53 protein-coding genes and 1 pseudogene (2 of these 54 running past the window's edge) are annotated in these 56,018 nt (G+C 64.3%); 28 read left to right on the top strand and 26 right to left on the bottom strand.

What is annotated here, in order from left to right:
• Positions 1-253, top strand: the end of a protein-coding gene (locus BCCGELA001_RS03160; protein WP_060734605.1) for an enoyl-CoA hydratase/isomerase family protein. It extends 560 nt beyond the left edge of the window; 253 of the gene's 813 nt are visible here — the last part of the coding sequence; the start codon falls outside the window, past its left edge; the stop codon is at positions 251-253.
• Between the two features lie 168 nt (positions 254-421).
• Here the strand turns inward: BCCGELA001_RS03160 and BCCGELA001_RS03155 are convergent, their stop codons facing one another.
• The 3 genes from BCCGELA001_RS03155 to BCCGELA001_RS03145 form a co-directional block, all read right to left on the bottom strand.
• On the bottom strand, positions 422-1,168 hold the full coding sequence (locus BCCGELA001_RS03155) for a hypothetical protein (RefSeq protein WP_060734604.1): 747 nt from the start codon (positions 1,166-1,168) through the stop codon (positions 422-424).
• Positions 1,169-1,170: 2 nt separating this feature from the next.
• Complete coding sequence (locus tag BCCGELA001_RS03150; protein WP_008542284.1) at positions 1,171-1,959, bottom strand: enoyl-CoA hydratase; 789 nt, start codon at positions 1,957-1,959, stop codon at positions 1,171-1,173.
• Positions 1,960-2,101: 142 nt separating this feature from the next.
• Entirely contained in the window at positions 2,102-3,307 is a 1,206-nt protein-coding gene (locus tag BCCGELA001_RS03145) for an ABC transporter substrate-binding protein (RefSeq protein ID WP_060734603.1), read from the bottom strand.
• A gap of 378 nt (positions 3,308-3,685) precedes the next feature.
• On the opposite strand from BCCGELA001_RS03145, the gene BCCGELA001_RS03140 reads away from it, so the two are divergent.
• Together BCCGELA001_RS03140 and BCCGELA001_RS03135 are read left to right on the top strand one after the other, a co-directional pair.
• The gene (locus tag BCCGELA001_RS03140) at positions 3,686-4,456 is read left to right on the top strand and encodes a thermonuclease family protein (RefSeq protein WP_193409755.1); all 771 of its coding nucleotides are present in this window, start codon (positions 3,686-3,688) and stop codon (positions 4,454-4,456) included.
• Positions 4,457-4,590: 134 nt separating this feature from the next.
• Positions 4,591-5,982: a M48 family metalloprotease gene (locus BCCGELA001_RS03135; protein WP_236840920.1), complete on the top strand. Its 1,392-nt coding sequence runs from the start codon at positions 4,591-4,593 to the stop codon at positions 5,980-5,982.
• Positions 5,983-6,104: 122 nt separating this feature from the next.
• On the opposite strand, the gene BCCGELA001_RS03130 is transcribed toward BCCGELA001_RS03135, so the two are convergent.
• Positions 6,105-7,433 carry an MFS transporter gene (locus BCCGELA001_RS03130; RefSeq protein ID WP_060734601.1) on the bottom strand — a complete coding sequence of 443 codons (1,329 nt, stop codon included), beginning with the start codon at positions 7,431-7,433 and terminating at the stop codon, positions 6,105-6,107.
• Positions 7,434-7,614: 181 nt separating this feature from the next.
• Here BCCGELA001_RS03130 and cyoA point away from each other — a divergent pair, with 181 nt between their 5' ends.
• The 7 genes from cyoA to BCCGELA001_RS03095 are packed head-to-tail and all read left to right on the top strand — an operon-like array spanning position 7,615 to position 14,537.
• On the top strand, positions 7,615-8,775 hold the full coding sequence (cyoA, locus tag BCCGELA001_RS03125) for a ubiquinol oxidase subunit II (RefSeq protein WP_060734600.1): 1,161 nt from the start codon (positions 7,615-7,617) through the stop codon (positions 8,773-8,775).
• A gap of 11 nt (positions 8,776-8,786) precedes the next feature.
• Positions 8,787-10,784 carry a cytochrome o ubiquinol oxidase subunit I gene (cyoB, locus tag BCCGELA001_RS03120; RefSeq protein ID WP_060734599.1) on the top strand — a complete coding sequence of 666 codons (1,998 nt, stop codon included), beginning with the start codon at positions 8,787-8,789 and terminating at the stop codon, positions 10,782-10,784.
• Positions 10,785-11,414 carry a cytochrome o ubiquinol oxidase subunit III gene (gene cyoC / locus BCCGELA001_RS03115; RefSeq protein ID WP_008542265.1) on the top strand — a complete coding sequence of 210 codons (630 nt, stop codon included), beginning with the start codon at positions 10,785-10,787 and terminating at the stop codon, positions 11,412-11,414.
• Complete coding sequence (gene cyoD, locus BCCGELA001_RS03110; RefSeq protein WP_008542264.1) at positions 11,411-11,791, top strand: cytochrome o ubiquinol oxidase subunit IV; 381 nt, start codon at positions 11,411-11,413, stop codon at positions 11,789-11,791. Before cyoC ends, cyoD begins: the two co-directional genes overlap by 4 nt.
• A complete protein-coding gene (locus BCCGELA001_RS03105) occupies positions 11,788-12,639 on the top strand; it encodes an SURF1 family protein (protein ID WP_060734598.1) in 852 nt (283 codons plus the stop codon). Before cyoD ends, BCCGELA001_RS03105 begins: the two co-directional genes overlap by 4 nt.
• Positions 12,611-14,014, top strand: coding sequence for an ATP-binding protein (locus tag BCCGELA001_RS03100; RefSeq protein ID WP_008542254.1), 1,404 nt, complete (start codon positions 12,611-12,613; stop codon positions 14,012-14,014). The genes BCCGELA001_RS03105 and BCCGELA001_RS03100 overlap by 29 nt, the downstream gene beginning before the upstream one ends.
• Complete coding sequence (locus tag BCCGELA001_RS03095) at positions 14,004-14,537, top strand: response regulator transcription factor (protein WP_008542253.1); 534 nt, start codon at positions 14,004-14,006, stop codon at positions 14,535-14,537. Before BCCGELA001_RS03100 ends, BCCGELA001_RS03095 begins: the two co-directional genes overlap by 11 nt.
• 178 nt (positions 14,538-14,715) lie before the next feature.
• Here the strand turns inward: BCCGELA001_RS03095 and BCCGELA001_RS36720 are convergent, their stop codons facing one another.
• The 6 genes from BCCGELA001_RS36720 to BCCGELA001_RS03070 all read right to left on the bottom strand — a co-directional run bounded on the left by BCCGELA001_RS36720 (position 14,716) and on the right by BCCGELA001_RS03070 (position 22,284).
• Positions 14,716-14,958, bottom strand: a complete 243-nt coding sequence (locus tag BCCGELA001_RS36720) for a hypothetical protein (protein WP_144441114.1) — start codon at positions 14,956-14,958, stop codon at positions 14,716-14,718.
• 360 nt (positions 14,959-15,318) lie between these two features.
• The gene (locus BCCGELA001_RS03090) at positions 15,319-16,128 is read right to left on the bottom strand and encodes a CarD family transcriptional regulator (protein WP_083543288.1); all 810 of its coding nucleotides are present in this window, start codon (positions 16,126-16,128) and stop codon (positions 15,319-15,321) included.
• A 344-nt stretch (positions 16,129-16,472) separates the two neighbouring features.
• Complete coding sequence (gene fdxA, locus BCCGELA001_RS03085; protein WP_008542246.1) at positions 16,473-16,811, bottom strand: ferredoxin FdxA; 339 nt, start codon at positions 16,809-16,811, stop codon at positions 16,473-16,475.
• 132 nt (positions 16,812-16,943) lie between these two features.
• Positions 16,944-17,171 (bottom strand): S4 domain-containing protein, encoded by a 228-nt coding sequence (locus BCCGELA001_RS03080; protein WP_008542245.1) that lies wholly within the window; start codon positions 17,169-17,171, stop codon positions 16,944-16,946.
• Between the two features lie 114 nt (positions 17,172-17,285).
• Positions 17,286-20,744: a helicase-related protein gene (locus BCCGELA001_RS03075; protein ID WP_060734596.1), complete on the bottom strand. Its 3,459-nt coding sequence runs from the start codon at positions 20,742-20,744 to the stop codon at positions 17,286-17,288.
• 679 nt (positions 20,745-21,423) lie between these two features.
• On the bottom strand, positions 21,424-22,284 hold the full coding sequence (locus BCCGELA001_RS03070) for a DUF3108 domain-containing protein (protein WP_144441112.1): 861 nt from the start codon (positions 22,282-22,284) through the stop codon (positions 21,424-21,426).
• A gap of 530 nt (positions 22,285-22,814) precedes the next feature.
• On the opposite strand from BCCGELA001_RS03070, the gene rpmB reads away from it, so the two are divergent.
• From rpmB to BCCGELA001_RS35670, 3 genes are all read left to right on the top strand, one after another.
• Positions 22,815-23,126, top strand: a complete 312-nt coding sequence (gene rpmB / locus BCCGELA001_RS03065; protein ID WP_060734595.1) for a 50S ribosomal protein L28 — start codon at positions 22,815-22,817, stop codon at positions 23,124-23,126.
• A 209-nt stretch (positions 23,127-23,335) separates the two neighbouring features.
• Positions 23,336-24,061: a hypothetical protein gene (locus BCCGELA001_RS03060; protein ID WP_008542214.1), complete on the top strand. Its 726-nt coding sequence runs from the start codon at positions 23,336-23,338 to the stop codon at positions 24,059-24,061.
• Between the two features lie 157 nt (positions 24,062-24,218).
• Positions 24,219-25,922: an adenylosuccinate synthetase gene (locus tag BCCGELA001_RS35670; protein ID WP_083543287.1), complete on the top strand. Its 1,704-nt coding sequence runs from the start codon at positions 24,219-24,221 to the stop codon at positions 25,920-25,922.
• 50 nt (positions 25,923-25,972) lie between these two features.
• Here BCCGELA001_RS35670 and BCCGELA001_RS35665 read toward each other — a convergent pair whose 3' ends face one another.
• The gene (locus tag BCCGELA001_RS35665; protein WP_144441111.1) at positions 25,973-26,305 is read right to left on the bottom strand and encodes a hypothetical protein; all 333 of its coding nucleotides are present in this window, start codon (positions 26,303-26,305) and stop codon (positions 25,973-25,975) included.
• 319 nt (positions 26,306-26,624) lie between these two features.
• Positions 26,625-27,512, bottom strand: a complete 888-nt coding sequence (locus BCCGELA001_RS03040) for a DNA-processing protein DprA (protein WP_060737457.1) — start codon at positions 27,510-27,512, stop codon at positions 26,625-26,627.
• A gap of 412 nt (positions 27,513-27,924) precedes the next feature.
• On the opposite strand from BCCGELA001_RS03040, the gene BCCGELA001_RS03035 reads away from it, so the two are divergent.
• A complete protein-coding gene (locus BCCGELA001_RS03035) occupies positions 27,925-28,437 on the top strand; it encodes a hypothetical protein (protein ID WP_008542198.1) in 513 nt (170 codons plus the stop codon).
• 51 nt (positions 28,438-28,488) lie between these two features.
• Positions 28,489-29,739 (top strand): annotated as a pseudogene (gene ftsZ / locus BCCGELA001_RS03030) (cell division protein FtsZ); the annotation flags it as partial.
• A 179-nt stretch (positions 29,740-29,918) separates the two neighbouring features.
• Here the strand turns inward: ftsZ and BCCGELA001_RS03025 are convergent.
• Positions 29,919-30,464 carry a hypothetical protein gene (locus tag BCCGELA001_RS03025; RefSeq protein ID WP_008542184.1) on the bottom strand — a complete coding sequence of 182 codons (546 nt, stop codon included), beginning with the start codon at positions 30,462-30,464 and terminating at the stop codon, positions 29,919-29,921.
• Positions 30,465-30,729: 265 nt separating this feature from the next.
• Here BCCGELA001_RS03025 and BCCGELA001_RS03020 point away from each other — a divergent pair, with 265 nt between their 5' ends.
• From BCCGELA001_RS03020 to BCCGELA001_RS03010, 3 genes are all read left to right on the top strand, one after another.
• Positions 30,730-32,073, top strand: coding sequence for a DUF2235 domain-containing protein (locus BCCGELA001_RS03020; protein ID WP_008542183.1), 1,344 nt, complete (start codon positions 30,730-30,732; stop codon positions 32,071-32,073).
• Positions 32,074-32,380: 307 nt separating this feature from the next.
• Positions 32,381-32,833, top strand: coding sequence for a hypothetical protein (locus tag BCCGELA001_RS03015; protein WP_060734590.1), 453 nt, complete (start codon positions 32,381-32,383; stop codon positions 32,831-32,833).
• Positions 32,834-33,091: 258 nt separating this feature from the next.
• A complete protein-coding gene (locus BCCGELA001_RS03010; RefSeq protein WP_060734589.1) occupies positions 33,092-33,343 on the top strand; it encodes a PilZ domain-containing protein in 252 nt (83 codons plus the stop codon).
• Positions 33,344-33,528: 185 nt separating this feature from the next.
• On the opposite strand, the gene BCCGELA001_RS03005 is transcribed toward BCCGELA001_RS03010, so the two are convergent.
• The 5 genes from BCCGELA001_RS03005 to cobS form a co-directional block, all read right to left on the bottom strand.
• Positions 33,529-33,936: a hypothetical protein gene (locus BCCGELA001_RS03005; RefSeq protein ID WP_060734588.1), complete on the bottom strand. Its 408-nt coding sequence runs from the start codon at positions 33,934-33,936 to the stop codon at positions 33,529-33,531.
• A gap of 202 nt (positions 33,937-34,138) precedes the next feature.
• A complete protein-coding gene (locus tag BCCGELA001_RS03000; protein WP_008542174.1) occupies positions 34,139-35,251 on the bottom strand; it encodes an NADH:flavin oxidoreductase/NADH oxidase in 1,113 nt (370 codons plus the stop codon).
• 137 nt (positions 35,252-35,388) lie between these two features.
• Positions 35,389-36,492 carry an esterase-like activity of phytase family protein gene (locus tag BCCGELA001_RS02995; RefSeq protein ID WP_008542173.1) on the bottom strand — a complete coding sequence of 368 codons (1,104 nt, stop codon included), beginning with the start codon at positions 36,490-36,492 and terminating at the stop codon, positions 35,389-35,391.
• A complete protein-coding gene (cobT, locus tag BCCGELA001_RS02990) occupies positions 36,489-38,390 on the bottom strand; it encodes a cobaltochelatase subunit CobT (protein WP_008542172.1) in 1,902 nt (633 codons plus the stop codon). The genes BCCGELA001_RS02995 and cobT overlap by 4 nt, the downstream gene beginning before the upstream one ends.
• Before the next feature lie 142 nt (positions 38,391-38,532).
• On the bottom strand, positions 38,533-39,531 hold the full coding sequence (cobS, locus tag BCCGELA001_RS02985) for a cobaltochelatase subunit CobS (protein WP_060734587.1): 999 nt from the start codon (positions 39,529-39,531) through the stop codon (positions 38,533-38,535).
• 298 nt (positions 39,532-39,829) lie between these two features.
• On the opposite strand from cobS, the gene BCCGELA001_RS02980 reads away from it, so the two are divergent.
• Positions 39,830-40,489, top strand: a complete 660-nt coding sequence (locus BCCGELA001_RS02980) for a DedA family protein (protein WP_060734586.1) — start codon at positions 39,830-39,832, stop codon at positions 40,487-40,489.
• 20 nt (positions 40,490-40,509) lie between these two features.
• Here the strand turns inward: BCCGELA001_RS02980 and BCCGELA001_RS02975 are convergent, their stop codons facing one another.
• Both BCCGELA001_RS02975 and BCCGELA001_RS02970 read right to left on the bottom strand, forming a co-directional pair.
• Positions 40,510-40,881 (bottom strand): nuclear transport factor 2 family protein, encoded by a 372-nt coding sequence (locus BCCGELA001_RS02975; protein WP_008542146.1) that lies wholly within the window; start codon positions 40,879-40,881, stop codon positions 40,510-40,512.
• Between the two features lie 47 nt (positions 40,882-40,928).
• The gene (locus BCCGELA001_RS02970; protein ID WP_008542145.1) at positions 40,929-41,531 is read right to left on the bottom strand and encodes an NADPH-dependent F420 reductase; all 603 of its coding nucleotides are present in this window, start codon (positions 41,529-41,531) and stop codon (positions 40,929-40,931) included.
• A 125-nt stretch (positions 41,532-41,656) separates the two neighbouring features.
• On the opposite strand from BCCGELA001_RS02970, the gene BCCGELA001_RS02965 reads away from it, so the two are divergent.
• Complete coding sequence (locus BCCGELA001_RS02965; RefSeq protein WP_008542143.1) at positions 41,657-42,586, top strand: LysR family transcriptional regulator; 930 nt, start codon at positions 41,657-41,659, stop codon at positions 42,584-42,586.
• Between the two features lie 25 nt (positions 42,587-42,611).
• On the opposite strand, the gene BCCGELA001_RS02960 is transcribed toward BCCGELA001_RS02965, so the two are convergent.
• Entirely contained in the window at positions 42,612-43,829 is a 1,218-nt protein-coding gene (locus BCCGELA001_RS02960) for a citrate/2-methylcitrate synthase (protein ID WP_060734585.1), read from the bottom strand.
• Positions 43,830-43,910: 81 nt separating this feature from the next.
• Between BCCGELA001_RS02960 and BCCGELA001_RS02955 the strand changes: the two genes are divergently transcribed.
• Complete coding sequence (locus BCCGELA001_RS02955; protein WP_060734584.1) at positions 43,911-45,002, top strand: citrate synthase/methylcitrate synthase; 1,092 nt, start codon at positions 43,911-43,913, stop codon at positions 45,000-45,002.
• A 230-nt stretch (positions 45,003-45,232) separates the two neighbouring features.
• Here the strand turns inward: BCCGELA001_RS02955 and BCCGELA001_RS02950 are convergent, their stop codons facing one another.
• Complete coding sequence (locus BCCGELA001_RS02950; protein WP_008565752.1) at positions 45,233-45,865, bottom strand: J domain-containing protein; 633 nt, start codon at positions 45,863-45,865, stop codon at positions 45,233-45,235.
• Between the two features lie 118 nt (positions 45,866-45,983).
• On the opposite strand from BCCGELA001_RS02950, the gene BCCGELA001_RS02945 reads away from it, so the two are divergent.
• Entirely contained in the window at positions 45,984-46,262 is a 279-nt protein-coding gene (locus tag BCCGELA001_RS02945; protein ID WP_083543286.1) for a BolA family protein, read from the top strand.
• Positions 46,263-46,353: 91 nt separating this feature from the next.
• Here BCCGELA001_RS02945 and BCCGELA001_RS02940 read toward each other — a convergent pair whose 3' ends face one another.
• From BCCGELA001_RS02940 to BCCGELA001_RS02930, 3 genes are all read right to left on the bottom strand, one after another.
• On the bottom strand, positions 46,354-47,706 hold the full coding sequence (locus tag BCCGELA001_RS02940; protein WP_060734583.1) for a hemolysin family protein: 1,353 nt from the start codon (positions 47,704-47,706) through the stop codon (positions 46,354-46,356).
• Positions 47,707-47,770: 64 nt separating this feature from the next.
• Positions 47,771-48,913: a 3-dehydroquinate synthase gene (gene aroB / locus BCCGELA001_RS02935; RefSeq protein WP_060734582.1), complete on the bottom strand. Its 1,143-nt coding sequence runs from the start codon at positions 48,911-48,913 to the stop codon at positions 47,771-47,773.
• Complete coding sequence (locus BCCGELA001_RS02930; RefSeq protein ID WP_008542115.1) at positions 48,910-49,533, bottom strand: shikimate kinase; 624 nt, start codon at positions 49,531-49,533, stop codon at positions 48,910-48,912. Before BCCGELA001_RS02930 ends, aroB begins: the two co-directional genes overlap by 4 nt.
• 163 nt (positions 49,534-49,696) lie before the next feature.
• On the opposite strand from BCCGELA001_RS02930, the gene BCCGELA001_RS02925 reads away from it, so the two are divergent.
• Positions 49,697-49,843: a hypothetical protein gene (locus tag BCCGELA001_RS02925; protein WP_008542114.1), complete on the top strand. Its 147-nt coding sequence runs from the start codon at positions 49,697-49,699 to the stop codon at positions 49,841-49,843.
• Positions 49,844-49,859: 16 nt separating this feature from the next.
• Here the strand turns inward: BCCGELA001_RS02925 and BCCGELA001_RS02920 are convergent, their stop codons facing one another.
• Positions 49,860-50,456, bottom strand: coding sequence for a helix-turn-helix domain-containing protein (locus BCCGELA001_RS02920; protein ID WP_060734581.1), 597 nt, complete (start codon positions 50,454-50,456; stop codon positions 49,860-49,862).
• Positions 50,457-50,559: 103 nt separating this feature from the next.
• On the opposite strand from BCCGELA001_RS02920, the gene BCCGELA001_RS02915 reads away from it, so the two are divergent.
• The 5 genes from BCCGELA001_RS02915 to BCCGELA001_RS02895 form a co-directional block, all read left to right on the top strand.
• A complete protein-coding gene (locus tag BCCGELA001_RS02915; protein WP_060734580.1) occupies positions 50,560-51,597 on the top strand; it encodes an SDR family oxidoreductase in 1,038 nt (345 codons plus the stop codon).
• A gap of 45 nt (positions 51,598-51,642) precedes the next feature.
• Entirely contained in the window at positions 51,643-52,050 is a 408-nt protein-coding gene (locus tag BCCGELA001_RS02910) for a nuclear transport factor 2 family protein (protein ID WP_008542107.1), read from the top strand.
• Positions 52,051-52,115: 65 nt separating this feature from the next.
• Positions 52,116-53,072, top strand: a complete 957-nt coding sequence (gene xerD, locus BCCGELA001_RS02905) for a site-specific tyrosine recombinase XerD (protein ID WP_008542105.1) — start codon at positions 52,116-52,118, stop codon at positions 53,070-53,072.
• Positions 53,073-53,339: 267 nt separating this feature from the next.
• Positions 53,340-54,302, top strand: coding sequence for an acetyl-CoA carboxylase carboxyltransferase subunit alpha (locus BCCGELA001_RS02900; RefSeq protein WP_060734579.1), 963 nt, complete (start codon positions 53,340-53,342; stop codon positions 54,300-54,302).
• Between the two features lie 466 nt (positions 54,303-54,768).
• Positions 54,769-56,018, top strand: the 5' portion of a protein-coding gene (locus BCCGELA001_RS02895) for a L,D-transpeptidase family protein (protein WP_162492951.1). Its footprint extends 313 nt past the window's final position; only the first 1,250 of its 1,563 coding nucleotides appear in the window; its start codon is at positions 54,769-54,771; the stop codon falls past the right edge of the window.

The raw sequence follows: 56,018 nt of genomic DNA, 5'->3' as shown, positions 1-56,018 counted from the left end.
CCTCGCCAATGAGCTGGTGCCGCAGGACCAGGTCAAGCCGGCCGCCATGAAACTCGCCGGCGAGATCGCCGAATGCTCCCCGCTCGGCCTGCTCTCGACCCGCGCCACGATGCGCGCCAGCCTCGCCGACCGCGTCATGGCCGCGACCAATCACGAGCTCGCCGAGCAGACCCGCCTGCGCGCGACGGAGGATTTCAAGGAAGGCGTCAAGGCGACCGAAGAACGGCGCGTGGCGAATTTTAAGGGGCGTTGATCTTTTCCTTCCTTCTCCCCTTGTGGGAGAAGGTGGCGCGAAGCGCCGGATGAGGGGTTCTCTCCGCGCGCACAATGAAGAAGCGAATTCGCGGAGGCAGACCCCTCACCCGTCTCGCCGCTTTGCGGCGAGCCACCCTCTCCCACAAGGGGAGAGGGTGCAGCGCAATCAGCTCACCCGAAACGTCACCCCGCCCAGCAAGAACTCATTCCCCGCGACCGCATGCCCTTTCGCCCGCGCCGCATGCAGCACGCGTGCGGCATCGCTCACCCGAAACTCCAGCGCGCTCATGATCTCGCTCGCACCGCTCACGAAGCGGAAGGTTGCATTGGGCAGCTTCAGTTCGGCGTCGCGCGCTGCAACGCCGAGGATCCTGCCCCAATGCTCCGCAAGTCCTTGCGGATCCGGGCTCTGCATCTCCACCGCCGTCAGCGCCCGCGTCACGTCCTTGCGGATGAATTTTTGCCAATCCGGTCCCGCCGGCGGATAGGCGCCGAGAATGTCGTCGCTGCCTTCGGTGTGATTGAACTCGATGAAAGCGGCGCGGCAGTCGCGAGGGTGGAGCTGCACGCCGTGATAGGGCGCGTGGTCGATGACATTGGCGGTGCGCACGCCGAGCGCATTGGCGTTGCGGCCGCGCTCGTCCGGATCGTTGCAGCAGAAGATCGCCATATAGCCGCCGCGGCCGCCGGTCTTCTCTATGAAGCGGCCGGCGGCGGTGCCGTCTTTGAACGGCGCGACGACCTCCAGCAGGATCGTGTCGACCGGGAGCAGCGCGTTCTCCAGGCCGTATTTAGCGACATTGCCGTCGCGGTAGCAGACGGAAAGGCCCATGATCTCCGCGATGTCGGAGATGACGGGCTCGAGCTGCGGCGCGACCAGGCAGATCTGCCGCAGGCGCATGTAGGGCGCCATCGTCATGCGCCCTTGAAGGTCGGCTTGCGCTTCTCGACGAAAGCTTTCGCGGCTTCCTTGTGGTCCTCGGTGTCGCCGCAGCGGGTGTGATGGATCGCCTCGCCGTCGAAGCAATCCTCCAGCGCCAGATGCTCGGCATTGTTGATGTTGCGCTTGATGAAGCCGAGCGCGATCGACGGGCCCTGCGCCAGCGACAGCGCGAGCTCGTGGGCGGCGGTGTCGATCTCGGCGTCGGGCACGACCTTGGTCACCATGCCGATCGCATGCGCTTCTTTCGCGGTGAGCACCGGCGACATCAGGTAGAGCTCACGCGCCCGCGCGCTGCCGAGCAGCTGCGTCAGGAAGTAAGTGCCGCCGTAGTCGCCGGAGAAGCCGACTTTTGCGAAAGCGGTCGTGATCTTGCACGATTCGCTGGCGATGCGCAGATCGCAGGACAGCGCCATCGATAGACCGGCGCCGGCGGCTGCGCCATCGAGCTGCGCCACCACGGGCTTCGGCATCTGGTGCAGGATGCGCGAGACCTCCATGCCGCGGCGGAGATTTGCAAGCTTCTGCTCGAACGGCAGCGGTGCCCGTCCCTCCGCCATCGACTTGACGTCACCGCCGACGCAGAAGGAACCGCCGGCGCCCTTGAACAGCACCGCCCTCACCTCCGGATCGTCAGCCGCGCGCCGCGCCGCCTCGACCAGCCCGCGCACCATGTCCGGGTTGAGCGCATTCTTGCGCTCGGGCCGGTTCATCGTGATGGTGAGCAGCCCGCCTTCGAGCTTTTGCAGGACCATGTCATTCATGGGGCGTCTCCCTTGTTGTTGTTTTGCTCCGTCATTCCAGGGCGCGACGAAGTCGCGAACCCGGAATCCATGTCTCAACCGTCACTGCCGCCCGATGGATCCCGGGTTCGCGCTCACGCGCGCCCCGGGATGACGCTTCGCGTCACTTCTTCACCAGCGAGCAGCGCGACTGCTCCAGCGGCTGGAACGCTTCGCTGCCGGGCACGGTGGCGAGCAGCTTGTAAGCGTCCCAGCGGCCCTTGGATTCCGCCGGCTTCTTCACCTCGAACAGGTACATGTCGTGGATCATGCGGCCATCCTCGCGGATCTTGCCACCCTTGGCGAAGAAATCGTTGATCGGCGTCTCCTTCATCACCTTGATCACGGTCGCCGCATCCGTCGTGCCCGCCGCTTTCACGGCTTTCAGGTAATGGGTGATGGAGGAATAGACGCCCGCCTGCGCCGAGGTCGGCGGCCGCTTCATGCGTTCGGTGAAGCGCTTGGAGAAGGCGCGCGTGTCGTCATTGAGGTCCCAGTAGAACGCTTCGGCCAGCAGCAGACCCTGCGCGGTCTCCAGGCCGATCGAGTCGATGTCGGTGACGAAGGCGAGCAGCGGCGAGACCTTCTGGCCGCCCTTGGTGATGCCGAACTCGGCCGCCTGCTTGATGGCGTTGACGGTGTCGCCGCCGGCGTTGGCGAGCCCGATGACCTTGGCCTTGGACGCCTGCGCCTGAAGCAGAAACGACGAGAAGTCCGACGTGTTGAGCGGATGGCGCACGCTGCCGAGCACCTTGCCGCCGGTCTTGGTCACGACGGCGCTGGTGTCCTTTTCCAGATCCTGCCCGAAGGCGTAATCGGCGGTGAGGAAGAACCAGGAATCGAGGCCCGACTTCACGGTTGCGAGGCCGGTCGAGTTGGCCTGACCGTAGGTGTCGAACACGTAGTGGATGGTGTAGGGGCCGCAGGCCTCGTTGGTGAGACGGATCGAGCCCGGACCGTTGAACATGATGATCTTGTTGCGCGCTTTGGCGATCTCGCCGGCGGCGAGCGCAGTCGCGGACGCCGCGACGTCGTAGATCATCTCGACGCCCTGATTGTCGAGCATGTCGCGGGCGATGTTGGCGGACAGATCCGCCTTGTTTTGATGGTCGGCCGCCAGCACCTGGATCTTGCGGCCGAGCACCTCTCCGCCAAAATCCTCCACCGCCATCTTGGCCGCGGTCTCGCTGCCGGGGCCCGTGATGTCGGCATACAGGCTCGACATGTCGAGGATGCCGCCGATCTTCAGCGGCGGCTTGTCCTGGGCCTGCACCGCACTCGCACTGAGGGCAAGCGACGCAGCAAAAATGCCCGACAGAATATGCTTCATCGAAAAAGATCTCCCTTATCGCGCCGTGCTCTGGTGGCGGCTTGGTTATTGCTCTTGGCTTGTCGCAATTGCCGCAATCATGCCGTATGCGCAAGAGCGCAGCAAGCATGAGCGTGCTGAGAGCGCGCGATTGCCGCGCGTGTTTTCCGCAAAGCGGAATGGTGAGATGCGGAGAACTCTACCCCCGTCATTGCGAGCGCAGCGACTTGTCCGCCGAAGCCTCGGGCGAAGGCGGAAGCAATCCAGAATCTTTCTGCCGAGGGAGTCTGGATTGCTTCGTCGCAAGTGCTCCTCGCAATGGCGGAGTGTGGGGAAGCCTCTTCGCGCCCAACCCCGCATGAGTTAAGGTGAGCGCGCAACGCAACCTCTCCGGGTCACGTGACGCAACGGCTTCATCTCATCGTCGCACTCGTTCTGGTCGGGTCGAACCACGCATCCGCCGCGCCGTGCCATTTCGAATTTCAAGGCGAGGCCCGCGTCGCCGCGATCGTCGATGGCCGCAGCGTGCGTCTCGATGACGGCCGCGAGATCCGCCTCACCGGCATCGAGCCGGCAGCGACGGCCAAGCAGGCGCTGACGTCGCTGATCCTCGGCCGCGACGTCATCCTCCGCAGCACGGACGACACGCCCGATCGCTACGGCCGCCAGGGCGCGTTGGTCTTCGTCGGTGAAAGCGACACCTCGGTGCAGGCCTTGCTGCTAGCCCAGGGCGACGCGCTCGTCTCCGCGGAGATCACCGACAAGGACTGCGCCGCCGCCCTGATGGCGTCGGAGGCGGAGGCGCGGCGCCAAAAAATGGGCAGCTGGGCTGACCCGTCGGCCATAAAAAACGCGGAAAGTCCGGACGATATTTTGGCGGGGATCGGGCGCTTTATGGTGGTCGAGGGCAAAGTCCTGTCGGTCCGGCAAGCTGGGGCAACGACCTACCTCAACTTCGGACGGAACTGGACACGCGGCTTTGCGGCGACTATTTCAAGGCGCACGTTACCGGCGTTCGAGAGCGCCGGAATAGCCCTCAAGTCCTTGGAGAACAAGCGTATTCGAGTCCGGGGCTGGATCGAGGGGAATACGGGGCCGCGGATCGATCTGCGCCTCGTAGGACAGGTCGAGTTGCTGGGTGCAAGCGAGCCGACAGGGGTAAGGCCCTAAAACGGGCCAGGCACGGGTTAAGCGACGTGAATGGGGTGCTAGAACAGCACGTACGAGGTGATGGCCGCCGCCTGCGGGCTGCGCCGGCCGTGCTTTGCCTTGTCCTGGGCACGGCGCTGGCGGGCTGCGGCGACATGGGCCGGTTTCAGACCGCTGCCGCGCCGCCGGCCGTGGCAATGCCCAAGCCCAAGCCCGCCGTCGCGCAAACCCCGGCGACCGAGAAGGAGCATGAGCGCATCCTGGCGAGCTATGGCGGGACCTATGACGATCCCAGGCTCGAGGCGCTGGTCAGCAAGACCGTCGACCGGCTGGTCGCGGCCTCCGACCGGCCCGACCAGGGCTACAAGGTCACCATCCTCAATTCCGGTGCGGTGAACGCGTTCGCGCTGCCGAACGGCCAGCTCTATGTCACGCGGGGGCTGCTTGCGCTTGCGAGCGATACGTCGGAATTGTCCTCGGTGCTCAGCCACGAGATGGCGCATGTGCTGTCCAAGCACGCCGCGATGCGCGAGGACCAGGCCCGCCAGGCCGCGATCGTCACCCGCGTCGTCACCGACATGAGCAACGATCCCGATCTCACCGCTCTCGCGCTCGCCAAGACCAAGCTCACCATGGCGAGCTTCTCGCGCAAGCAGGAGATCGAGGCCGACGGCATCGGCGTCGGCATCTCCGCCAAGGCGCATTTCGACCCTTACGGCGCGGCACGCTTCCTCTCGGCGATGGAGCGCAATGCCGAGCTCAAGGCCGGCAAGAGCTCGCTCGATCCGCGCGCGCAGGATTTCACCTCCTCGCATCCGGCAACGCCGGAGCGCGTGCAGAACGCGCAGGCGATCGCGCGGCAATATGCGGCTCCCGAAGGCGCCGAGCGCGACCGCGAGAGCTATCTCGCCGCGATCGACAACCTCGTCTATGGCGAGGACCCCAGCGAAGGTTTCGTGCGCGGCCGCAGATTCCTGCATCCCAAGCTCGGCTTCACCTTCCAGGCACCGGACAATTTCACGCTCGACAACACCGCGCAGGCCGTGATCGGCGTGCGCGAGGGCGGTTCGCAGGCGATGCGCTTCGACGTCGTGCGGGTGCCGGCCGAGCAGTCGCTCGGCGACTACCTGAATTCCGGCTGGATGGAAGGCGTCGAGAAGGCGTCGACCGAGGATATCACGGTCAACGGTTTCCCGGCCGCGTCCGCCACCGCCAAGGGCGACCAATGGCAGTTCAAGGTCTATGCCCTACGCTTCGGCAGCGACGTCTACCGCTTCATCTTCGCGACACGGCAGAAATCGACCGAGAGCGAGCGTAATGCGCGCGAGACCGTCAATTCGTTCCGCCGCCTGACCCTCGAGGAAATCCAGGCCGCGCGCCCCTTGCGCATCAAGGTCATCACCGTGCAGCCCGGCGACACCGTGGAATCGCTCTCCCACCGCATGTCCGGCGTCGATCATCCCGCCGAACGCTTCCGCGTGCTGAACGGCCTCGATCGCACCGCGCAGGTGAAGGTCAGGGATCGCGTGAAGATCGTGGCGGATTGACGAGCACCGCTGCCGTAGGGTGGGCAAAGCGCAGCGTGCCCACCGCTTCTCTATCGCGATCGTCGCAAGATGGTGGGCACGGCGCTTACGCGCCTTTGCTCACCCTACAAGCTCCGTGCTGATCAGCGCCCCGCATCCATATCCCCCGCCTCGCGCTGGCCGCTGAGCCAGAGTGCGAGCAGGGTCCAGAACGCGCCTGACAACAGATACGCGCCCGAGGCGATGACGCCGAGATTGGTGGCGAGCAGCAGCGCCACCAGCGGCGCGAAGCCGGCCCCGAACAGCCAGGCCATGTCGGAGGTCAGGGCTGACGCCGTGTAGCGATACGTCTGCCTGAAGTTCGAGGCGATCGCGCCGGAGGACTGGCCGAAGGACAGGCCGAGCAGGATGAAGCCGATCACCATGTAGATGGTCTCGCCGAACGCGCCGGCGTCGAGCAGCTGCGGGGCGAAGCCGCTATAGATCGCGATCGCGATCGCCGATCCCATCAGCAGCGATTTGCGCCCCACGCGGTCGGCGATGATGCCGGAGAGCACGATCGCAACGACACCGAACACGGCGGCGACGATCTCGATGATCAGGAAGCGCACCGGGCTCTCGCGGGTGAACAGGAACACCCAGGACAGCGGAAATACCGTGACCATGTGGAACAGCGCGAAGCTCGCGAGCGGCGCGAAGGCGCCGAGCATGATGTTCTGGCCTTCGCGCGCGACCGTCTCGGAGATGCGCGCGGGCTGCAATTCGCGGGTCTCGAACAACGAGGCGTATTCTTCCGTGGTCACCATGCGCAGGCGCGCGAACAGCGCCACGACGTTGATGGCGAAGGCGACGAAGAACGGATAGCGCCAGCCCCAGTCGAAGAAATCTTCGGCCGAGAGGAGACCGGCAAAATAGGCGAACAGCGCGCTCGCCACGATCAGCCCGAGCGGCGCCCCGAGCTGCGGCACCATCGCGTACCAGCCGCGCTGGGAGGGCGGCGCGTTCAGCGCCAGCAGCGAGGCCATGCCGTCCCACGCGCCGCCCCAGGCCAGACCCTGCGCGATGCGCGCCAGCGCCAGCAGCCAGATCGCCGCGACGCCGATCTCGTGATAGCCGGGCAGGAACGCCAGCGCGACGGTGGCGGTGCCGAGCAGGAACAGCGCCGAGATCAGCTTGGCCGTCTTGCCGTAGGCACGGTCGACGGTCATGAAAATGACGGTGCCGATCGGCCGGGCCATGAAGGCCAGCGCGAAGATCATGAAGGAATAGAGGGTACCGGTCAGCTCGCTCGCGAACGGGAATACGAGGCGGGGGAATACGATCACCGAAGCGATCGCGAAGACGAAGAAGTCGAAGAATTCCGAGGTTCGGCCGATGATGACGCCGATGGCGATCTCGCCGGGGCTGGCCTGGTCGTGGCCATGCTCGCCGGTGGGCAGATCTGTCATTGCGGGGGTCCGTGCCGTCGCCATTCGCGCACCCTTAACGTCCTGAAAACCAAAGCCTGCCGCCCGGCAAGAGGCCAGGCAGCTGCCTCTGTCTGATCCAACATTCCGCACTGCAACATTGGACAAATTGTCCAATGTCCGGATTGTTGCGCCGCAGCTACCCGTTGACCTCACAAAGGAAACTCATTCTCATAAGGCTCGGCCCGTGTCTCGTCTCAAGATCCTGGCGCTACTACCCCTGGCTGCTGCACTGAGTGGCTGCGACTACGTCGTGCTGGCGCCGGCCGGCGACATCGCCGCGCAACAGCGCGACCTCGTCATTATCTCCACCGTCCTGATGCTCCTGATCGTCGTGCCCGTGATGGCGCTGACGGTGCTGTTCGCCTGGCGCTACCGCCAGTCCAACACCGAGGCCCGCTACGAGCCGGACTGGGACCACTCCACCAAGCTCGAGCTGGTGATCTGGTCGGCGCCGCTTCTGATCATCGTCTGCCTGGGCGCGCTGACCTGGATGGGCACACACCTGCTCGATCCCTACCGCAAGCTCGGCCGCATCCATGCCGAGCGCACTGTGGACCAATCCAAGGCCCCGCTCGAGGTCGATGTCGTCGCGCTCGATTGGAAGTGGCTCTTCATCTATCCGGACTACGGCATCGCCACCGTCAACGAGCTCGCAGCTCCGGTCGATCGCCCGATCACCTTCCGCATCACGGCGTCCTCGGTGATGAACTCGTTCTACATCCCCGCGCTCGCCGGCCAGATCTATGCGATGCCGGGCATGGAGACCAAGCTCCACGCCGTCGTGAACCACGCCGGCACCTACAAGGGCTTCTCGGCAAATTACAGCGGCGCCGGCTTCTCCGGCATGCACTTCAAATTCCAGGGCCTCGACGAGAAGGGCTTTGACGCCTGGATCGCCAGCGCCAAGTCGGCCGGTGGCTCGCTCGGCCGCGCCGAATATCTCCAGCTCGAAAAGCCCAGTCAGAACGAGCCGGTGCGCCGCTGGGGCACCGTCGATGCCGATCTCTACCGCCTGATTCTCAACATGTGCGTCGAGACCGGCAAGATGTGCCAGAGCGAGATGATGGCGATCGACGCCAAGGGCGGCGCCGGCCATCAGGGCCTGAACAACACGCTTCCGCTGGCCTACGACAAGTACGCCCGCCGCGGCACCGTGCTCGGACCGGAGCCGAGCTTCGTCGCCGGCGCCTGCACGCCGGATGCGCCGCAGGGCAGGACCACCGCCTCCATCGCGGCGCCCACCGACACGACGCCGCTGCTCGGCGCCGGTCTGAAGCGGCCGTCGTTCACGCCGCTGAAGTCCTCGTCCTTCTTCCTCGGACAGCGTCCGAAATCAGACTCCTAACGAGATCCCGCATGTCTCCTGATCTTCTCAAGCTCATCTTCGGCCGGCTCGGCTTCGAATCGCTGCCACTGCACGAGCCGATCGTCGTCGGTACCTTCGTGGTGGTCGCGCTCGGCGGCGCCGCGCTGCTCGGAGCGCTCACCTATTTCCGCCTTTGGGGCTATCTCTGGCGCGAATGGTTCACCACCGTGGACCACAAGCGCATCGGCATCATGTATATGATCCTCGGCATCGTGATGCTGCTGCGCGGCTTTGCCGACGCGCTGATGATGCGCGGCCAGCAGATGCTCGCCTTTGGCGGCTCGGAAGGCTATCTCAATGCTCATCATTACGACCAGGTCTTCACCGCCCACGGCGTGATCATGATCTTCTTCGTGGCGATGCCGCTGGTCACGGGCCTGATGAACTACGTCGTGCCGCTGCAGATCGGCGCGCGCGACGTGTCGTTCCCGTTCCTGAACAATTTCAGCTTCTGGATGACGGTCGGCGGCGCCGTGCTGGTGATGGCTTCGCTCTTCATCGGCGAATTCGCGCGCACCGGCTGGCTGGCTTATCCGCCGCTGTCGAACATCGGCTACAGTCCCGACGTCGGCGTCGACTATTACATCTGGGCGCTACAGATCGCCGGCGTCGGTACGACCTTATCCGGCATCAACCTGATCTGCACCATCGTCAAGCTACGGTGCCCCGGCATGACCATGATGAAGATGCCGGTGTTCACCTGGACCTCGCTCTGCACCAACATCCTGATCGTCGCCTCGTTCCCCGTTCTGACCGTCGTGCTCGCGCTGCTGTCGCTCGACCGCTATGTCGGCACCAACTTCTTCACGAACGATTTCGGCGGCAGCCCGATGATGTACGTGAACCTGATCTGGATCTGGGGCCACCCCGAAGTCTACATCCTGGTTCTCCCGGCATTCGGCATCTTCTCGGAGGTCACCTCGACCTTCTCGGGCAAGCGGCTGTTCGGCTACACCTCGATGGTCTACGCCACGGTGGTCATCACCATCCTGTCGTACCTGGTCTGGCTGCACCACTTCTTCACGATGGGTTCGGGTGCCAGCGTCAACTCGTTCTTCGGCATCACCACGATGATCATCTCGATCCCGACGGGCGCGAAGATGTTCAACTGGCTGTTCACGATGTATCGCGGCCGCATCCGCTACGAACTGCCGATGATGTGGACCATCGCCTTCATGCTGACCTTCGTGATCGGCGGCATGACCGGCGTGCTGCTGGCGGTGCCGCCGGCCGATTTCGTGCTGCACAACAGCCTGTTCCTGATCGCGCACTTCCACAACGTGATCATCGGCGGCGTGGTGTTCGGCGCGTTCGCCGGCATCAATTACTGGTTCCCGAAGGCATTCGGCTTCAAGCTCGATCCGTTCTGGGGCAAGATGTCGTTCTGGTTCTGGGTCACCGGCTTCTACCTGGCCTTCATGCCACTCTACGTGCTCGGCCTGATGGGCGTGACCCGCCGGCTGCGCGTGTTCGACGATCCGTCCTTGCAGATCTGGTTCGTCATCGCCGCGATCGGTGCCGTCTTCGTCCTCATCGGCATTCTCTCGATGCTGATGCAGTTCGCGGTCAGCCTGCTCAGGCGCGAGCAACTCAAGGACGTCACCGGCGATCCCTGGGATGGCCGCACGCTGGAATGGGCGACCTCCTCGCCGCCGCCGGACTACAATTTCGCTTTCACGCCCGTCGTTCACGACAATGACGCGTGGTGGGACATGAAGCGCCGGGGCTACCAGCGTCCGCTCACCGGGTTCAAGCCGATCCACATGCCCAGCAGCACCGGCACCGGAATCATCCTCGCCGGCCTTGCCACCGCGATGGGCTTCGGACTGATCTGGTACATCTGGTGGCTGGCGGCCGTGAGCTTCATCGCGATGCTCGCCGTCGGCATCGGTCACACCTTCAACTATCACCGCGACTTCGACATTCCGGCTGAAGACGTCATCCGGACCGAGGACGCGCGCACCAAGCTGCTCGCAGGAGCCAAGTAAATGACTGTCGCTGTTCATCCCTCGCAGACCGGCGAGCCGGTCTTCTACCTCGCCGACGAGCATCCCCATCCGGAAGGCTGGAGCACCTCGCTCGGCTTCTGGATCTACCTGATGAGCGACTGTCTCATCTTCGCGATCCTGTTCGCCACCTATGGCGTGCTCGGCGGCAACTATGCCGCCGGCCCCGCGCCGAAGGACCTGTTCGACCTGAACCTGGTCGCGTTGAACACCTCGATGCTGCTGATGTCGTCGATCACCTACGGCTTTGCCATGCTGACGATGCAGCAGAACAAGGTCGCGCAGACGCAGATGTGGCTGGCGATCACCGGTCTGTTCGGCCTCGCCTTCATCGGCATCGAGCTCACCGAGTTCGCCCACATGATCCATGAGGGTGCGACGCCCCAGCGCAGCGCCTTCCTGTCGGCGTTCTTCGCGCTGGTCGGCACCCACGGCCTGCACGTCTCCTGCGGCCTGATCTGGCTGGTGACGCTGATGGTGCAGGTCCAGAAGTTCGGCCTGATCGAGGCCAACCGCCGCCGCCTGATGTGCCTGTCGATGTTCTGGCACTTCCTCGACGTGGTCTGGATCGGCGTCTTCACCTTCGTCTATCTCTTGGGAGTTCTGCGATGAACACCGATACTCACGCTGCCCATGCCGACGACCATCACCACGGCGACGGCCATGCCCACGGCACGTTCTCGACCTATATGCTCGGCTTCGTGCTCTCGGTCGTGCTCACCGCGATCCCGTTCTGGCTGGTGATGAGCGGCGCCCTGCCGAGCAAGCAGATCACCGCGCTGGTCATCATGGCCTTCGCGGTCGTGCAGATCGTCGTGCACATGATATACTTCCTGCACATGAACACGACGTCCGAGAACGGCTGGAGCATGATGGCGCTGATCTTCACCGTCGTCATGGTGGTGATTGCGCTGTCCGGTTCGCTGTGGGTGATGCACCACCTCAACAGCAACATGATGCCCATGCACCAGATGAGCGGAATGAAGTGAGCGAAATCAGGGCTGTGACAGGCAAGGCAGACGAGACGCGCGGCAGAGACGCGCGGACGCCACCCTTGTGGCTGACGGCCCTGTCGCTCGCGGCCTTTGTCGCTTTGATCGCGCTCGGCGTCTGGCAGATCGAGCGCCGCGCCTGGAAGCTGGCGCTGATCGACCGCGTCGAGCAGCGCGTTCATGCCCCTGCGGTGCCGATCCCCTCGCCGGCTTCATGGCCTGCGGTCTCCGCCGCGAACGACGAATACAGGCATGTCAGCGTCGCCGGCCGCTTCCTGCATGACCGCGAGACGCTGGTTCAGGCCGTCACCGAGGAAGGCCCCGGCTATTGGGTGCTGACGCCGCTTCAGCGCGACGACGGCACGCAGGTTCTGATCAACCGCGGCTTCGTGCCGTCCGAGCGCCGCGACGCATCGACGCGCAAGGACGGCAATCCGGAAGGCCCGGTCGAGATCACCGGCCTGCTTCGCATCACCGAGCCGAACGGCGGATTCCTCCGGACCAACGTGCCGCAGCACAACCGCTGGTACTCGCGCGACGTCGCGGCGATCGCGGCGGCGCGCGGCCTACACGAGGTCGCGCCCTTCTTCGTGGATGCCGACGCCAGATCACAAATTGCGGGCGGCCCGATCGGCGGATTGACCGTGATCCGCTTTCCCAATAACCACCTGATCTACGCGCTGACGTGGTTTGCCCTGGCTTTCATGCTGGCCGGTCGGCTTTTCGTCACATTCGGCGGCGGGCTGTTCCGTCGCAGGCGTGTCGTCCAAGACCCGGATGGCGGCCCCGATGCCGCTCGCCGCAGGACGGGATCAGATGCTGGAACGATCGTCGAGCAGAACTGACGGCGGGAAGACACTTCTCCGAACGCTTGCGCGTGACGCGCTCGCCGTCACCCGACAGCCGCAGGCGGACGCGCGCGGCGAGCTGATTGGTGCAGCTCCCACCGATGACGAGACCAACCGCAAGAACATGGCGCTGCTGATCCAGCTGCGCTGGATCGCGGTGGTCGGCCAGATCGTCACCATCGGTGCCGTGCATTTCGGGCTCGACATACCCCTGCCGCTGGAACGGATGGGTGTGGTGATCGGCGCGCTGGTGCTGCTCAACGTCTCCAGCCTGGTCTGGGTGCGCCATCGCTCAGCGATCACCAACAACGAGCTCCTGGTCGCCTTGATGCTGGACGTCGCCGCGCTGACCGCGCAGCTTTATCTCTCTGGGGGCGCCACCAATCCTTTCACATCACTGTTCCTGCTCCAGGTGACGCTCGGGGCGGTTCTGCTCGACGCCCGCTCGACCTGGTCCCTCGTGGCGCTGACCTGCGCGAGCTTCGTCTGGCTAACGCTCGCCTACCGTCCGCTCGATCTGCCGCCGAACCCGTTCAGCGAGACCTATACGCTCACCGTCATCGGCATGCTCGTCGGCTTCGTCCTCAATGCCGTGCTGCTGGTGGTGTTCGTGACCCGCATCAACAGGAATCTGCGCCAGCGCGATGCGCACCTGGCGGCGCTGCGCCAGCATGCGGCCGAGCAGGATTACATCGTGCGCATGGGTCTACTCGCCTCCGGCGCGGCACATGAGCTCGGCACGCCGCTCGCCTCGCTCTCGGTGATCCTCAGCGACTGGCGCCGCATGCCGGATCTTGCCGCCGATCAGGAGCTCGCCGAAGACCTCGCGGAAATGGAAACTTCCCTCCAGCGCTGCAAGTCGATCGTGACGGGAATCCTGGTGTCGGCGGGCGAAGCGCGCGGAGAAGGCTCCTCGCCGACGACGGTGACGGCCTTCGTCACCGCGCTGGTGGAGGAATGGCGCGACGCGCGCTCGGCCCGCACGCTCTACTTCGTCAACACCTTCGGCGAGGACGTCGCGATCGCTTCCGATGTCGCGCTGAAGCAGGTGATCTTCAATGTGCTCGACAACGCCTATGAGGTCTCGCGCGACTGGGTCGAACTCGTCGCCGAACGCGAGGCCGACAACCTCGTGCTGTCGATCAGCGACCGCGGCCCCGGCTTCGCGCCGGAGATGCTGGCCCAGCTTGGAAAGCCCTATCAGTCGAGCAAGGGCCGCGCCGGCGGCGGACTGGGCCTGTTCCTGGTGGTGAACGTCCTGCGCAAATTGGGCGGCACCGTCACCGCCGAAAATCACAGGAAGCGCGGCGCCACCGTGCGCCTCACGCTACCGCTGGCAACGCTCGCGATCGGAGGGAATTTTGACGCCTGACCGCTCGCTCATCGTCGTCGAGGACGATTCAGGCTTCGCCCGCACGCTGAAGCGCTCGTTCGAACGCCGCGGCTACGAGGTCGTGCTGGCCGCCTCGATCGATGAGGTGCGCAAGGTGCTCGAGGAGCGCTCCTTTGGCCACGCCGTGGTCGACCTCAAGCTCGGCGGCGCCTCCGGGCTCGCCTGCGTCGAGCTGTTGCATACCCATGACCCCGACATGCTGATCGTGGTGCTGACGGGCTTTGCCAGCATCTCCACCGCCGTCGAGGCCATCAAGCTCGGCGCCTGCCATTATCTGGCCAAGCCGTCGAACACCGACGACATCGAAGCTGCCTTCCACAAGGCTGAAGGCAACGCCGAGGTCGCGCTCGATGCGCGCCCCACCTCGATCAAGACGCTGGAATGGGAGCGCATCCACCAGACCCTGATCGAGACGGATTTCAACATCTCGGAGGCCGCACGGCGGCTGGGGATGCACCGGCGCACGCTGGCACGAAAGCTCGAGAAGCGGCCGGTGAAGTAGGCCGTCTTCACAAGGCGGATTCGCCGCCGGCAATCCGGCGGCCGGCCATGCGAATGCGGAAACGCAATCCGCCACGCGCGATCCCGAAGGATTCGAACTACGGCCTACGCTTCCGCGCTCGCTGTCCGAGCGTCGGCAGACGACATCGCCAACATGACGGCGATCGGCAATGGCTCCGCTATTGCGCCGCCATGTTTCCGGCGGCGTCGCGGTCGTTCTTCGGATTGTAGCCGGAGTCGTGGAGATTCTGCAGGTACATGGCGTGATCGCTACTGGTCGGTCCCGTCCATCCCATTGGAGACGGAGATGCAGGAGTAGCAGCGGTTGGGTTCAGTGCGTGGTGATGACGGTGATGCGCTGCCGAGGCGGCAGAAGCCGAGAGAGTCACGATCGCGAGAGCAACGAGCAGTTTTCCTGTCATGGGTAGCTCCTCCTAGGTTTTGCCCCCACTAGGTTTGGCCCCTGTAGCGTTACAGGCCATAGCACAACCTAAGCGATCACCGTAATCACAGCTTCTTGCGTCACTACAAAGTGAAATGCTGCTCGACCTCAGCGAACAGCGGAGTTGGCCCGCACGCGAGCTATGGCATTACGATATCTGGTGCGATGGGCTTCAGCTCGAATGCGAACCAGGTGAGAGCAGCCCTTCTGCTTTTCCGACGGAGACGAAGAGGGAGGCATTAGGCTCCGCTTTCGCCGACATTGCGAAACGGCGTCCATCGAACAAAAAGCCCGGCCGAACGGCCGGGCTTTTGATCTCTTGCGATCGACGCGCGGACGCTTACGCGGCCTCGTCGGCGACGGTGGTGTCGTCGCCATCGCTATCGTCAGCATCGCCCTCGGCATCCGCGTCGCCCTCGCCCTCGGCGGCTTCCGCCTTGGCGTTGCGGCGCGGGCTCTTGGCGAGCTGGGCCTCGATCTCCTTGACCGCTTCGGTCTCAGTCGAGTGCTGCACCACTGCGATCTCGCGGGACAGGCGGTCGAGCGCCGCTTCATAGAGCTGACGCTCGCTGTAGGACTGCTCCGGCTGCGACTCCGAGCGGTAGAGGTCGCGCACGACTTCCGCGATCGCGACGATGTCGCCCGAATTGATCTTCGCTTCGTATTCCTGGGCGCGGCGCGACCACATGGTGCGCTTGACGCGGGCGCGGCCCTTGAGCGTCTCCAGCGCCTTCTTGACCAGCGCCGGATCGGACAGCTTGCGCATGCCGACATTGGCGACCTTGGCGGTCGGAACGCGCAGCGTCATCTTGTCCTTGATGAAGTTGATGACGAACAGCTCGAGCTTGGCACCGGCGATCTCCTGCTCCTCGATGGCCAGGATCTGGCCGACGCCGTGAGCGGGATAGACGACGAATTCGTTGGCCTTGAAGCCCTGACGCTGGGTCACGACCTTCTTTTCCTCGACCTTCGGCGCAGCAGCGGGCTTGGCGGCCGGCTTGGCAGCGACGGGAGCCTTGGCAGGCGCAGCAGCAACGGGAGCCTTCGGCGCGGCGGGCTTGGCAGCGTGAGCCTTCGCAGGAGCGGCCTTGGCAGCAGCAGGCTTGGCAACGGTCGCTTTCGCGGCCGGTTTGGCAGACTTGTTAGGCATTGCGCTTCTTTTGTTCTTCGAGGACTTTGCAGCCGGCGCCTTCGTCGCGGTCCGACCCTTGGATGCGCTACGGCTGGCCGCGGCGACTTTTTTGGCCTCCTTATGGGAAGCCCTCGCTGAAGTACTCTTTTTACGCGTTTTCTGTGACACAGCCTGCGCGCGGAAACTGCCACGCCCCTGTTCGACATTTGGTTTCACGGGAACCCAGAGGGGCCTACGGGGCTGACGGGGTTCGGCTTAATGTGCCTAATATAGCACATTTCCCGCAAAAATCAATGATTTAGGGGTCTTGAGGGCTGGTTTTCGGCAGAAGCGACGCTATTAGGGTTAAGTTTGGGCCTGTATCAGTCTCCGGAGCCGGGGTTCGGAGAAAAATATTTCTCGAACTTGCCTTCCATGCCGTCGAATTCCTTGGCGTCGGCAGGTGATTCTTTCTTCTGGGTGATGTTCGGCCAGCTCTTGGCGTAGTCGGCGTTGACCCCGAGCCACTTCTCCAGGCCCGGTTCCGTGTCCGGCTTGATGGCGTCGGCGGGGCATTCCGGCTCGCACACGCCGCAATCGATGCACTCGTCGGGGTGGATGACGAGCATGTTGTCACCCTCGTAGAAGCAGTCGACCGGGCAGACCTCGACGCAGTCGGTGTACTTGCACTTGATGCAGTTTTCAGTGACGACGTAAGTCATCCAACGCTCCGAAAAGCTCTTTTAAAAGTCGCGGCTTGCGTAGCGCGGATGGCCCGGCGCCGCAAGGTCGGGAAGGCCCGATCATGACACTTGTGCGCGTTTGAGCGGCCAAGAAATGAATGCGACGCGCAATTAATTGCGGTTTGCATCTCCGAGCTCTTCATAGAGCACGCGCGCCGAGGCGGCATCGCCGCGGCGCTCGATGAAGGCGGTGACCTTCAAGACGCGCACGGTGCGATCGAGCGCAACGGTGAGGACGTCGCCAAGCTTGATCGCATGTCCCGGCGAGGTCTCGCGCACGCCGTTGACGCGGACATGGCCGGTGACGACGAGCTCGGCCGCGGAGGTCCGCGCCTTCACGACCCGCGCGTGCCACAGCCATTTGTCGATGCGCTGCCGCTCGGTCGTCGCCTTATTCCTTTTGACGCGTTTTCTTCACGCGAACCGCTCCGCACTTCGCTTGAAAACGCTATGTTACTCCTTCCGCCCCGAGAGCTGCTCCTTCAGCGCGGCGAGCTTGGCGAAGGGCGAGTTCGGATCGGCGGGACGATCGCGCTCGCGCGGGTTCGCGCTCGAGGCGTAGGGACGCAGCGAGGGTCCGGACTCGCGATCGCGACGATCACGGCCCTTGTCGCGGTCGCGGCCACCGCGGTGCTCGCGACCCTTGTCGCGATCGCCGCCGAACTTGCCCTTGTTGTCGCGGTTGCGATCGCGGTCCTTGTCGCGGTCCTTGCCTTCGAACCGGCGATTCCTGTCGTCGCGGCCTTCGGGACGCGGTGCGCTTTCGCTGCCGCCTTCGCGGCCTTTACGGAAGTCTTTGCGATGACCGCCATGACGATGGCGCTCTCCGCGCTTCTCGCCATCTGCGGCTTCGCCGGGCGCGGCGCTCGCCGCAGCACCGGCTTCTGCTCCGGCCTGCTGACGCTGATTGTTGTGATGACGCTGGTGGCGATGGCGCTCGTGGCGCGGCTTGCGGTCCTCGTGGCGGCCGCCGGGGCGCCAGACTTCGACCAGCTCCGGCTCTGCCGGCGTTGCCGCAGCCTCCGTCGCCACAGCCTCGGGCGCGGCCGCGTCGGGCGATGCGGCGGCTTCCACCGCCGCGGTCTCGGCGGCAGCGGCTTCGAGGCTGGCAGGCTCAGCAGATGCAGCAGCCTCTTCGGCAGGCGGCGCGATGCCGGGAGCATCTTCGGGCGTGACCGGAGCTTCAGACGAAACCTCCACTACCGGCTCCGCGGGCGCGGCTTCGTCCTGCGGCTCCATGCCGGGCGCGTCTTCGACGGTGACGGCTTCCGCGGCCGCCTCGGTGGCTGCCTCGTCCGGCAGGCCGGCAACGGCCTCGGCCGCAGTCTCGGTTGACGTCTCGCTCGACGCCTCCGCGCTGCCTTCGGCCGGCGGCGTCTCTGCCGCGACGGTCTCAGTCACGACCTGCTCGGCCACGACAGGCTTCGGCGGCAGCGGCGGACGCTTCTCCATGCGATACCCGAGCGCGCGCAGGACGGAGGCGAAATCTTCGCCGGCAGAACCGGTGAGCGAGGTCATCGCCTGCGTCACCACGAAGCTGCGGCCGTCGAATGCGCCGGCGGGCTTCTCGCCGGGCGAGTTGTCGCGCCAGGCCAGCGCCGGGCGGATCAGATCGGCCAGGCGCTCCAGAATGTCGACGCGCACGGCGCGCTCGCCGGCCTGCTTGTAGCCGAGCACGCGATAGGCATCGCGCGGCAGGGCCTTGTCGACCGGGAACGAGGTGCGGCCCGACGAGGCCAGATGCTGCGCGCCCGAGAGCGAGGACAGATCGACATTGTCCTGCTTCAGGGCCCACAGAAGCGCGGCCAGCGCACGCGCGGCGGGCTTCAAGAGGCCAGGGAAATAGATGTGATAGGCGCCGAAGCGGACGCCATATTTGCGCAACACCGCGCGCGAGGGTTGATCGAGATCCTTCAGCTCGTTGGCGATCTTCGGGCGTTCGAGCACGCCGAGCGCCTCGACCAGCTGATAGGCGATGCCGCGGGCGATGCCGGTGACATCCTCGGCCTTGCTGAGCTCGAACATCGGCCCGAGCAGCTTCTCGATATGCGTCTTGAGCCAGAGCTCGAGCCGCGCCTGCACCTTGTCGCGCGGGGCGCCGGTCAGCCGCTCGTCGGAGATGATGCGGATGCGCGGATGCAGCGCCTCCTCCGCGGCAGACAGCCGCGCCACGGCATCGCCGGTCCAGCGGATGATGCCTTCCGAGGTCAGCACGAACTGCTCGTCCGGCGCATTGCCGAGCTTCTCGGCACGCGCATTGATCTCGCCGGCGAGCACCGCTTGCGCTGCAGCCTGCAAGGCTTTCGCATCGGAGCCGGCCTCCGCCGTGTCCGGTGCAAAGGTGAAGCCGTCGAGGCGGCCGATGACATGGCCTTCGACGATGACTTCGCCGGTCTTGCCGATTTCAGTATTCAAGCTCGTGTTCTCCCGCAGGCGGCGCATCAATACACTGGTCCGGCGATCAACGAAACGCTCAGTCAAGCGTTCATGGAGCGCATCCGATAATTTATTTTCGACCTCCCGCGCGATCCCCTGCCAGCGTTCGGGGCCTTTCAGCCAGTCCGGGCGGTTGGCGACGAAGGTCCAGGTGCGGATCTGCGCGATCCGGGCCGACAGCGTGTCGATGTCGCCGTCGATGCGGTCGGCCTGGGTGATCTGGGCCTCGAACCAGGAATCGGGGATGCAACCCTTCCGCATCAGGAAGCCGTAGAGCGTCGTGACCAGCTCGGCATGGGCGGCCGGCGACAGCTTCCGGTAATCAGGGACCTGGCAGGCCTCCCACAGCCGCTCCACCGCCTCTTTGCCATGCGCGATATCGCGCACCTCGCCGTCGCGGGCGGCGTGATCCAGCACGCGCATGTCCTCGGCGATCGGCGCACGCGTCAGCGCCTCATGATCGGGGGCGAGGTTCAGCGAGACCTGGAGCGCGCCGAGCGAGGAGAAATCCAGCTTCGAGTTGCGCCATTGCAAAACCTTCACGGGATCGAAGGTGTGGTTCTGCAGCGCGTTGACGAGCTCGGGCTCGAACGGCGCGCAGCGGCCGGTGGTGCCGAAGGTGCCGTTGCGCGTGGCGCGGCCGGCGCGGCCGGCGATCTGCGCGAATTCGGACGGGGTGAGGCGGCGGAACTGATAGCCGTCGAACTTGCGGTCGGAGGCAAAGGCGACGTGATCGACGTCGAGATTGAGGCCCATGCCGACGGCATCCGTGGCGACGAGATAATCGACGTCGCCGTTCTGGAACATCGCGACCTGCGCATTGCGTGTGCGAGGGCTGAGCGAGCCCAGCACCACGGCGGCGCCGCCATGCTGGCGGCGGATCAACTCGGCGATGGCGTAGACCTCGTCGGCGGAGAACGCGACGATGGCGGTGCGGCGCGGCTGGCGCGTGATCTTGCGGTCGCCGGCAAATTCCAGCTGCGACAGGCGCGGCCGCGTGATCATGGACACGCCCGGCAAGAGGCGCTCGATGATCGGGCGCATCGTGGCGGCCCCGAGCAGCAGCGTCTCGTCGCGGCCGCGGCGATTGAGGATGCGGTCGGTGAAGACGTGACCGCGTTCGAGATCGCTGGCGATCTGGACCTCATCGACGGCGAGGAAGGAGACGTCGAGGTCCCTAGGCATCGCCTCGACGGTCGAGACCCAATAGCGTGGATTCTTCGGCTTGATCTTCTCCTCGCCGGTGACGAGCGCGACGCTCTCCGCGCCCGCGCGATCGGCGATCTTGTTGTAGACCTCGCGCGCGAGCAGGCGCAGCGGCAGGCCGATCATGCCGGAGGGATGCGCGAGCATCCGCTCGATGGCGAGATGGGTCTTGCCGGTGTTGGTCGGCCCGAGCACCGCAGTGACGCCGGCGCCAGGCACTCGATCGTGAAGGGCGCGCTCGGAAGCGAAGGGGGAGGGAGAGAAAGCCATGTCTGGGGGATTAGGTAGTGGCGATTTGGGCGAATGTCAGTGCTGTTTTGGGGCGATGGGGTGCACGGCGCCGCCCATGCGCACCGCTGTCATCGCCCGGCTCGACCGGGCGATCCAGTATTCCAGAGACGGCAGTGATTGAGCCGAGAAGCCGCGGCGTACTGGATGCCCCGGTCAAGCCGGGGCATGACGGCGGAGAAGGTGGCACCCCTCTCCAATCCTCGCGCAACTGTCTCACTTTGCGACGCTTTTCCCGTTCGCCTTAAGCTTCGGAACGACTCCGGAACGAATCGCGGCCGAATCGCTGACTCCCCTCGGAATCCCGTTCCGTTCACGCAACATGTCGCGGGACTCGTGTTGGTTGCGCACTAGATGGAGGTTTGGGCTGCCGTACAAGCGGCTCGATCCGTTAAAGCTGGGGACGGCGCGGAGTCGAATCAGAATCGGGGAGGAGTCAAATGGATTCCTAGCCGGCCGCTTGCTCAGCCGTCATGCCCGGGCTTGGCCCGGGCATCCACGTGCTTGTCGCACGAAGACCGTGGATGGCCGGGACAAGCCCGGCCATGACGGGCCGAAAGCCGACAACACGTACGAAAACAACCCCATGCACAGTAGGGAACCCATTGATTTTGCTTGATGTCTTTTACCCTCACCGAGGGACCCTCCAGGGAGGGTAAGATCACTGCGTCTTGGCGACGCGCGGGGGCTGGGGGGAGGTGACGAAGCTGGTGGCTTCCAGCATGGCGGGGCCGAGCGGGGTCGGCACTTTCAGCCAGAACGGGACCAGGATGCGCGTGCCGGCGATCGGCGCGAACGCGATCTCCATGTTGCGCTGGGCGGCGAGGTATTTGATCACGGGGCGATCGGGGATGTAGCCGGCGACGGGCACGAAATAGATCGAGCAGACCACGACCGGGCCCTTATAGCCCTTCTCCGCCTTCACGCTCTCCATGCGCTTGAAATCGAGCTTGAGCTCGTAGCGCATGCGGCCGTCGAACACGGGCGCGGAGTTGTGGCAGGCGTCAGGCGAGACAGGATCGCCGGTGCCGGGCACGCGCAGCAGCGAGGCCGTCATGGGGTCCCACACGCCGCGGCGATGCGCATCGGTGACGACGATGCGATCGGGATCGACCGGCGGCTCGGGCAGGATCGAGAATTCCTTCACATTGCCCTTGTCGAGCGTGATGCGGATCTCTTCGGTCTTCTTCTGCGTGGTGGTGGAGGCCTGGTAGCCGGTTGCAACCAGCGCGCCATTGACGACGCGCCCCTGGCTCGCGCCGGTGCCGGACCCGCCCGTGAACGACTTCAGCAGCCCCGAGGTGCCGCCGGAGGCCGCGGCCGCGAACACATCGTCCTGGATGTCGATATTCCAGGCGCCCTTGCCGACGGGAATGCCGGCGAGCGAAGCCTCATATTGCGCCTCGAGCTTTCCTTGCGCCGCTGCCGGCGCCGCGCCCCACGCCAAGGCGAGGCCGCACAGGGCCGCGAAGGCCAGCTGGCTGGCCGAGCGCCGGGGCGAGGAAGGGAAAAGAATGGGCACAAAACTTTCCAATCGGGGCGCCAATGGCAGTTACTTAAGCCGAATCCAGCGGCTGGCAATGCGTCCGGGCGCGCGGCCTTCGGAACTCCACCGGATTCTTCCGGTGCGATTACGCCCTTTATGTGATGGTAAGGCGTTCCGATCATTGCCGTTTTGGTGATCGGAGAGGTATCCCTCTCTCCCCCTATTCCACTGTCATGCCCCGCGAAGGCGGGGCATCCAGTACGCCGCGGCCGCTCTGGTCAACCACAGCCGTCTCGGCGTACTGGATCGCCCGGTCCCGGCTTCGCCAAGGCTACGCCGAGGCTCACGGGGGTGCTCGGCTCGCGAAGCCTCGGCGAAGGCGGCAAGCCGGGCGATGACACCGAGGGTGGCGCGAAACTAGCAGCCCCAGCCGCCCCAAATCCTTGACTACCCGCCCCTTCCCCCCTATACGTCCGCCCGCTCCCTGCAAGGACAGAGAATTTGCCCCCCGTGGCGCCCCGAATGGCGGCCGCAACTCGTTGGGGGTTCAGGATAAGGATATTGCCATGTCTCGCCGCTGCGAACTGACGGCCAAGGGCCCCCTCGTCGGCCACAAGGTCAGCCACTCCAACATCAAGACCAAGCGCCGCTTCCTGCCGAACCTCGTCAACGTGACGTTCCAGTCGGAAGCCCTGGAGCGCAACGTGCGCCTGCGCGTCTCCACCAACGCGGTGAAGAGCGTCGACCACAATGGCGGCCTGGACGCCTACCTGCTTAAGGCCAACGCCGACGCCCTGTCGCCGCGCGCCCTCGAGCTGAAGCGCGCCATCCAGAAGAAGGTCGGCCCGACCACCGCGCCGGAAAAGAAGGCGAGCTAAGATTTAAAGAATTGGGCGGGGGCTAAGTTGCGTCGCGTGGCGTAGGCTTAGCCGAGTAAGAGTTTTTGCATTGCGGCCGGATCGAAGATCCGGCCGTTTTTGTTTTTTGACAATCCTGTTGCTCGTAGGTCGCCAGATATTGACACCTTGCCAGATAGTGTGGTGCGCTTCGATCGCTACTTTAACTTGTAGACACTTAAGACATTCCCATGAAAGCTCTTTCGGCTAGCGGCGTTGAGTTCGTTCAGCACTATGCGCCATTGCACTATTTGCCATTCATTGCTCGCTCGCGATCGATTCTGAGCAAGCCCTCGTTGGATGCTGCCGGCTTTAAGTCGACACACCTCCGATCCATGTCGCGCGGCCAAGACGTCGCCCGGGGTTTTGGGTCGTATGCACACATGACCCTCGATCGGCAGCCTCGCATCTTGAAGGCCAAGTTGGGTGCTGGCTTTCCCCACATCGCACTGAGCGTTCCAGTTGCAGCAATAGAAGCAAGCCCCTTCAGCCTTTGCCGTTTCAATGTCGCCATGACGAGATATCTCAAGCGCGGCAAAAAACGAGGCGTTCCCGAATCAAAAACCAATGGGCGCTACTATCTAGGTCATCAAATCCCGATCGCCCGAACCGACGCGGACAAAATGTCCATGCTGGCAAAGCACTTGCCACTGGGCACAATGATAGAAGTCCTCATTCACGGCGACCTGAAACTTCCGGATGACATGACTGTCCTCTGTTACTCGGACGACGATCTAGGGATCGCTCGTACCGTCCTCACTGAGCTGCGAACTCCCTGGAGGACCGAGTTAGCGGCTCCTCCCGGAGAATACCCACGGAGCGCAATTCACGGCAAATCAGTTGACGACTTCATCGCGCAGGCGATGCAAGACCCGGAGTGGCGCGGCAACGGACTTGAATTCGATCGATTACGTTAGCGCCTTCGAAGACGACGAAGGCAAGACGATGAGACTATTGGATCTGTTTTATCGCGCGGCGCCACTTGGCGTTCCAAGCGAAAGTACATTGAGGCTCTAAACATCTAAGCAAATAGATGAGGCGGCAAGTCTCACCCATATTTTTGGAGGGCGACGAATGCGTCAGGTAGTACTGATCAGCGGACACATCTGCACCGGCAAGTCAGAATTGGCTTTCCGCTTGAGTCGAGAGTTTGACTACCACCTGGTCAGCACGAGCAGCGTCATCAAGAACATCGCAAAGCAGCGAGGCCGGCAAGTCGATCGATTGGCGTTACAAGCTTTAGGCGACGAGCTCGATAGAGACACCAATCATCGCTGGCTTCTCGACGAGATGATCGAACAGACGGCAAGACTTGAATTTGAACGGCCTGTCGTCGTCGACAATGTACGTACGTGGGATCAACTTCAGCATTTCCGCACTCATCACGGTTTTCGCGTAGTTCATGCGCACTTATGGGCGCCCAAGAGCGTCCTAGAGCAACGCTACAAGAAAAAGAATGCCGAGCGCCCGGATGAAGCCGATCAGACTTACACGGATGCAGACCTGATCAAGAACGAGAGCGATATAGAGGCATTCAAGCGCGATGCCGACGTGCGTATCAACACTGCACGAACAGATAGCGCAGATACGCTGGTGCGCGTCGCTGCGAGGCTCGGCTTGTATAGCGGACCGGACGTGCGATGTGTGGATGTAATCGTGGGAGGAATGTACGGCAGCGAAGGAAAGGGCCATATCGCCGCATACTTGGCGAGTGAGTACGACATTCTGATTAGAGTGGGAGGGCCAAACGCGGGTCACACAGTTTCTAGTTCATCCGGCGTGTATACATATCACCAATTGCCGTCGGGCGCTCGGGACGCAAAGGCCAAGCTGCTGCTCGGCCCCGGCATGACCATTTTCGTACCCGCACTGCTAACTGAGATAGCAGACTGCGGAGTTACTCCTGAAAGGCTATTTATCGATCCTCAAGCAATGATCATCGAGAATGAAGATTTCTCACAGGAGGAAGAGCTAAAGAAGAATATCGCATCCACTGGCAGGGGTAGTGGTGCGGCGGCGGCGCGCCGAATTCTTCTCAGGAAACCTGGTGCAATCCGATTGGCTCGGGATGTTCCAGAACTTAAGCCCTATGTTGGAGATACAGCTCCATATCGCGGATCGATAGTCGGTCACCTTGAACGAGCATACCGGGACGGCCAATCGATTCTCTTGGAGGGCACACAGGGAAGCGGCTTGAGTATTTTCCACGGCCAGTATCCATATGTCACCTCCCGAGACACGAATGTGGCGGGATGCTTAGCTGAGGCCGGGATATCCCCTTCCCGCGTTCGACGCATTCTCATGGTGGTCCGCCCGACCCCAATCCGCGTCGGAAATCCGGCCGGTGGCAAAGAGACCTCGGGTCCACTCAAGCATGAAGTCACGTTTTCTGAGGTGGCGCTTCACGCCGGTCTCGACCCTAGCGACATCACGAAGCTTGAGATTACGTCCACGACGAAACGTCCGCGAAGAGTGGGCTGGTTTGAATGGGATCAATTTCGCAATGCCTGTGTTCTCAATGCGCCAACAGACATAGTGCTTACGTTCGCTGATTATCTCGATGCGACGAATCGAGATGCGCGGCGCTTCGAACAATTGCATATCGACACAATTAAGTTCATCGAAGAACTGGAACAAGTTTCTCAGTCTCCCGTATCGTTGATCAATACGCGATTTCCGCGTGAGGAAGGACAGAAGATAGACCTTCGCAGCGTCATTGATCGACGCACGTGGCAAACTCACCTCCGGCTATCAGCGAAAAAGGAGGACCAAATTTGAGTGAGAGCACGAGCCGCGCGTGGGGCCTTGGTGCGTCTAATCGGCTTCCATCACTCAGTATTGATGTTTTTGAGGAATACACTGAAATCGGTTGTTTCCGGAACGCGCCTGGCAATGAAGAGGCCAAAGATCGGCACGTCCGGAAAGCGAGCTTCTAAAACGCGCCGCGCGGCAACAAAGTGCGCGCCCGTGGTAATAACGTCGTCAAACACGACAACAGCTTTCGGGACCAACCGACATAGATTTTCATCAATCTGATAACATTCAGCTATCTGATCGGGACCAGGGCGAACGTCAGCGCCATGTGCGGCCTCCATAGTATGCCGCTGCGTGACGAGTTCGCGTATGTCCAGTGGCTGGGCTGCAGGGATCGCTTGCAGCATCCGCAGCATCCGGTCGTCATATAGCGGGTCCCCCTTCTGCTTCGAGGGAGGTATCGGCACTAGTGTAACACTAGCTAATCAATGCGCAGCAATCGCATTTGCAAACGCCTGCCCTACTTCACGTATCGCGCGTTCTTTGTGCTGCCACTCAGGTCGCCCACGACGATCCACTGACTTCTTGAAATTGAGAATGACTTGGTTCGTTGCGCTAAAGCTAAATCCCTTCCTAGCCGTATATTCACCGAGGAATAAACACTGATCCCCTGCACCAAGATAGTGGTGATCTGGGCGGGTCAAATCATCGATCTGAGTAAGCCGGCTAGGAAAGGTGCTCGGAGATGTCGTCATAACTGCGCACTCGGATGGCGCCTTCTTCGGCAAACCGGTGCGGCCAAGTGATGCCCGGCTTGTTGAAACAGCTATCCAAAATAAAGAGCTTTCTCTTCTGCTTCAGCGCATGACGCGCTTGCACAAGCGTTCCCGAGGTCTCTCCCGCTTCTACAATGATCGTGGCCTCAGTGAGAGCAGACATCGTTATGTTTCGTTCCGGAAAAAAAATACGATTCTGCTTTGGCCCCTGGCTCTGCCACCTCTTGATCGGCACCTGCGATATTATCAGAAAGTCTCTTGCAATCGTCTCCTGCAACTCACGATTCTCGGCTGGGTACACTTGGCTAATTGGCGTTCCTAATACAGCGATCGTTCGACCATGCGAGGCGATCGCAGTTTCGTGCGCCACGCGATCAACCCCCTTCGCAAGCCCAGAAACGATCGTGAAGTCGTCCTTCACAAGGCTTCGGACAAGCGTGCGGGTTCGCTTGAGACCATCCTCACTCGGTGAGCGCGTCCCGACGACAGCCACGCAGCGGGAATTAACAAGATCCCACCAGCCCCGGTAATAGAGGACGGCGACGGGGTACTCGGCATCATGCAATCCAAGGGGATACTCCCCCGCGCCTAGAACTCTAACGCCTATGTGCTGGATCTTCGCCTTCGTGAGAGCATCACGAACAACCTCGCCATATCGATCTACCCGCTGCGGCTCGACAAGGTCTGACGGGACGGTGTTCGGTCGCTTATTGAGCTTCTCCGATATAGTTTTGAACGTCGCGCCTGTTTCGTCCCACAGCGCTTCATACGCTCCCATCTCTTTTTGGGGCGAGATGCCAAGCTTGCGATCAGCTGGCGAACCGAGGTCGAGTTCCATCAAGGCTTGTTCCTGTTCTGCACAGCTCAATATCATAGGAACAAAATGAGAACAAATCGTTATTTAGCATCTATCTCACAGTTCGGACGACAAGTCCTGAACCAAATGAACGATCCACTATTTCGTGTGCACTTGGTGGCTATACCCCTACACTTGGGGTGGTCTTCGCCGACCAATTTCCGAACGCCACTTCTTATCGCTACGGACGAGTGGGTTGCGCTCGTTCGCACGTCGACAGTCAAGGGTGGACGTACAACGGCCGCACTGCAGCCGAACGAACGCGAATGAGCCAAGGCGTAAACACCCCGCTCCCCCGTTAACCGTCCATTAACCAACGCAGCCTAGCCTGCGGTAATCGTCCAGCCATCATTAGCTCGAAATGCCTTCCCGGTTCGCTCCAGGAGAAGCGCCGATGTGCGTTGAGTTGTTGACGTATGCCGATCTGGGTGCCCGCCTCGATGTCTCGCGCGAGGCCGCGCGGGCGCTGGCGCGGCGTCGGCGGTTGCCGCGCTCGCGGTCGGCTGACGGCAAGGCCGTGGTGAGCGTCGATCTCACCACACTCCGCTACACGCCCCGCCCGCGACGCGCCCGCCGGACAGACCCGATCGATGCCTCCCTGGCACGGATCGAGGCGGTCAAGATCGAGGTCTTCAAGGCGGAGATCGCGCGGCTCGAGGAGGTCGCAACTGCCTACAGGGCGGTGTTCGAGCGCGAGCGGGAGCGCGCCGATCGCCTCGCCATCGAGCTGACGCAGGCGGCCGCCGAGACGACGGCCGCCAATGCCTGGGCGACACGACTGGAAGACGAAGTGGCGGTTCTGCGCAGCGGTCGCCGCCCCGGCGGCGGGATCGTGGGACAGGCCGCGCTTCGCTTGGGACATCTGGCCGCGGCGATCGTTCAATCAGACCGCGCGGCCCGCAGATAGCACGCGAGACTTTCTCCATCCCCGGCTTGCCGGAGCAATCACGAGGGAATCATGGCTGGCAATATCGATATCCACGAAATGAAGGCCCGCATCGTCGTGTTCGGCGTCGGCGGCGCCGGCGGCAACGCCGTCAACAACATGATCACGGCCGGGCTGCAAGGCGTCGAGTTCGTCGTCGCCAACACCGACGCGCAGGCGCTGGCGATGTCGAAGGCGACGCGCCTGATCCAGCTCGGCACCAAGGTCACCGCAGGCCTCGGCGCCGGCTCGCAACCCGAACTCGGACGCGCCGCGGCCGAAGAGGCGATCGATACGATCCGCGATCAATTGACCGGCGCGCACATGGTGTTCGTGACGGCAGGCATGGGCGGCGGCACCGGCACCGGGGCGGCCCCCGTCGTCGCCCGGGCCGCGCGCGAGCTCGGCATCCTCACCATCGGCGTGGTCACCAAGCCGTTCTACTTCGAGGGCCAGCGCCGCATGCGCTTTGCCGAAGCCGGCATCGAGGAATTGCTGAAGACGGTCGACACCCTCCTGATCATCCCGAACCAGAACCTGTTCCGGGTCGCCAGCGCGAAGACCACGTTCGCGGATGCCTTCGCCCTCGCCGACCAGGTGCTGTATTCGGGCGTCGCCTGCATCAGCGACCTCATCGTCAAGGAAGGCCTGATCAACCTCGATTTTGCCGACGTCCTCTCCGTCATGAAGGAGAAGGGCAAGGCCATGATGGGACGGGGCGAGGCCTCCGGCGAGAAGCGCGTGCTCGCGGCCGCGGTCGCCGCCATCTCCAATCCGCTGATCGAGAACCCCTCGATCAAGCGCGCCAGCGGCCTCATCATCTCCATCACCGGCGGCAGGGATCTCATGCTGTACGAGGTCGACGAAGCCGCAACCCGGATTCGCGACGAGGCCGACCCGGACGCCAACATCATCGTCGGCGCGTCCTTCGACGAAAGCCTCGAAGGCATCGTCCGCGTCTCCGTGGTGGCGACCGGCATCGACAATGTCGACCCGGCGCTCCAGGCGCAGCCGGTGGAAACCGCGCTGACGCAGCTCGCCGGCCGCTTGCGCAACGACGGTCGCCGCATCGCCGATCGCATCGAGCGCAGTGCACCCCTTGCGCAAGCGGAAAGCCCACAGCTCCGCGCCGAGGCCGGTCAGCCCGCAGGGGAACCGGCACGGCCGATCTATGCGCGGCCTGTTGCCGATCGGCCGCTCGATGCCTACGGCCGCGCGATTCCGCGCAATATGGCCGACGAAGACCTGCTCGATATCCCCGCCTTCCTGCGCCGCGCGGCGAGCTGAGCGGGCGCGAGCCGTCTCACTCAATATGTCGTCGGCAAAAGCCGGCGTGCCTGGTCGAAATCGTCATGCCCGTCCCAGTGCCGGGCATCCACGTCTTCGCTATGGCAACAGGAAAGACGTGGATGGCCGGGTCAAGCCCGGCCATGACGAAACGTCTTCAGGCTGCGCAGCGCCGCTTATGCTGCCGTGCTGTGCGGTTTGTCCGCGGCTTCCTTCTTGTCCGTCTCCTTGTCGCGAGACAGCCATGCGGGGAAACGGAGCATGCGATCGTTGGCCTCTTTCGGCGGCTCGATGGGCGGCTCAATGGCCTGGCTCGGAAGATCCAGCATGGCGTGTCCGATCCGCACCGCATCCGCGCGCTGATCCAACTCGCGCAACAGGGGCCCGAGCACGGTATCGATCTCGGTCGCCACCGACACCAGGAAGCTGTTGAGCTCGCGCGCCTCGGGCACGACGGCCGAGGCCTGCTCGACCGCCTTGGAGAGACCATCGACGACAGGTGCAAACGCGCCGGCGGCATGCTTGATTCGCGTCTTGATCGCTTCGATCTCGTTCAGGACGCGATCGCGCTCCCGCCTGCTCTTCTCCTCCGCAAGGCGGGCTTCGATTTCGGCGATCTGCGCCGCGAGCGTCGTGGCTTCGGATGCGAGGGCATCGCGTCGTAGGCGTGCGCGATCGAGATCGCGGCTGAGATTGTCCACTAAATCGTCCTTCCCGAACATTGCTTTGCTCCGTAGGACAGCCGTGACGCTGACAGCCACCCCGTTCAGCGAACGAAAGGCGGCCGGCCGAAATTTCGGTCGCGTCACATGGGCCGACATGGTGACCCCCAGTCGCTCCCATTAGGCGACGGCATGGTTAACAGGTGGTTAATGTCAACAGGTGATGTGCAAATGAGGCACCATGCCGCCAGGGCCGACTTCGTCTCCTCGCCGCCACCGGGTTCCGCTATACTCGCCCGGGTAGCATCACCCGGAGGCGCATCCCATGGAGACCGCAGCCACCACCGACCGCAAGCCCGAGCCCAAACACCTCGTCGTCTGCTGTGACGGCACCGGCAACGAGATCTCGGAGAACATCTCCAACGTCCTGAAGCTGTATCGCTGCCTGCGCAAGACGGACAGGACGCAGCCGCGGCAGATGGTGTTCTACGATCCCGGGGTCGGCACGGTGACGGAGCCGTCGACGTGGCACCGCTGGAAGGCGAACATCAACATGGTGCTGGGGCTCGCCACCGGCTATGGGCTCGATGACAATGTGCTGTCGGCCTATTGCTTCCTGGTTCAGCATTACGCGCGCGGCGACAGGATCTACCTGTTCGGCTTCTCGCGCGGGGCCTACACGGTGCGCGTGCTGGCGGGGCTGATCCACAAGATCGGGCTGATCTCGCCGGAGCAGGCCAACCTCGCAGGCTCGGGCCTGATCGCCTACAAGCAATATTCCGGCACCGGGCGCGGCAACGACGCCGAGGACCTGCAGAACGTCGCATTCGACGAGCAGGGGCCGCTGCCGAAGGACGAATACGACCTTGCCGCGCAGTTCGCGCGCATCACCTCGACGCGCTGGCCGACCATCCACTTCGTCGGCGTGTGGGACACGGTGGCGAGTGTGATCGTGCCGCGCGCCGACCGGGGCTTCCTGCCGAGCCTGGAGGAGCTCGCCTTCACGCTGCGCAACCCCAGCATCAAAATCTTCCGGCAGGCGATCGCGATCGACGAGCGGCGCTGCATGTTCCGCCTGAAGGCGTACGAAGAGCCGCAGGAGTTCTGGAGTAACCGCTATGTGCCCGATGAGAAGAAGGTGCCGCAGGACATTCAACAGGTGTGGTTCGCCGGCGTGCACAGCGACGTCGGCGGCGGCTATCCGGAGGCCGAAAGCGGGCAATCGAAATATCCGCTGCTGTGGATGATCGCGGAGGCGCAAGAGGCGGGGCTGAACTTCAACCCGGCGACGGTGAAGCAGCTTGCCTGGGGCATCCAGCGCAAGAACTCGCCGTTTCACTATGTCGAGCCCGCCTATACCGGCAAGACGGGCACGCTGCACGATTCCATGACGGCGGCCTGGCGGCTGCTGGAGTTCTTGCCGAAGAAGGCCAAGTACCGGGAATGGCCGGCGCGGAAGGTTCATTTCGGCTTCTACATTCCCGATTCCGAGCCGCGCCTCATCCCCGACGGCGCGCATGTGCATGAGAGCGTGGTGAAGCGGATGGCGGTGGAGCCGGAGTATCGTCCGGTGAACATGCCGAAGGATTACGTGACCGTGCCGATGCCGGTGGGGCCGGATGCGGGCCCAGGCAGCGAGGCGGAGCGGATGACGCTGGGCGAGGTTTGAGCGCACGCCTCGTGCTTCGAGACGCTTGCTTCGCAAGCTCCTCAGCATGAGGCTACTCGGCGCCAGCGCCTTAAACTGCGGCCGCGCATTCCGACCTCATCCTGAGGGCCCGCCGAAGGCGGGCGTCTCGAAGGATGTGCCGCGACGACAGCAGTTCGCCCCCGCATGACACCGCGACAATCTGTCTCGCAAGAGATCGGCCCGCTCGCTCCGAGATTGTGATCCGGATCATGCGCATCCGCGCCGCTTCTTCCTATCGTCTGGCGCGAGCCCTTGGAGGGCGGCATCGATCAGGGAGATTTTTCCAATGACGAAGTCCTTTTTTCACGTTGCATCTTTTCCTTCGTTTCGTTCGACGATGATCCGCGCGGGCCTCGCGCTCGGCGTCGCTGGCGCCGCGCTGTGGTCGGCGGCGGCCGAGGCGGCCAACAACAAGCACTACGGCGTGGTGTGCCTGCGCAACGACACCCGCGCCAACATCACCTATTCGCGCAAGGTCGGTGACGGCGGCTGGGAGACGCGCTTCCTCGCGCCGGGCAATCAGTGGAAGATCGCGCACCGCTACGACCACGCCAACGAAAATTCCTCGCCGAAGGTCCATGTGCGATATGACGCCGACGCCACGGGCCGGAAATTCTCGCAGACACGCGACCTGGAGCGCCGCGCCGCGGTCGGCGACACTTGCCAGGAAGCCAACGTCTACGCGTTCCAGTATGAAGCCAGCAACCGCAGCTTCATCTCGCTGGAGCGGGTGAGGTAAGGCGCGGAGGGGGGGCGTGAGGCGGACTCCGCTCTCGCCGCCCGTCATTGCGAGCGAAGCGAAGCAATCCAGGCTGCCTCCGAGGAGGCACTCTGGATTGCTCGGTGGGAGATAGATGCGCGCAAAAACAGCACCCCACTACCGCCGCTTTCCGCATTCACCGACACTTTTCATTAAAATTCACCGCCCCGCCTTAGCCGGATCGCATCATCTCCCGTTCCATCATCGCCTCCAAACTCGCGAAACGTTGGAGGAGACGTGCCGCACTACCCGCGCAGATATGCCCGCGTGAAGCCCGCCGGGCTGGTGTCGCGCCAGGCCAAGATCATCACGGACCCGCGCGCGCCCGTCATCAACTGCACGCTGATCGACTATTCACCCGGCGGCGCCTGCGTCGATCTCGGCGGCCAGGTGAACATCCCCGACCGGTTCGAGCTCCTGCACGTCAACACCAAGAAGCGCTGCCGCATCGCCTGGAAGCGCGGCACGCGCGTGGGCGTGGTGTTTTAGAGGGGGAAACGGTCTTGCTAACTTTCCCTCTCCCCTTGTGGGAGAGGGTGGCTCGCCGCAGAGCGGCGAGACGGGTGAGGGGTTTGTCTCCGCAGTCTCATCTTTCACAGCTGAATTCGCGGAAGCAAACCCCTCATCCGGCGCTTCGCGCCACCTTCTCCCACAAGGGGAGAAGGAAGAGACAGTCACTTCCGCATCCGCGCTTTCGCGCCGGCGACGATCTGCATGGCGACGCCGGCGATCCAGCCGAGCAGGACGAGCCAGGTCCAGGCCATGTGCGGGTCGAGGCGGAGCACGATGACGGCAACGGAAGCGAGCGCGGTGAGCGTGGCGAACAGCGTGCCGGCCGAGCTCAGGAATTCCGCAGCGTCGATCTGGCTGTGCGCATCATCGAAGGGCAGCTGCGGCGTGTCGATGCCGAGATAGAAGCCGACCGCGCCGAGCACCATCATCGCCAGCAGGAAGCCTTGCGTCGTCAGCGGGGCGATCGCCGAGCCGACATAGGCGCCGACGAACAACCCGCACGCCGCCCCCGCCATCGCAAGGCCGACGCGCTCGAACACATGGGCAGTCTTGCGAACACCAAAACGCATGCCGGCCTCCGTGACGCCTCGAGGGGACGGAGGTTAGGCCAGTTTTGCGAAGGGCGGAAGGCGAGGAGTTCTACGGATACGTGAGCGGAGTGGCGGCGCAATGCGTGGCTCGCCACGAACACGGTGTCCCCGGCCTAGTGCGCAATTGCGCACGGGGGCCCGTGACGAGACCGTTATGCGCGCCGCAACCGCACACGTCCCGCTACCGTGCCCCGAACGTGGTCTTGCCGAACAGCGCCTTTTGCGCCTGTGGCTGCGAGCGCCAATATTGCGGTGGGGCCTCGACCTCGCCGCCGAGCTCAGCGGCAGCGTGCCAGGCCCAGCGCGGGTCGTAAAGCATGCCGCGGGCGAGCGCGACCATGTCGGCCTTGCCGGATGCGACGATCTCCTCGGCGTGCTTGCCTTCGGTGATGAGGCCGACGGCGATGGTGGGCAGGCCGGTCTCGCGCTTGATGGCTTCTGCGAACTGCACCTGATAGCCGGGGCCGAGCGCGATCTTCTGCAACGGCGAGACGCCGCCGGAGGAGGCATCGATCCAGTCGACGCCGCGCGCCTTCAACGCGCGCGCGAATTCGATCGTCTGCGCCAGATCCCAGCCACCCTCGACCCAGTCGGTCGACGACACCCGCATGCCGACCGGCTTGTCGGCGGGGAAGGCTGCGCGCACCGCCTCGAACACTTCGAGCGGGAAGCGCATGCGGTTTTCGAGAGAGCCGCCATATTCGTCGGTGCGCCGGTTCGAGATCGGCGACAGGAATTGATGCAGGAGATAGCCGTGCGCGCCATGAACCTCGATGGCGTCGATGCCGAGCCGCGCGGCGCGCTTGGCGCTGTCGACGAAGGCCTCGCGGATGCGCTTCAGGCCCGCGGCATCGAGCGCGAGCGGGGCGGCCTCGCCCTCCTTGTGCGGCACAGCCGACGGCCCAACCGTCTGCCAGCCGCCCTGCCCTTCCGGGATCAGCTGCCCGCCGTCCCAGGGCCGCGCGCTCGACGCTTTGCGGCCGGCATGGGCGAGCTGCATCGCGATCGCCGTGGAGGAATGCTTGCGCACCGAATGCAGGATCGGCTTCAGCGCGGCCTCGCAGGCATCGCTGTAGAGCCCGAGGCAGCCCGGCGTGATGCGGCCGATCGCCTCGACATGCGTCGCCTCGATGCAGAACATCGCCGCGCCCGACAGGCTGAGATTGTTGATGTGGCTGAAGTGCCAATCGGTGGCGACGCCGTCATCGGCCGAATATTGGCACATCGGCGACACCACGAGGCGGTTCTGTAGCGTCAGGCCGCGCAGCTTGATCGGGGAAAACAGGACGGACATGCGGGGAGTTCCGGAAGGTAGGAGGAATGGAAGCAGTTGCATGAAGTGTAGTCGCCGGGCAGCGGATTGCTAGCTGCGCGGCGGGAATGGGGGACCGCGGGGCCATGCATTGCGGCAGGCGTCTGGGGAGCGCCCCCCTACTCTACCAGCGTGAATTGCAGCAGGATCGTCCGCTGCAGCATCGAGAAATTGTCGTCGGAGATCAGCGTCAGCACGGTCTCGCCGTCGGCCGTGACGTGGGCGTCGATGCCTTCCATGTTGTCGATCTCGTGGCCGAGATCGGCGGCGAACAGCGTGAGGCCGTCGACGACGGTGCCTGGCCCGATCGACTTCAGCGGGATCGCGCGGATGCGGATGTTGACGCCGGTGAACCAGGAGAATTTGCGTTCGAGGATGAGGAGATCGCCCGAAGGCAGCAGCACGGCGTCGCTGATGTCGAAATTCTCCGAGCGCCGCACGCTGAACTGGCCGGGCGTGGCGCCGCCGATCAGGAAGGCGAGCAGGTTGCCGTCGGCATCGAGCCCGCGCTCGGAGAAGGCGATCAGCGTGCCCGCGAGCGGCTGGCCCTTGCCCTGTCCCTGCCCTTTGGGCACGACGACCATCGCCTCCAGCCCCTTGTTGTAGGGCAGCTTGCGCAAGGCTGGCGGGACGGCGATCAACTCGCCGCGGGCGCTTGTGCCGCCCTTGGCGAAATCATAACGCAGGATCTGGTTGACGCGTTCGAGCCCGACATAGAGGAGGTTGCCGTCGCGCGCGAGCGACTCGGTGTCGTACCACAGCCGCTTCTCCGTGATCGGCCGCCCGTCCGCGCCCAGCACCGGCGCGGCCTCGACGTCGGCGAGGCCGACCATCTCGCGGCCGGAATAGCGGATCGTGCCGGTGAACCAGCCGCCTTGGTCGGAAATGGCGAGGAAGCGCTCGCCCTTGCCGTCGAGGAAGCGCAGGCCGGACAGGCCGCCGAAGCCGCGATAGGGCGAGGTCAGCACCAGGCCGCTGCGGAAATCCAGCGAGCCGAAACGCGTGCGCGACCGGTCACGCGGCTCGAAATTGGCAATGGTCCGCGCGTTGACCTCGACGCTGACGGGCGCGGTGACGGCGTGCTCGAGCTGGAGCGGGCGCGGCGGCGGCTCGGTCGCGGGCTGCAGTTGGGCCTGGGCCTGCGCCAGGCGCGGCAACGCGAGAGTGGAGAATCCCGCCGCCGCGAGGCTGACGAAGCTGCGGCGGGATCGATGCGTGGTCACGAATGCAATTTGCGTCGCGGGCGACCGGGTGCTTGCGTGGGCGCCGTGTTGGTCTCGCTGAAAAGCTCGGCGAGCTTCTCGGTGATGGCGCCGCCGAGCTCTTCGGCGTCCACGATCGTCACCGCGCGGCGATAATAGCGCGTCACGTCATGGCCGATGCCGATCGCGATCAGCTCGACCGGCGAGCGGGTCTCGATCTCCTCGATGATGTGGCGCAGATGCCGCTCGAGATAATTGCCGGGATTGACCGACAGCGTGGAATCGTCGACCGGCGCGCCGTCCGAGATCATCATCAGGATCTTGCGCTGCTCGGGGCGGCCGAGCAGGCGCTTGTGCGCCCAGTCCAGCGCCTCGCCGTCGATGTTCTCCTTCAGCAGGCCCTCGCGCATCATCAGCCCGAGATTCTTTCGCGCGCGGCGCCAGGGGGCGTCGGCCGACTTGTAGATGATGTGGCGGAGATCGTTGAGGCGGCCGGGATTGGCCGGCTTGCCGGCGGCAAGCCACGCCTCGCGCGATTGCCCGCCCTTCCAGGCGCGCGTGGTGAAGCCGAGGATCTCGACCTTGACGCCGCAACGCTCCAGCGTGCGCGCCAGAATGTCGGCGCAGGTCGCCGCGACCGTGATCGGGCGGCCGCGCATCGAGCCGGAATTGTCGAGCAGCAGCGTCACCACGGTGTCGCGGAACGTCGCCTCCTTCTCGTGCATGAAGGACAGCGGATGATAGGGATCGGTGACGACGCGCGACAGGCGCGCGGGGTCGAGGATGCCCTCTTCGAGATCGAACTCCCAGGCGCGGTTCTGCTGGGCCATCAGGCGGCGCTGCAGGCGGTTGGCCAGGCGCGCGACGATGCCTTGCAGATGCGCGAGCTGCTTGTCGAGATAGGCGCGCAGCCGCTCCAGCTCGTCATGGTCGCAGAGGTCTTCGGCGGCGATGATCTCGTCGAATTTCGGCGCGAAGGCGTGGTATTCCGGCCCGCGCGGCTCGTTCTTGCCGTGCGAATTCGGACGCGTCGCCTCGCCCGGCGTCTCGTCGTCGCCGAGCTCGCCGTCATCGAAGGTGTCGGAGGTCGATGCCTGCGCGCTTTCCATCGCGCTCTCGCTCATCTCCTCGCTGGTCGCCTGCGCCTGGTCGGCGCTCATCTCCTGCGCGGCATCGGAATCGGGCGAGCCCTCGGCACCGGACTGGTCGTTGTCGCCGTCCTGGTTCTCCTCGTTCTCGTCATTGTCCTCGGTGTCGGCGTTGCGCTCGTCGCCGAGCTCGAGCGCCGAGAGCAGATCATGCACGGCATCGCCGAACCGGGTCTGGTCCTCGAGCACGCCGTCGAGCCGGTCGAGCCGCCTGCCGATCTTGTCTTCGAGGATCGGACGCCAGAGATCGACCATCTTCTTGGCGGCCGTCGGCGGCGCCATGCCGGTCAGGCGCTCGCGCACCAGCATCGCCAGCGCATCGGCGAGCGGCGCATCGGCGCGGTCGGTGATCTCGTCGAACTTGCCGCGGTGGAAATGGTCGTCGAGCATCGCGGTGAGATTCTTGGCGACGCCGGCCATGCGGCGCGCGCCGATCGCCTCGACTCTCGCCTGCTCCACCGCCTCGAACACGCCGCGCGCCTGCGGATTGCCGGGCATCAGCTTGCGATGAACCTTGGGATCGTGGCAGGCGAGCTTGAGAGCGATGGAATCGGCATGGCCACGCACGATGGCGGCGTCACGCTTGGTCATCTTGCGTGCCGGCTCGGGCAGCCGCGCCTTGCCGGGCGCAAGCCCCGGGCGCTCGGCAGCGAAAGAGACGTCGAGCTCGGGCGCCTTGGCGATCGCCTTGAGACACGAGGCGACCGAGCGCTTGAACGGCTCGGTCGGCGCTTCCTTGCTGTTGCGGAATTTGGAGTTGGAGGTGGTCATCTGACCCTATCTGTCGTCCCGGCGAAGGCCGGGACCCATAACCACCGGCCGCTCTGTGTCAGGAAACTAGCAGTGACGTTCAATCGAGACATCACGCGGTATGGGTCCCGGCCTTCGCCGGGACGACAACACCGAGAGAGCCTCAGCTCAGTGCCACGTTCACCGCGGATTCCGGCAGCTCCGTATTGAAGCAGCGCTGATAGAACTCGGCGACCAGCGGACGCTCGAGCTCGTCGCATTTGTTGAGGAAGGTGACGCGGAAGGCAAAGCCGATGTCGCCGAAGATGTCGGAGTTCTCTGCCCAGGTGATCACCGTGCGCGGGCTCATCACCGTCGACAGGTCGCCGTTGGCGAAAGCGTTGCGGGTGAGATCGGCGAGGCGCACCATCTTGTTGACGATGTCGCGGCCCTCCTGGGTGCGATAATGCTTGGCCTTGGCCAGCACGATCTCCACTTCCTCGTCATGGCTGAGATAGTTCAGCGTGGTGACGATCGACCAGCGGTCCATCTGGCCCTGGTTGATCTGCTGGGTACCGTGATAGAGGCCCGAAGTGTCGCCGAGACCGACGGTGTTCGCCGTGGCGAACAGCCGGAACGCCGGATGCGGCTTGATCACCTTGTTCTGGTCGAGCAGCGTCAGGCGGCCCGACACCTCAAGCACGCGCTGGATCACGAACATCACGTCCGGGCGGCCGGCGTCGTATTCGTCGAACACCAGCGCGACATTGTTCTGCAGCGCCCAGGGCAGGATGCCATCGCGGAATTCGGTGACCTGCTTGCCGTCGCGGACCACGATGGAGTCCTTGCCGACGAGGTCGATACGGCTGATGTGGCTGTCGAGATTGACGCGCACGCAGGGCCAGTTCAGCCGCGCGGCGACCTGCTCGATATGGGTGGATTTGCCGGTGCCGTGATAGCCGGTCACCATCACGCGGCGGTTGCGGGCAAAGCCAGCGAGAATGGCGAGCGTGGTGGCGCGGTCGAAGCGATAGTCGGAATCGACTTCGGGCACGTGAGGATCGACTTCGGAATAGGCGGGGACTTCGAGATCGCTGTCGATCCCGAACACCTGGCGCACCGACACCTTCATGTCGGGCTGACCGGAAACTTCCTCAACTTTGGACAGGGCGGCGGTCGTCATCAATCCTCCGAGGTCCCGGGCGGTCCCGAAACCGGTTATTCGCACGTTGGCTGCGGCTGGGTGCTGAAAATCAACCTATCAGAGACGCGTTGCCGGCAGAAGCCCGGCCACCAATCAAAGTTCCGTTGTGTTTTCATTTAGATAGGCAAGGAACGCAGTTTTTGGAGGGCTGCCTTGCGAATCACGCCCGAATTTCGGGCGGGGTAACCTCGCTGCCGGCCGAAATGGCACTGTTGCCGCATATGCTTGCCTATGTAGGGTCTGACTCTCGCTGCTCCAGCCCCACCCTTGAGACGACGTGACAACCTTCCTCGATCCCCTCATCGCCTTCGTCTCGGCCCATGCGTGGCTGGCCTATCTGACCCTGTTCCTGGCGGCGCTGCTCGAAGCCGTTCCGGTGGTGGGCTCAGTGATCCCCGGCTCAACCATCATCCTGGCGCTGAGCGCGCTGGTCCCGGGCGGCGAATTGAAGCTGCCATGGGTGCTGCTGGCGGCCGCGCTCGGCGCGGTGCTCGGGGATGGGTCGGCCTATTGGATCGGGCACCGGCGGCAACGCGAGATCCTCACCACTTGGCCGCTGACGAACTATCCGCGTGTGGTCGCGCAGAGCGAAAGCTTCTTCAACCGCTTCGGCACCTGGGCGGTGTTCTTCGCACGCTTCGTGCCGCCGATCCGCGCCTTCGTGCCGGTGACGGCGGGAGCGCTGGGGATGGCGCCGGCGAAGTTCTACGCGGTGAACATCCCGGCGATCCTGACCTGGGCGCCGGCCCATGTGCTGCCGGGCGTGCTGGCGGTGTCGGCCCTGCACGAATATGCCGGGCTGCATCATCACGCGCATATCGGCAAGCACATCTGGATCCTGACGGTGGTCGGCGCAGCGATCGTGCTGGGCCTGACCGTTTGGATCATCCGGCGCCGGAACGCGAGCGAAACCAAGGCATCGAAGCCGCAGAGCTAGTCCGGCGGCGCGACCTTCTTTCACTTCGGATTGAGCAACACCCACAGCCGCGAGATCCTGCCGCCTTCGACGAGAGCCACGTCGGCTCCCGTCACTGCGACGCGCCCATGCTCGGGACCGCCGTGCCAAGCCAGCCGCCCCAAGCCATGATGCCCGACCGCGATGCCATCGGGCACGAACCTGAATGCCGGCCCGAACTGCTTGAGAAGCTCTCCGGCGACGCGCGATATCCCCGACTGTCCGCGAACGATGTTCGTCGGCTCGTACATAATTGGGGCCTCAACGAACAGCTCCGCGACAGCGGCTCGCCGCTTGTCATCGTCCCGCTCGTTGAACACGCGCTCCAGGTTCGACCGGAGCAGATGGTCGAAATCGATATTGTCGGTTGTCATCTTGCAGCCTTTCGTCGTGCCTCGTGTTGGCGATCATCTTCGGTTCATCAGCCGAACTTGACCAGGTTCAGCGCCGGAAGCGGACCGCCGGGAAACTGGGTCAACCTTGCTCCGATCGCCAGCGAGCCCAGGTCGATGCCAAAGAATCCGAGCCGATCGATCAGTGCGCCAACGCTTGCTTTCGCACCAACATCATCTCCCGAATAGAACAGCACGCGCTTGCCGCCGTCGCTCGCCGGATCGCTCGCGAGGACCTGCGCCAAGAGATGATTGAAGGCCTTCACGACGCGCGCCGCGGGCACCAGATCGGCGAAAACTTCCGACGAGGCGCGGCCGCCGAGATCAGCCGGCTTGAACAAGGGCGCCTCGATCGGATTGTTGGCGTCAATGACGATGCGGTCGCCGAACGGCGGCAGCCCGGCGAGCGCCTGAGGCAGCTTCGACCAGTTGACCGCGACGAAGACGATATCCTTGGCAGCCGCCTCTTCGCGGGTGCCGGCGGTCACGAGCGGACCAATCTCGGCCACCGTCGCGGCCAAGCTTTCGGGGCCGCGGCTGTTGGACAGGGTTGCGGCGATGCCATTGCGCGCCAGCGCCTGAGCGATGGCGCGGCCGATATTGCCGGCGCCGATGATGCCGATGGTGGACATGGAACAACTCCGAAGTGGTTGGGATCAGCCGTGCTGACCGATGGCGTAGAGATGACGCAAACATTCCCCTTTGATTAGGCGTGTATCGGTCGTAAGATTTTCAAAGATCGCTTGTAAATGAGCTCATGGAAACGCTGGCGAATCTCGAATCCTTCATCCGCAGCGCTGAATGCGGCAGCTTTTCAGAAGCTGGTCGACGGCTCTCGCTGACGCCCGCGGCCGTCAGTCGCAACGTCGCCATGCTGGAGCGCAATCTCGGTGTCCGCCTGTTTCATCGCTCGACGCGGAAGCTGACGCTGACCGAGGCCGGAGAGACGTTTCGCGCGGCGATTGCCGGCAATCTTGAGGGGCTCCAGGCAGCCATCGCCGGAATATCGACTGGAAGTGAGGAGCCGGCGGGCCTTCTCAAGGTCAGCCTGCCACCGACATTCGGCACATCCCACATCCTACCGCTTCTTCCGGGCTTTCTGGCGCGCTATCCGCGCGTCCGCCCCGAGTGGCACTTCGAGAATCGTCAGGTCGATCTGGTCGGCGAAGGCTACGACGCAGCGATCGGAGGCGGATTCGAATTGTTACCGGGTCTCGTCAGCCGAACCCTTGCACCTGCCCACATCGTCGCCGTGGCGTCGCCAGCCTACATGGCCGGTCGTCTAGCACCGATCCGGCCGGACGAATTAGCCGCACTGGACGGCATCGTCATGCGCTCGCTGCAGACGGGACGCATCCGTCATTGGTCGATGCGCGATGTTTCGGGCCAGGAGGTTGAGGCGGTGCTGTCTCAATCCTTCGTGGTCAACGATCCCACAGCAATGCGAGAGGCTGCATTGTTGGGCCTGGGAGTTGCCATGCTCGCCACCGCGGACATCCTTCCGGCGCTCGAAAATCGGTCGCTCGTCCGCCTGGTGCCGCGCTGGTATTGCGACGCCGGCGCGATCTCGATCTACCATGCATCGCGCAAGCTCGTGCCGGCAAAGACGAGAGCTTTCGTGGACTGGGTCGCGGACGCATTCAGGAAGAACAGGCTCGCCGAGCGGTTCGCCGGAAGCTTGGGCTGACACGCATGTGTGGGCCCTCCGCACATTAATCCTTAGCCACCCGCCTCCCCGGCGCCGGCCCCACATACCTCGCCCTTGGCCTGATCAACTTGCCGAACTGCAATTGCTCGCTGGCATGGGCGATCCAGCCGACGCTGCGGGCCATGGCGAACAGCGCGAGCTCGCTACCGGCGGGCAGGCGCAGGGCGTGCACGAGCACGGCGAGGGCATAGTCGATGTTGACGAACTCGCCGGTGGCTTCCGCGATCCGCTCCGGCACTTCGCGGGTGAACTTTCGCGGCGCGCCGGCGCGCGACAAGGCGTTCAGTAGCGATTGGGCGCGGCGATCGCCGCGCTTGTAGACGCCGTGGCCGAAGCCGGCAAAACGCTCGCCGAGCGCGACGCGCTCGCGTACCATCGGCTCGACATCACGATCGATCAGCGTCTTCACGAGCTGCGAGGCCAGCACGCCGGCGCCGCCATGCTTGGGCCCCTTCAGCGCGGCGAGACCGGCGATCACGGAGTCATAGAGATTGAGGCCGGTCGAGGCCGCGCAGCGCGCGGTGAAGGTCGAGGCGTTCAGCTCATGGTCGGCGAGCAGCACCAGCGCGCGGCGGATCAGATCGGACGCATGCTTGTTGTCCGCCGCCCAGGCTTGTCCCACCTGCTGATGCAGCGGCTCGGCCGAGGCTTCCGCATTGAGCATGGTCCCGACCAGCAGGCGGACGATGCGCGCACCGACCAGCGCGCGGCCATCGGGCGCGCGGGTGAAAGCGCGGGGATCGGCGCTCGCGGCCAGCGCGAGCACGGCAATGGCGCGGTCGATCGGAGCGGCCCGGCGCGCTGCCTGACCGATCGTGCGCATCTCCTCGGACAGAAGCGGCAGATTGTCAGGCGCGAACGGATCGACGCCGGAGACGTCCCACAGCAGCGTGGCCGCGTGCTCCAGCGTGTCGTTCTCGGCGAGATCGACGCAGTTGACGCCGCGATAGATCGCGCCCTCCTCGGTGATGGTCGAGATCTCCGTATCCATCACCGGCAGGTCGGCGTCGAAACTCCGCAGGCCCCGCGGCTCGGGCGAGGGCACCCGACGCTCCTTCAGCGCTCGGACGTCCTCGGCGCGGTAGCGGTTCTTCCGCGAGTCCGGCGTCGGTTCGGAGCGGATCAGGCCGCGGCTGACATAGGCGTAGAGCGTGGCCGGCGAGATCGCGAGTTCGGCGGCGGCCTCCCGGGCGGAGAGGTAAAGCTCGCTGGAATATTTCATATTGATTTATGTAATCAAGATTGATCAATCTGTCGAGAGACCCGACCTTACCACTGGGTGCAGCGCAAAGGAGATTGGGCCATGAACATCCACCTCACCAAAAGCCAGATCGGATTGGACGGCGTCCCCGCAGCCGAGACCGTGCTGAGCCATGTCGACGGCGAGCGCGGCGAACTGATCATCGCCGGCGAGCATGTCGGCAGCCTCGCCGCCAAATCGAGCTTCGAGGACGTCACCGCCCGGCTCTGGAACGGCGCCAGCAAGACGGCCTTGAGCGAAGCTCACGTGCGGGCGAGCCTGGGCGCTGCGCGGGAGCGCGCCTTCGCGCGCTTGCCGGAGCTGCTGCCGGCAACACAGGGCATGGGCATCGTCGACGGGTTTCGTGCGGCCGTCGCGGGGCTGCGCGCCGAGCACGGCCTCGAGCACGAGGCCACCATCGTCGGCGCGTTCCCGGTGATTGCGGGCGCGCTGGTCCGCCGCGCCAAGGGCCTCGAGCCGGTCGCGCCTGATCGCAACGCGAGCCATGCCGCCGATACGCTCCGCATGCTGCATGGGCGCGCGCCTGCAACACGCGAAGTCACCGCGCTCGATGCCTATCTCGTCACCGCCAGCGACCACGGCATGAATGCCTCGACCTTCACCGCGCGCGTCGTGGCCTCGACGCAGGCCGATCTATTCGCCGCCGTCACCGCAGGCTATTGCGCGCTCACCGGCCCCTTGCATGGCGGGGCACCGGAGCCGGTGCTGGAGATGCTCAATGCGATCGGCTCGCGCGAGCGGATCCAGCCATGGGTCGATGCGGCACTGGCGCGCGGCGAGCGGATGATGGGTTTTGGCCACCGCATCTATCGCGTGCGCGATCCGCGCGCCGACGTGCTGAAGACCGCGGTCGAAGCACTGGCGTCGAACGGCACCGATTTGCCGTTTGCCGGCGAGGTCGAGGCCTATATCCGCTCGGCGCTGCGCAACAAGAACCCGGACCGGCCGCTGGAGACCAATGTCGAGTTCTTCACCGCGATCCTGCTCGACGCGCTCACGATCCCGAGGCAGGCCTTCACGCCGATCTTCGCGGTGGCGCGGGTCGCGGGATGGACCGCGCATGCGCGCGAGCAGCAGCGGACCGGGCGGCTGATCCGGCCGAGTTCGTCCTATGTAGGCGCGATGCCGGAGTGAGGCGCGGTAGCACGGCGTAACACCATGTCGTCCCGGCGAAAGCCGGGACCCATACCGCGTGATCTATCGATGAACTTAAGTGAGAGTACCGCGGGAAGACGGCTTCGCTGCGAGTCTTCGCCAAACCTCTCCCTGGGGTTATGGGTCCCGGATCTGCGCTTCGCTTGTCCGGGACGACACCGAGGATGTGGCGCCGAGGTTCCTCGACCCTATGCAGCGATCGCGAGGCCCTACGCCTCTCGCACCACCGTCTTCAGATAATTATACGCCTTGATGATCTCGATCAGGCGATCCTCGGTGGAGCGGTCGCCGCCATTGGCGTCGGGGTGGTGCTGCTTCACCAGCGCCTTGTACTTGGTCTTGACGTCGGCGAGCGTGGCGCTGGGGCCGAGGCCCATGACCTGAAGCGCCTTGCGCTCGGCGTTCATCACCTTGCGCGTCTCGGCCTTGGGCTCGGCCTCCGGCCCCTTCCGCCAGCTGACGCGGCCGTTGATCTCGCTGAACATGCTGAACGGATCGGAGGCCATGTCGATCTCGGCTTCCGCACCCTTCTTGCCGCCATTGGCGCCCATCTTCCAGGTCGGGCGATGGCCGGTCAGCGCATCCTTCTGGTAGCGCGCCACCGCATCGGCATTCATGCCGGAGAAGAAATTGTAGTTCTGGTTGTACTCGCGCACATGGTCGAGGCAGAAGTGCCAGTACTCGCGCTGGTTCTCGCGACCCTTCGGCGCGCGATGCGCGCCCTTGTTCTGACAGCCGGCCCACTCGCAAGCGGCCACGGTGTCACGCGGCTTCACTTCCGGCTGCTTGCCCCGCGGCTTCACGCGGATGGAGTCGAAGAATTTTGATGAATCGATCGGCATGGCTGACTTTGACTACGCAATGCAAAAACCTTCAAGTCTTGACATTGCAATTCGCTGAACACCGGGTCGCAATTACCTGGGATGCCCGGGTATTGACGGGGTGCGATCGCGCACCTTAATGGCACACATGGCTATCAGAGACACTATCGGCAACAAGTTGCAGGAAGCTTTCACGCCGGAAAGCCTGCAAGTCGTCGACGAGTCACATTTGCATGAGGGCCACGCCGGCCATCAGCCGGGCGGCGAGACGCACTTCCGTGTCTATATCGTATCTGATGCCTTCAAAGGGAAGAGCCGGGTCGACCGCCATCGCATGATAAATTCGGCGCTAGCCGCGGAACTCTCCGGCGGCGTGCACGCGCTGGCGATCCACGCCCAGGCGCCGGGGGAAAATTAGGTCGGTCATTCCGGCGCGGCTCGAAGAGCCGAACCCGGAATCTCGAGCTTCCGGGTTCGATGCTGCGCATCGCCCCGGAATGACTTACGAACTAAAACGACGTCCCGGCCCTTCGCGGCTTGACCTCATCCAGCTCAGCCTCGCGCGGCACCGGTGAAATACGGAGCGCGGTGATGCGGTTGCGTTCGCGGCGGAGGACGCGGAAGCGGAAGCCGTGGAAGGTGAAGCTCTGGCCGCGATCGGGGATCGAGCGCGCCTCGTGAATGACGAGGCCCGCCACCGTCGTTGCCTCCTCGTCGGGCAGGTGCCAGTCGAGCGCACGGTTGAGATCGCGGATCGGCACCGAGCCGTCGACCACGACGGAGCCATCGGGCTGGCGGCGCACGCCGGCGACCACGACGTCGTGCTCGTCGGAGATGTCGCCGACGATCTCCTCCAGAATGTCTTCCAGCGTCACGAGGCCCTCGACCTCGCCGTACTCGTCGACGACCAGCGCGAAATGGGTCTTGCGACGGCGGAACGCCTTGAGCTGCTGGGAGATCGGCCGCATCTCCGGCACGAACCAGGGCGGCAGCATGATGGTGGTGACGTCGATGCGCGAGGTATCGCCCTCCGAGGCGCGGATGGCCCGCAACAGATCCTTGGCGTGCAGGATGCCGATGATGTTCTCCGACTTGTCGCGCCACAGCGGAATGCGGGTGTATTCGGTGGCCAGCACCTCTCGCACCAGCTCTTCCGGCGGCAGGTCGGCATTGATCATCACCATGGCGGTGCGGTGAACCATCACGTCAGACACCGTCAGCTCGCCGAGGCGGAAGACGTTGTGGATGTATTCGGCCTCGCCGCTCTCGATCTTGCCGTGCACGGCGGATTCCTCGACCAGGCCCTCGATCTCGGAATCCGTCAGGATCTCGTGCTGCGAAAACTCCTTAACTCCGATCAGACGCAGGACCGCGCCCGACGCCGCGTTGAGGCACCAGCTCAGCGGATAGAACACCAGGTAGGAGGCATGAAGCGGATACGCGATCCACTGCGATACCGGCATCGGCTCCCTGATCGCGAGCGTCTTCGGCACCTGCTCGCCGATGATGATGTGCAGCGATGAGAAGACCAGGAACCCCGCCACGAAGGAGGTGAAGTGCAGCGTGGCCTCCGACATTCCGAGCGGATGGAGGACCGGGCTCAGCAGCGCGGCAACGGTGGGCTCACCGATCCAGCCCAGCCCGAGCGAGGCCATGGTGATGCCGAGCTGGCAGCAGGCGAGATAGGATTCGATGTTGCCCATCATCCTCTGCAGCAGGCGCGCGCCGAAGCGGTTCTGCTCGACCATGGCTTTGACGCGAAAGCCGCGGCTCTTCACCAGCGCGAATTCCGCCGCCACGTAGAATGCATTGGCGGCGAGCAGGAGGACCGCAAGCAGCAGATTGATCGAGATCGAACTCATGTTTGCCTCGCGACCGTCTCGACCTTCGCCGCTTGGCGTGCCCCAGATCCAGACGGTCCTGCCATCACTGCGATAGTTTCGCCTTCAGAAAATCGCGCACCGGAGTAGGCTCGACGTCCTTGGCGATTACGGCGCGGCCCACGGCCTTCAGCAGGATGAAGGTGAGCTTGCCGCGCTGGACCTTCTTGTCCTGTGCCATCAGGGCCATCAGCGCATCGGCGTCGGCAAGGCCTTCCTGGGCAAAGCCCGCGATGTCCTGCAAGCGCGTCGGCAAGCCGACTTCGATCAGGTGGCGTTCGACGCGGGCTGCATCGGCCTCGCCGATCATGCCGAGCTTTGCCGAGAACTGCGCCGCCAGCGTCATGCCGATGGCGACGCCCTCGCCGTGGAACAGGCGGTCGGAGAAGCCGGTCGCAGCTTCCAGCGCATGGCCGAAAGTGTGACCGAGATTGAGCAGCGCGCGCTCGCCGGTCTCGCGCTCGTCGCGCGAGACGACGCCCGCCTTGGCGCGGCAGGAGGTGGCGATGGCATGCTCGCGGGCCGAGCTGCCCTTGAAGATGTCGGCATGGTTCTTTTCCAGCCAGGCAAAGAAGGCCTCGTCGCCGAGCACACCGTATTTGGCGACCTCGGCATAGCCGGCACGGAATTGCCGCGGCGACAGCGTGTCGAGCACGGCGGTGTCGGCGATCACCAGCACCGGCTGGTGGAAGGCACCGAGCAAATTCTTGCCCTGCGGCGAATTGATGCCGGTCTTGCCGCCGACGGAGGAATCGACCTGCGCCAGCAGCGAGGTCGGCACCTGCACGAAGTCGACGCCGCGGCGCAGGATCGCCGCCGCGAAACCGGCGAGATCGCCGACCACACCGCCGCCGAGTGCGATGACGAGATCGTTGCGCTCGATCTTGGCGGCGATCAGGGCCTCGCTGACCTTCTCCAGGCCGGCATAGGTCTTCGAGATCTCGCCCTCCTCGACCACGATGCGCGCAGTCGGGATGCCGGCTGCGGCAAGCGAAGCCTCCGTGGGCTCGAGCCAGTGCTTTGCGACGGTGCGGTCGGTGACAATGGCAGTGCGCACGCCCGGGCGCAGGCGCGCGATACGCTCGCCGAGCGAGGCCAGCACGCCGCAGCCGATGACGATGTCATAGGCGCGGTCGCCGAGCGCGACGTCGACATTGACGGGATCGGAATGTTTCAAAGGCGCAGTCATCGTACGGCACTCGCAACGTCGGCAGGTGGATGGGACGCCTGCTCGCGGCAGAGATGGGCCCGCAGCGTCTCGATGCATTCCTCGACGATCTTGTCGTGCGGCACGTCGCGCGAGGCAATGGTGAGGTCGGCATGGCCATAGACCGGCTCGCGCTCGGTGAGCAGGCGCGTCACGGTTCCTTCGGGATCGGCGGTCTGCAGCAACGGGCGATCGGCACGGCGCCGCACGCGGCGCATGATGACGTCGTGGTCCGCCTTGAGCCAGAGCGAGACCGCTCTTGCGGCGATGCGCGCCCGCGTCTCCTCGCGCATGAAGGCGCCGCCGCCGGTCGCAAGCACGATGGGACCGCCGTCCAAGAGCCGCGCGATCACCCGGGCCTCGCCGTCGCGGAAATGCGGCTCGCCATGGCGCTCGAAGATTTCCGGTATGGTCATGCCGGCCGCCGCCTCGATCTCGGTGTCGGCGTCGACGAAGGGCAGCTTGAGCCGCGCCGCCATGCGGCGGCCGATGGTGGATTTGCCCACCCCCATCATGCCGACGAGCACGATCGAGCGCGTCCCGAGCGCCGACAGGATGTCGGTCTCAGGCGAACCGGGTAGCGGCAACGCGGCGTCGGACATGTCTGGCTCGAAAAGGATCTCGCTCGAACTGCCGCCCAAAGCGGCAGGCTTTGGCCACCTATACGACCCCCTTGGGGCCCTCGCCAGAGGACTCTTGCCACGAAACGGCGAACATGTTGGATGATTTCATTGGTTAATTCGCCACGCCCCGAGACCTCTCCCGATGCCCAGCCTGTTCCGGTTCCTGACGGTCGTCGCCGTGATCGCCGGCATCGTCTATGCCGGCGTCTTCGCGCTGGCGAACTTCGTCAATCCGAAGCCGCGGGAAATGACGGTGACGATCCCGCCTGACAGGTTTCTCAAGAAATAGGCCTCTGCTCCGAGCGTCAGCCGGTCCGTCCGTTCGGCGTCAGCGCATGGCGCATCAGGCGCAGGAACAGCTGGGTATCTTCGAGAAGATTCTGGCCGGCGGCCTGCGCCTCCTTAATGCCTTCCATCGCCGCGACGATGATGCCGGCGAGGTCGGTCGGCGAGGCCTTCAGATGATCTAAGGTGATCGCATTCGTTGTTTGCGCATCGGCAAGTGCGCGAGCCAGCAAGGCCACCAATTGGGCGCGTGCTGCCAAGGTGATGTCCTTGGCGAGCGCCATATTGGCGTCGAACAATTCAGCGGCGTCCGCGCTGCCGGCGAATGGCGCGATCAGATCGCGTTGGAATGCCGCGATCGCCAGCTCGATCCGGCTGAAAACGTCGCCGTCGCCGGCGAGCGCGGCTTCGACACTCTGCATCGTCTTGGCATGCGCACGCGCCGACCCCGCCCGGAACAACTCCTCCTTGCTGCCGAAGCTCAAGTAGAGCGCCGCACGCGAGATGCCCGCCGCGCGCGCGATGTCGGCCATTGACGTCTTGCGAAAGCCGAGGCGGACGAACACCGGCAGCGCTGCGTCGAGAATAGCCCCGGCCTTGTGATCGCTGTCTCTCATCAAGACATATTGACATCTGATGTCTAGTTCGTCAAAAAGACGATTAGACAATTGTAGTCCAATTGTCTAATTTGATAAATCAGAGCTAAGGGATTGAAATAGAATGGATCCTCGACCTGCTCCTTCAGCCGCCACGGTGCTCGTGACCGGCATTGGAGGATTTCTCGGTGGCCATGTTGCCCAGCAATTGCTGGCAAGCGGTTATCGCGTGCGCGGGACCGTCCGCAATCTGGACGCCTGCGACGAGATCCCAAAGCGGCTTTGCGCGACCGCGACCGCCGCCAAGGCCCTTAGCTTTACCCGGGCCGACCTCTGCTCCGATGACGGTTGGGACGACGCGCTGGAGGGCTGTCACTACGTTATCCACACGGCCTCGCCATTTCCGGCGGGCTTGCCTGACAACGCGGACAACCTGATCCGGACCGCGCGCGACGGCGCGCTCCGGGTGTTGCGCGCCGCTCATAAGGCCGGCGTGTCACGCGTGGTGCTGACATCCTCGATTGCCGCCACCAATCACGGCAGCGGCCGGCCTCCCTATACCGAAAACGATTGGACTGATCCCGCCAGCGCGCGAGCGACGCCCTACTACAAATCCAAAACCCTGGCAGAGCAGGCGGCCTGGAGCTTCGCACGCTGTCACGGGCTCGATCTATGCGTGATCAATCCCGCCATGATCTTCGGACCGCTGCTCGGCCCTCAATACGGCACGTCCGTCGGACTGATCCAGCAGATGATGAGCGGCAAGTTGAAGCGTGTCCCGCGCTTCGGCTTTGCGATCGTCGACGTGCGCGACGTGGCCGACGCTCATATCCGCGCGATGACCTGCCCTGACGCTGCCGGACAGCGCTTCATCGTGGGCGGAGGTTTTTTCCGGTTAAGGGACTTGGCCGCGGTGCTGGCGACATCGTTCCCGGACTATGCGGAGCGCTTGCCGCGCGGCGATGTGCCGAACTGGATGGTGAGGGCGCTGGCCCCGTTCAGCGGGCGCTCCCGCATGATCGTGCACGAGCTCGACCGCGATCTCAGCGTCAGCGCCGCCAAGGCGATTCGCGTGCTGAACTGGAGGCCGCGGCCCGATGAGGATTGCATTCGCGCCAGCGCTCAAAGTCTGATCGACCATCGCCTGATCGCCACGCCATAGCACGGCCGTAACCCACCTCACTCTTGCAGAATTGGAGAACCACCAATGACCACGCATGCGACCGACACGGACTCACCGCAAGCTGAGCACATCCGCAACACCGAGCGGGCGCGGTTGCGCGCGTTGGTGAACGGGCACATCGCGCAGGCGGAGCAGCTTCACGCGCCGGAGTTTCAGTTGATTACGCCGATCGGCATGCCGCTGTCCAAGCAAGAATATCTGGGTGCGATCCAGAGCGGGCAGATCAAATATCTGATCTGGGAGCCCGGCGCGATCGCCGTTCGGCAGCACAAGGACCACGCGGTGATTCGATATCGCGCCAGGCTCGAGATCGTCTTTGGCGGCCATCGCGTTGCCCCCGCGGATTATTGGCACACTGACACCTATGAGCGCCGCGACGGGCACTGGATGGTGGTCTGGTCGCAGGCGACGGCGATCAGCGACAGGCCCTAGAAGGTGCGTATGACAGCCCAAACTTGCTGGTGAGTTTCTCAAGAAATAGGCGCTAGGCTCCCGCCATGCCCATCAAGCCCTCCGACACCAAGCTCACCGGCCTGTTCCTCGACATGCTCGCGGCGGAACAGGGCGCGGGGGCCAACACGCTCGATGCCTACCGCCGCGACCTCACCGATTTCTCGGAATTTCTGGGCCGCGTCGGCCACACATTCGTCGACGCGCAGACCCAGACGCTGCGCGATTATCTCGCCGATCTCGACACGCGGGGCTTCAAATCCACCAGCGTCGCCCGCCGCCTGTCGGCGATGCGGCATCTCTATCGCTTTCTTCTGAACGAACGGATCAGGACCGACGATCCCGCGGCGATCCTGTCGGGGCCCAAGCGCGGCCGCGGCCTGCCGAAGGTGCTGTCGATCGCCGATGTCGACCGCATGCTCCGCCGCGCTAAGGAATTGAGCGAGGCGGAGGATGCCTCGCCATCGAAACGGCTGCGCGCGTTGAGGCTTTATTGCCTGCTCGAAGTTCTCTACGCCACCGGCTTGCGCGTCTCCGAGCTGGTGGCGCTGCCGCGCTCGGCGGCCAAGCGCGATGCGCGCATGATCGTGGTGCGGGGCAAGGGCAACAAGGAGCGCCTGGTGCCGCTCAACGAGGCCTCGCGCCAGGCGATGGCGGATTATCTCGCCGCGACGGAAGCTGCTAAAACCGACAAGAAGACTGGCGCGGCGGCGTCGAAATGGCTGTTTCCTTCGTTCGGCGAGAGCGGGCATCTGACGCGGCAGCATTTTGCCCGCGACCTGAAGGAGCTCGCGGTCGCTTCCGGGTTGCAGGCCCGCCTGGTCTCCCCGCACGTGCTGCGCCACGCCTTTGCCAGCCATCTGCTGCACAACGGCGCCGATTTGCGCATCGTGCAGACCTTGCTCGGCCACACCGACATCTCGACCACCCAAATCTACACCCACGTCGTCGAGGAGCGGCTGAAGAGCCTGGTGCGCGACCTGCACCCGCTGGCGGAGAAGTAGGCGGGTTCGTAGCCCGGATGAGCGCAGCGACATCCGGGACCGGTGCCCGATGCACCACCTACCCGGATATCGCTTCGCTCATCCGGGCTACGGCACCACCGAAACCGCCTTGACTTCGGCCACATCTCCGCAGAAAGAGCCGTGGCCTCACGACTGATTTGGCTGGCGGCTCCCGAGCACACAGGCCAAACCATTGAAGAAACTACACTTCTTTCCGCGGCCCCGACCTCGCTTCGCTCTCGAGCCCCGTCCCCTTATATTGAGTTGATGCAAGACCAGATGCGCAGCTATCTCGACTTCGAAAAGCCCGTCGCCGAGCTCGACTCCAAGGTCGACGAATTGCGCGCGCTGGCGGCCACCGGCACCGACATCAGCGACGAGGTCGGGCGGATCGAGGACAAGGCGGCGCAGGCGCTGGCCGACCTCTATACGAACCTGACACCGTGGCAGAAGACGCTGGTGGCCCGGCATCCGCAGCGGCCGCATTTCAACGACTTCATCAAGGGCCTGATCACCGAATTCACCCCGCTCGCCGGCGACCGCAAGTTCGGCGAGGACGAGGCGCTGGTCGCCGGCTTCGGCCGCTTCCGCGGCGAGCCGATCTGCGTGATGGGCCAGGAGAAGGGCGATTCCACCGAAAGCCGTATCAGGCACAATTTCGGCATGGCCCGCCCCGAAGGCTATCGCAAATGCGTGCGGCTGATGGAGATGGCCGAGCGTTTCGGCCTGCCGGTGCTGTCGCTCGCCGATTCCGCCGGCGCCTATCCCGGCATTGGCGCCGAGGAGCGCGGCCAGGCCGAGGCGATCGCGCGCTCGACCGATGCCTGTCTGGCGCTGACCGTGCCGAACGTCGCCATCATCACCGGCGAGGGCATGTCGGGCGGCGCCATCGCCATCACCACCGCCAACAAGGTGTTGATGCTAGAGCACGCGATCTACAGCGTGATCTCGCCGGAGGCGGCGTCCTCCATCCTCTGGCGCGACGGCACCAAGGCGCAGGAAGCCGCCAACAACATGAAGATCACCGCCCAGGACATGCTGCGCTTCGGGGTGATCGACCAGATCCTGAAAGAGCCGGTCGGCGGCGCCCATCGCGACCCCGCCGCCATGATCGCCACCACCGGGGATGGCATCGCCAAGGCGTTCGACGAGCTCCGCGGCCTCGACGGCGACGCCATCCGCAAGCAGCGCCGGCAGAAATTCCTCGATATCGGCCGAAAACTGGGCTGATTCGAGCGGGTTTTCGTGTCCCGGACGCGCTGCAGCGTGAAACGCTGCTGCGCAGAGCCGGGACCCATCTCCAACCCTGGTCCAAACCCTGGCCCCGGCTCTGCGTCGCACCGCTGACGCGCTGCGCCGCGTCCGGGGCACGAGGGACCACCAGTAACCCCGCATTAACCCTTTTTTTGCCCAAATCAGCGATCTGAGTCCCGCTGGGCCCGGAAGGCCCAAGTACGGCCCAAAGTCGCGTCCATTTAGGCTTCGTTGACCATGCCACTGGGCCAACGGGCTCGTGATCCCCGCTCGGGTTGCGACCGGATGACCCAGAGGTTAGAATTTTAATCAATGGCTTCAGGGCATAAGCGCTGGGGCGTGAGCTGAAAAAACCCGTCACGACGGGTCCGGTTGCCCGGTCGGATCATGCTCCAAACGATTGGGGTTCGCGCGCACTGCCCGGCACCGTGTGGGGTCCATCTTGATTTCTCGTTCGCTTGCTCGCGCGCTCTTGGCTTCGGTTGCGCTGATGATGGCCGGCGGTCTCTTGGCCGGCTGCAACAGCGACCAGGTCTCGCTCGCGACCAACGCCAAGGCCAACCAGCCGGTGCCGCCGAAGCTGCTCGCCGCGATGACCGAGAAGGACATGGATCTGCAATCGCCGATCCTGGTCCGCCTGTTCAAGCAGGAGGCCGAGCTCGAAGTCTGGAAGCAGACCCGCTCAGGCCAGTTCGCACTGCTCAAGACCTATCCGATCTGCCGCTGGTCCGGCGATCTCGGCCCCAAGGTGCGCGAAGGCGACCGCCAGGCGCCGGAAGGATTCTACTCGATCAATCCCGGCCAGATGAATCCGCAATCGGCGTACTACCTGTCGTTCAACACCGGCTATCCGAACGCGTTCGACAAGGCGCTTGGGCGCACCGGCTCGCAGCTGATGGTGCACGGCGATTGTTCTTCGCGCGGCTGTTACGCCATGACGGACGAGCAGATCGCCGAGATCTATTCGCTCGGGCGTGAATCCTTCTTCGGCGGCCAGAAGGCGTTCCAGCTCCAGGCCTATCCGTTCAAGATGACGCCGGTGAACATGGCCAAGCACCGGACCAACCCGAACATGCCGTTCTGGAAGATGATCAAGGAAGGCTATGATCATTTCGAGGTGACGCGGCAGGAGCCGAAGGTCGATTTCTGCGAGAAGAAATACGTCTTCGACGCCGCGAAGCCGGCGAACGCCAAGCGTGATCTGGTGTTCGACGCCTCGGCGAAGTGCCCGGCCTATGTGATCCCCGAGGAAATCGCGAGCGCCGTGCGCGGCAAGCAGGCCAAGGACGAAGCCGAATACGCAAGGCTCGTCGCCAAGGGCACGCCGGTGGCGCGCATGAACACCGGCATCGACGGCGGCATGAACAAGGTGTTCGCGGCCAAGATTCCGGAAGGCTCGACCGGCCTGTCGGAAGGCGCCGAAGGCACCACGCTGCAGATGCTGGCGATGGCGAAGGCGCCGGGCACGATCCCCGGCCACGTCAATCCGCCCAAGCCGAATCTCGATTCCGTTGCGTCCGCGCCCTCGCCGCAGGAAGAGCCGGTGGTGGCCGTGAGCGCGCCCGCGACCAGCACGCGCGTTGCCTCGGCTCAGCCCGCCGAAAAATCACAAGGCGGCTTCTTCTCCAATCTCGGCCGCAAGATGGGTCTCGGCACCGCCGACACCACCGCGACAACTGCTCCGCCGCAAGC

Source organism: Bradyrhizobium sp. CCGE-LA001 (genome assembly GCF_000296215.2).
Classification (GTDB): domain Bacteria; phylum Pseudomonadota; class Alphaproteobacteria; order Rhizobiales; family Xanthobacteraceae; genus Bradyrhizobium.
Note: the sequence above shows the minus strand (reverse complement) of the source record. Positions and strands in the feature narration are given on the sequence as shown.

What these genes read in the sequence shown, in the direction of transcription:
- BCCGELA001_RS03155 (WP_060734604.1), bottom strand. Translation starts at nt 1,168, where the DNA reads ATGGCGCCCTACATGCGCCTGCGGCAGATCTGCCTGGTCGCGCCGCAG.
- BCCGELA001_RS03150 (WP_008542284.1), bottom strand. Translation starts at nt 1,959, where the DNA reads ATGAATGACATGGTCCTGCAAAAGCTCGAAGGCGGGCTGCTCACCATC.
- BCCGELA001_RS03145 (WP_060734603.1), bottom strand. Translation starts at nt 3,307, where the DNA reads ATGAAGCATATTCTGTCGGGCATTTTTGCTGCGTCGCTTGCCCTCAGT.
- BCCGELA001_RS03135 (WP_236840920.1), top strand. Translation starts at nt 4,591, where the DNA reads ATGGGCCGGTTTCAGACCGCTGCCGCGCCGCCGGCCGTGGCAATGCCC.
- BCCGELA001_RS03130 (WP_060734601.1), bottom strand. Translation starts at nt 7,433, where the DNA reads ATGGCGACGGCACGGACCCCCGCAATGACAGATCTGCCCACCGGCGAG.
- cyoB (WP_060734599.1), top strand. Translation starts at nt 8,787, where the DNA reads ATGTCTCCTGATCTTCTCAAGCTCATCTTCGGCCGGCTCGGCTTCGAA.
- cyoC (WP_008542265.1), top strand. Translation starts at nt 10,785, where the DNA reads ATGACTGTCGCTGTTCATCCCTCGCAGACCGGCGAGCCGGTCTTCTAC.
- cyoD (WP_008542264.1), top strand. Translation starts at nt 11,411, where the DNA reads ATGAACACCGATACTCACGCTGCCCATGCCGACGACCATCACCACGGC.
- BCCGELA001_RS03100 (WP_008542254.1), top strand. Translation starts at nt 12,611, where the DNA reads ATGCTGGAACGATCGTCGAGCAGAACTGACGGCGGGAAGACACTTCTC.
- BCCGELA001_RS36720 (WP_144441114.1), bottom strand. Translation starts at nt 14,958, where the DNA reads ATGACAGGAAAACTGCTCGTTGCTCTCGCGATCGTGACTCTCTCGGCT.
- BCCGELA001_RS03090 (WP_083543288.1), bottom strand. Translation starts at nt 16,128, where the DNA reads ATGCCTAACAAGTCTGCCAAACCGGCCGCGAAAGCGACCGTTGCCAAG.
- fdxA (WP_008542246.1), bottom strand. Translation starts at nt 16,811, where the DNA reads ATGACTTACGTCGTCACTGAAAACTGCATCAAGTGCAAGTACACCGAC.
- BCCGELA001_RS03075 (WP_060734596.1), bottom strand. Translation starts at nt 20,744, where the DNA reads ATGGCTTTCTCTCCCTCCCCCTTCGCTTCCGAGCGCGCCCTTCACGAT.
- rpmB (WP_060734595.1), top strand. Translation starts at nt 22,815, where the DNA reads ATGTCTCGCCGCTGCGAACTGACGGCCAAGGGCCCCCTCGTCGGCCAC.
- BCCGELA001_RS03060 (WP_008542214.1), top strand. Translation starts at nt 23,336, where the DNA reads ATGAAAGCTCTTTCGGCTAGCGGCGTTGAGTTCGTTCAGCACTATGCG.
- BCCGELA001_RS35670 (WP_083543287.1), top strand. Translation starts at nt 24,219, where the DNA reads ATGCGTCAGGTAGTACTGATCAGCGGACACATCTGCACCGGCAAGTCA.
- BCCGELA001_RS35665 (WP_144441111.1), bottom strand. Translation starts at nt 26,305, where the DNA reads ATGCTGCAAGCGATCCCTGCAGCCCAGCCACTGGACATACGCGAACTC.
- BCCGELA001_RS03040 (WP_060737457.1), bottom strand. Translation starts at nt 27,512, where the DNA reads ATGGAACTCGACCTCGGTTCGCCAGCTGATCGCAAGCTTGGCATCTCG.
- BCCGELA001_RS03035 (WP_008542198.1), top strand. Translation starts at nt 27,925, where the DNA reads ATGTGCGTTGAGTTGTTGACGTATGCCGATCTGGGTGCCCGCCTCGAT.
- BCCGELA001_RS03025 (WP_008542184.1), bottom strand. Translation starts at nt 30,464, where the DNA reads ATGTTCGGGAAGGACGATTTAGTGGACAATCTCAGCCGCGATCTCGAT.
- BCCGELA001_RS03020 (WP_008542183.1), top strand. Translation starts at nt 30,730, where the DNA reads ATGGAGACCGCAGCCACCACCGACCGCAAGCCCGAGCCCAAACACCTC.
- BCCGELA001_RS03015 (WP_060734590.1), top strand. Translation starts at nt 32,381, where the DNA reads ATGACGAAGTCCTTTTTTCACGTTGCATCTTTTCCTTCGTTTCGTTCG.
- BCCGELA001_RS03005 (WP_060734588.1), bottom strand. Translation starts at nt 33,936, where the DNA reads ATGCGTTTTGGTGTTCGCAAGACTGCCCATGTGTTCGAGCGCGTCGGC.
- BCCGELA001_RS03000 (WP_008542174.1), bottom strand. Translation starts at nt 35,251, where the DNA reads ATGTCCGTCCTGTTTTCCCCGATCAAGCTGCGCGGCCTGACGCTACAG.
- cobT (WP_008542172.1), bottom strand. Translation starts at nt 38,390, where the DNA reads ATGACCACCTCCAACTCCAAATTCCGCAACAGCAAGGAAGCGCCGACC.
- cobS (WP_060734587.1), bottom strand. Translation starts at nt 39,531, where the DNA reads ATGACGACCGCCGCCCTGTCCAAAGTTGAGGAAGTTTCCGGTCAGCCC.
- BCCGELA001_RS02975 (WP_008542146.1), bottom strand. Translation starts at nt 40,881, where the DNA reads ATGACAACCGACAATATCGATTTCGACCATCTGCTCCGGTCGAACCTG.
- BCCGELA001_RS02970 (WP_008542145.1), bottom strand. Translation starts at nt 41,531, where the DNA reads ATGTCCACCATCGGCATCATCGGCGCCGGCAATATCGGCCGCGCCATC.
- BCCGELA001_RS02965 (WP_008542143.1), top strand. Translation starts at nt 41,657, where the DNA reads ATGGAAACGCTGGCGAATCTCGAATCCTTCATCCGCAGCGCTGAATGC.
- BCCGELA001_RS02960 (WP_060734585.1), bottom strand. Translation starts at nt 43,829, where the DNA reads ATGAAATATTCCAGCGAGCTTTACCTCTCCGCCCGGGAGGCCGCCGCC.
- BCCGELA001_RS02955 (WP_060734584.1), top strand. Translation starts at nt 43,911, where the DNA reads ATGAACATCCACCTCACCAAAAGCCAGATCGGATTGGACGGCGTCCCC.
- BCCGELA001_RS02950 (WP_008565752.1), bottom strand. Translation starts at nt 45,865, where the DNA reads ATGCCGATCGATTCATCAAAATTCTTCGACTCCATCCGCGTGAAGCCG.
- BCCGELA001_RS02945 (WP_083543286.1), top strand. Translation starts at nt 45,984, where the DNA reads ATGGCACACATGGCTATCAGAGACACTATCGGCAACAAGTTGCAGGAA.
- BCCGELA001_RS02940 (WP_060734583.1), bottom strand. Translation starts at nt 47,706, where the DNA reads ATGAGTTCGATCTCGATCAATCTGCTGCTTGCGGTCCTCCTGCTCGCC.
- aroB (WP_060734582.1), bottom strand. Translation starts at nt 48,913, where the DNA reads ATGACTGCGCCTTTGAAACATTCCGATCCCGTCAATGTCGACGTCGCG.
- BCCGELA001_RS02930 (WP_008542115.1), bottom strand. Translation starts at nt 49,533, where the DNA reads ATGTCCGACGCCGCGTTGCCGCTACCCGGTTCGCCTGAGACCGACATC.
- BCCGELA001_RS02925 (WP_008542114.1), top strand. Translation starts at nt 49,697, where the DNA reads ATGCCCAGCCTGTTCCGGTTCCTGACGGTCGTCGCCGTGATCGCCGGC.
- BCCGELA001_RS02920 (WP_060734581.1), bottom strand. Translation starts at nt 50,456, where the DNA reads ATGAGAGACAGCGATCACAAGGCCGGGGCTATTCTCGACGCAGCGCTG.
- BCCGELA001_RS02915 (WP_060734580.1), top strand. Translation starts at nt 50,560, where the DNA reads ATGGATCCTCGACCTGCTCCTTCAGCCGCCACGGTGCTCGTGACCGGC.
- BCCGELA001_RS02910 (WP_008542107.1), top strand. Translation starts at nt 51,643, where the DNA reads ATGACCACGCATGCGACCGACACGGACTCACCGCAAGCTGAGCACATC.
- xerD (WP_008542105.1), top strand. Translation starts at nt 52,116, where the DNA reads ATGCCCATCAAGCCCTCCGACACCAAGCTCACCGGCCTGTTCCTCGAC.
- BCCGELA001_RS02900 (WP_060734579.1), top strand. Translation starts at nt 53,340, where the DNA reads ATGCAAGACCAGATGCGCAGCTATCTCGACTTCGAAAAGCCCGTCGCC.